Source organism: Desulfovibrio oxyclinae DSM 11498 (genome assembly GCF_000375485.1).
GTDB lineage: Bacteria > Desulfobacterota > Desulfovibrionia > Desulfovibrionales > Desulfovibrionaceae > Pseudodesulfovibrio > Pseudodesulfovibrio oxyclinae.
Window position 1 is genome coordinate 57,672 of sequence record NZ_AQXE01000002.1, and the last position, 55,678, is coordinate 113,349.

General features: G+C 61.1%; 53 protein-coding genes and 1 tRNA gene (1 of these 54 running past the window's edge). 20 read left to right on the forward strand and 34 right to left on the reverse strand.

All coding sequences use genetic code 11. The features are described 5' to 3' along the window. The 3 genes from B149_RS0102900 to B149_RS0102910 all read right to left on the reverse strand — a co-directional run. Positions 1-837 carry the 5' end (the start) of a PAS domain S-box protein gene (locus B149_RS0102900; RefSeq protein WP_018123662.1) on the reverse strand. Its footprint begins 1,782 nt before the window's first position, so only the first 837 of its 2,619 coding nucleotides appear in the window; its start codon is at positions 835-837; the stop codon falls past the left edge of the window. A 109-nt stretch (positions 838-946) separates the two neighbouring features. Continuing rightward, positions 947-2,536: a chaperonin GroEL gene (gene groL, locus B149_RS0102905; protein ID WP_018123663.1), complete on the reverse strand. Its 1,590-nt coding sequence runs from the start codon at positions 2,534-2,536 to the stop codon at positions 947-949. 20 nt (positions 2,537-2,556) lie between these two features. After that, complete coding sequence (locus B149_RS0102910; protein ID WP_018123664.1) at positions 2,557-2,820, reverse strand: co-chaperone GroES; 264 nt, start codon at positions 2,818-2,820, stop codon at positions 2,557-2,559. A 201-nt stretch (positions 2,821-3,021) separates the two neighbouring features. On the opposite strand from B149_RS0102910, the gene B149_RS0102915 reads away from it, so the two are divergent. Both B149_RS0102915 and B149_RS0102920 read left to right on the forward strand, forming a co-directional pair. Beyond that, positions 3,022-4,497 (forward strand): alpha,alpha-trehalose-phosphate synthase (UDP-forming), encoded by a 1,476-nt coding sequence (locus B149_RS0102915; RefSeq protein ID WP_018123665.1) that lies wholly within the window; start codon positions 3,022-3,024, stop codon positions 4,495-4,497. Positions 4,498-4,512: 15 nt separating this feature from the next. Continuing rightward, positions 4,513-4,746, forward strand: coding sequence for a hypothetical protein (locus B149_RS0102920; protein WP_018123666.1), 234 nt, complete (start codon positions 4,513-4,515; stop codon positions 4,744-4,746). A gap of 157 nt (positions 4,747-4,903) precedes the next feature. Here the strand turns inward: B149_RS0102920 and B149_RS0102925 are convergent. Further along, positions 4,904-4,980 (reverse strand) — tRNA-Pro (locus tag B149_RS0102925). A 212-nt stretch (positions 4,981-5,192) separates the two neighbouring features. On the opposite strand from B149_RS0102925, the gene B149_RS0102935 reads away from it, so the two are divergent. Genes B149_RS0102935 through B149_RS0102955 form a run of 5 tightly spaced genes read left to right on the forward strand, consistent with a single transcriptional unit; the run spans position 5,193 to position 12,641 of the window. After that, positions 5,193-6,245 carry a protein-glutamate methylesterase/protein-glutamine glutaminase gene (locus B149_RS0102935; RefSeq protein ID WP_018123668.1) on the forward strand — a complete coding sequence of 351 codons (1,053 nt, stop codon included), beginning with the start codon at positions 5,193-5,195 and terminating at the stop codon, positions 6,243-6,245. A 31-nt stretch (positions 6,246-6,276) separates the two neighbouring features. Next, entirely contained in the window at positions 6,277-8,214 is a 1,938-nt protein-coding gene (locus B149_RS0102940) for a HEAT repeat domain-containing protein (RefSeq protein ID WP_018123669.1), read from the forward strand. Beyond that, on the forward strand, positions 8,215-9,093 hold the full coding sequence (locus tag B149_RS0102945) for a CheR family methyltransferase (RefSeq protein WP_018123670.1): 879 nt from the start codon (positions 8,215-8,217) through the stop codon (positions 9,091-9,093). Positions 9,094-9,137: 44 nt separating this feature from the next. After that, entirely contained in the window at positions 9,138-9,506 is a 369-nt protein-coding gene (locus tag B149_RS0102950; RefSeq protein ID WP_018123671.1) for a response regulator, read from the forward strand. 57 nt (positions 9,507-9,563) lie between these two features. Beyond that, on the forward strand, positions 9,564-12,641 hold the full coding sequence (locus B149_RS0102955; RefSeq protein ID WP_018123672.1) for a chemotaxis protein CheA: 3,078 nt from the start codon (positions 9,564-9,566) through the stop codon (positions 12,639-12,641). 682 nt (positions 12,642-13,323) lie between these two features. Here the strand turns inward: B149_RS0102955 and trpA are convergent. The 12 genes from trpA to B149_RS0103015 form a co-directional block, all read right to left on the reverse strand. Beyond that, the gene (gene trpA / locus B149_RS0102960; RefSeq protein WP_169332902.1) at positions 13,324-14,091 is read right to left on the reverse strand and encodes a tryptophan synthase subunit alpha; all 768 of its coding nucleotides are present in this window, start codon (positions 14,089-14,091) and stop codon (positions 13,324-13,326) included. Positions 14,092-14,100: 9 nt separating this feature from the next. Further along, positions 14,101-15,261, reverse strand: a complete 1,161-nt coding sequence (trpB, locus tag B149_RS0102965; RefSeq protein WP_018123674.1) for a tryptophan synthase subunit beta — start codon at positions 15,259-15,261, stop codon at positions 14,101-14,103. Beyond that, a complete protein-coding gene (locus B149_RS0102970; protein ID WP_018123675.1) occupies positions 15,258-15,899 on the reverse strand; it encodes a phosphoribosylanthranilate isomerase in 642 nt (213 codons plus the stop codon). Before B149_RS0102970 ends, trpB begins: the two co-directional genes overlap by 4 nt. Continuing rightward, complete coding sequence (locus B149_RS0102975; protein WP_018123676.1) at positions 15,896-16,672, reverse strand: indole-3-glycerol phosphate synthase TrpC; 777 nt, start codon at positions 16,670-16,672, stop codon at positions 15,896-15,898. The genes B149_RS0102970 and B149_RS0102975 overlap by 4 nt, the downstream gene beginning before the upstream one ends. Next, entirely contained in the window at positions 16,662-17,672 is a 1,011-nt protein-coding gene (gene trpD / locus B149_RS0102980) for an anthranilate phosphoribosyltransferase (RefSeq protein WP_018123677.1), read from the reverse strand. Before trpD ends, B149_RS0102975 begins: the two co-directional genes overlap by 11 nt. Positions 17,673-17,683: 11 nt before the next feature. Continuing rightward, complete coding sequence (locus tag B149_RS0102985; protein WP_018123678.1) at positions 17,684-18,256, reverse strand: anthranilate synthase component II; 573 nt, start codon at positions 18,254-18,256, stop codon at positions 17,684-17,686. Next, entirely contained in the window at positions 18,237-19,661 is a 1,425-nt protein-coding gene (locus tag B149_RS0102990; protein ID WP_018123679.1) for an anthranilate synthase component I family protein, read from the reverse strand. The genes B149_RS0102985 and B149_RS0102990 overlap by 20 nt, the downstream gene beginning before the upstream one ends. 90 nt (positions 19,662-19,751) lie before the next feature. Further along, the gene (locus B149_RS0102995; RefSeq protein WP_018123680.1) at positions 19,752-20,540 is read right to left on the reverse strand and encodes a prephenate dehydrogenase; all 789 of its coding nucleotides are present in this window, start codon (positions 20,538-20,540) and stop codon (positions 19,752-19,754) included. Further along, positions 20,540-21,895: a 3-phosphoshikimate 1-carboxyvinyltransferase gene (gene aroA, locus B149_RS0103000; RefSeq protein WP_018123681.1), complete on the reverse strand. Its 1,356-nt coding sequence runs from the start codon at positions 21,893-21,895 to the stop codon at positions 20,540-20,542. The genes B149_RS0102995 and aroA overlap by 1 nt, the downstream gene beginning before the upstream one ends. A gap of 5 nt (positions 21,896-21,900) precedes the next feature. Next, positions 21,901-22,992 (reverse strand): prephenate dehydratase, encoded by a 1,092-nt coding sequence (gene pheA / locus B149_RS16240; RefSeq protein ID WP_018123682.1) that lies wholly within the window; start codon positions 22,990-22,992, stop codon positions 21,901-21,903. Positions 22,993-22,994: 2 nt separating this feature from the next. After that, positions 22,995-23,969 carry a 3-dehydroquinate synthase II family protein gene (locus B149_RS0103010; protein WP_018123683.1) on the reverse strand — a complete coding sequence of 325 codons (975 nt, stop codon included), beginning with the start codon at positions 23,967-23,969 and terminating at the stop codon, positions 22,995-22,997. A gap of 13 nt (positions 23,970-23,982) precedes the next feature. Next, entirely contained in the window at positions 23,983-24,780 is a 798-nt protein-coding gene (locus tag B149_RS0103015) for a 2-amino-3,7-dideoxy-D-threo-hept-6-ulosonate synthase (RefSeq protein WP_018123684.1), read from the reverse strand. Between the two features lie 511 nt (positions 24,781-25,291). On the opposite strand from B149_RS0103015, the gene B149_RS0103020 reads away from it, so the two are divergent. The 3 genes from B149_RS0103020 to B149_RS0103030 are packed head-to-tail and all read left to right on the forward strand — an operon-like array spanning position 25,292 to position 28,302. Next, positions 25,292-26,653 (forward strand): ammonium transporter, encoded by a 1,362-nt coding sequence (locus B149_RS0103020; RefSeq protein ID WP_020397808.1) that lies wholly within the window; start codon positions 25,292-25,294, stop codon positions 26,651-26,653. Positions 26,654-26,687: 34 nt separating this feature from the next. Next, positions 26,688-27,020 carry a P-II family nitrogen regulator gene (locus B149_RS0103025; RefSeq protein ID WP_018123687.1) on the forward strand — a complete coding sequence of 111 codons (333 nt, stop codon included), beginning with the start codon at positions 26,688-26,690 and terminating at the stop codon, positions 27,018-27,020. A 25-nt stretch (positions 27,021-27,045) separates the two neighbouring features. Continuing rightward, positions 27,046-28,302 carry an EAL domain-containing protein gene (locus tag B149_RS0103030; protein WP_018123688.1) on the forward strand — a complete coding sequence of 419 codons (1,257 nt, stop codon included), beginning with the start codon at positions 27,046-27,048 and terminating at the stop codon, positions 28,300-28,302. A 2-nt stretch (positions 28,303-28,304) separates the two neighbouring features. Here B149_RS0103030 and B149_RS16245 read toward each other — a convergent pair whose 3' ends face one another. Then, positions 28,305-30,581, reverse strand: coding sequence for a PP2C family protein-serine/threonine phosphatase (locus B149_RS16245; RefSeq protein WP_018123689.1), 2,277 nt, complete (start codon positions 30,579-30,581; stop codon positions 28,305-28,307). Between the two features lie 199 nt (positions 30,582-30,780). Between B149_RS16245 and B149_RS17715 the strand changes: the two genes are divergently transcribed. Then, positions 30,781-31,284, forward strand: coding sequence for a Spy/CpxP family protein refolding chaperone (locus B149_RS17715; RefSeq protein WP_018123690.1), 504 nt, complete (start codon positions 30,781-30,783; stop codon positions 31,282-31,284). 79 nt (positions 31,285-31,363) lie between these two features. Here B149_RS17715 and metK read toward each other — a convergent pair whose 3' ends face one another. Genes metK through panC form a run of 3 tightly spaced genes read right to left on the reverse strand, consistent with a single transcriptional unit; the run spans position 31,364 to position 33,800 of the window. Continuing rightward, positions 31,364-32,536, reverse strand: coding sequence for a methionine adenosyltransferase (metK, locus tag B149_RS0103045; RefSeq protein WP_018123691.1), 1,173 nt, complete (start codon positions 32,534-32,536; stop codon positions 31,364-31,366). A gap of 24 nt (positions 32,537-32,560) precedes the next feature. Then, a complete protein-coding gene (panD, locus tag B149_RS0103050; RefSeq protein ID WP_018123692.1) occupies positions 32,561-32,947 on the reverse strand; it encodes an aspartate 1-decarboxylase in 387 nt (128 codons plus the stop codon). Positions 32,948-32,951: 4 nt separating this feature from the next. Continuing rightward, on the reverse strand, positions 32,952-33,800 hold the full coding sequence (gene panC, locus B149_RS0103055; RefSeq protein WP_018123693.1) for a pantoate--beta-alanine ligase: 849 nt from the start codon (positions 33,798-33,800) through the stop codon (positions 32,952-32,954). Between the two features lie 181 nt (positions 33,801-33,981). Here panC and B149_RS0103060 point away from each other — a divergent pair, with 181 nt between their 5' ends. Next, positions 33,982-36,414 (forward strand): diguanylate cyclase domain-containing protein, encoded by a 2,433-nt coding sequence (locus B149_RS0103060; RefSeq protein WP_018123694.1) that lies wholly within the window; start codon positions 33,982-33,984, stop codon positions 36,412-36,414. A gap of 57 nt (positions 36,415-36,471) precedes the next feature. On the opposite strand, the gene B149_RS0103065 is transcribed toward B149_RS0103060, so the two are convergent. The 3 genes from B149_RS0103065 to B149_RS0103075 all read right to left on the reverse strand — a co-directional run bounded on the left by B149_RS0103065 (position 36,472) and on the right by B149_RS0103075 (position 40,340). Then, positions 36,472-37,269 carry a substrate-binding periplasmic protein gene (locus tag B149_RS0103065; RefSeq protein WP_018123695.1) on the reverse strand — a complete coding sequence of 266 codons (798 nt, stop codon included), beginning with the start codon at positions 37,267-37,269 and terminating at the stop codon, positions 36,472-36,474. Positions 37,270-37,280: 11 nt separating this feature from the next. Next, complete coding sequence (gene pgm, locus B149_RS0103070) at positions 37,281-38,924, reverse strand: phosphoglucomutase (alpha-D-glucose-1,6-bisphosphate-dependent) (RefSeq protein ID WP_018123696.1); 1,644 nt, start codon at positions 38,922-38,924, stop codon at positions 37,281-37,283. Positions 38,925-39,098: 174 nt separating this feature from the next. After that, positions 39,099-40,340: a M48 family metallopeptidase gene (locus B149_RS0103075; RefSeq protein WP_018123697.1), complete on the reverse strand. Its 1,242-nt coding sequence runs from the start codon at positions 40,338-40,340 to the stop codon at positions 39,099-39,101. On the opposite strand from B149_RS0103075, the gene B149_RS18505 reads away from it, so the two are divergent. Together B149_RS18505 and B149_RS0103085 are read left to right on the forward strand one after the other, a co-directional pair. After that, a complete protein-coding gene (locus tag B149_RS18505) occupies positions 40,339-41,124 on the forward strand; it encodes a Mut7-C RNAse domain-containing protein (RefSeq protein WP_040372168.1) in 786 nt (261 codons plus the stop codon). The two genes, B149_RS0103075 and B149_RS18505, sit on opposite strands and share 2 nt — an antisense overlap. Positions 41,125-41,180: 56 nt before the next feature. After that, positions 41,181-42,053 carry a tetratricopeptide repeat protein gene (locus B149_RS0103085; protein WP_018123699.1) on the forward strand — a complete coding sequence of 291 codons (873 nt, stop codon included), beginning with the start codon at positions 41,181-41,183 and terminating at the stop codon, positions 42,051-42,053. Here the strand turns inward: B149_RS0103085 and B149_RS0103090 are convergent. Next, positions 42,050-42,421: a hypothetical protein gene (locus tag B149_RS0103090; protein ID WP_018123700.1), complete on the reverse strand. Its 372-nt coding sequence runs from the start codon at positions 42,419-42,421 to the stop codon at positions 42,050-42,052. The genes B149_RS0103085 and B149_RS0103090 overlap by 4 nt on opposite strands. Before the next feature lie 92 nt (positions 42,422-42,513). On the opposite strand from B149_RS0103090, the gene B149_RS0103095 reads away from it, so the two are divergent. Both B149_RS0103095 and B149_RS0103100 read left to right on the forward strand, forming a co-directional pair. Then, positions 42,514-43,404 carry a LysR substrate-binding domain-containing protein gene (locus B149_RS0103095; RefSeq protein WP_018123701.1) on the forward strand — a complete coding sequence of 297 codons (891 nt, stop codon included), beginning with the start codon at positions 42,514-42,516 and terminating at the stop codon, positions 43,402-43,404. Positions 43,405-43,454: 50 nt separating this feature from the next. Next, positions 43,455-43,787, forward strand: coding sequence for a DMT family transporter (locus B149_RS0103100; RefSeq protein ID WP_018123702.1), 333 nt, complete (start codon positions 43,455-43,457; stop codon positions 43,785-43,787). Positions 43,788-43,869: 82 nt separating this feature from the next. Here the strand turns inward: B149_RS0103100 and B149_RS18655 are convergent, their stop codons facing one another. Then, complete coding sequence (locus B149_RS18655) at positions 43,870-44,028, reverse strand: hypothetical protein (RefSeq protein WP_018123703.1); 159 nt, start codon at positions 44,026-44,028, stop codon at positions 43,870-43,872. A gap of 105 nt (positions 44,029-44,133) precedes the next feature. Here B149_RS18655 and B149_RS0103110 point away from each other — a divergent pair, with 105 nt between their 5' ends. After that, positions 44,134-45,054, forward strand: coding sequence for a LysR family transcriptional regulator (locus B149_RS0103110; RefSeq protein ID WP_018123704.1), 921 nt, complete (start codon positions 44,134-44,136; stop codon positions 45,052-45,054). 105 nt (positions 45,055-45,159) lie between these two features. Here B149_RS0103110 and groL (B149_RS0103115) read toward each other — a convergent pair whose 3' ends face one another. From groL (B149_RS0103115) to B149_RS17720, 3 genes are all read right to left on the reverse strand, one after another. Further along, positions 45,160-46,812, reverse strand: a complete 1,653-nt coding sequence (groL, locus tag B149_RS0103115) for a chaperonin GroEL (protein WP_018123705.1) — start codon at positions 46,810-46,812, stop codon at positions 45,160-45,162. 72 nt (positions 46,813-46,884) lie between these two features. Next, positions 46,885-47,172 (reverse strand): co-chaperone GroES, encoded by a 288-nt coding sequence (gene groES, locus B149_RS0103120; RefSeq protein ID WP_018123706.1) that lies wholly within the window; start codon positions 47,170-47,172, stop codon positions 46,885-46,887. A gap of 173 nt (positions 47,173-47,345) precedes the next feature. After that, positions 47,346-47,768 carry a bacteriohemerythrin gene (locus tag B149_RS17720; RefSeq protein WP_018123707.1) on the reverse strand — a complete coding sequence of 141 codons (423 nt, stop codon included), beginning with the start codon at positions 47,766-47,768 and terminating at the stop codon, positions 47,346-47,348. Between the two features lie 173 nt (positions 47,769-47,941). Here B149_RS17720 and B149_RS0103135 point away from each other — a divergent pair, with 173 nt between their 5' ends. Next, positions 47,942-49,765: a bifunctional lysophospholipid acyltransferase family protein/GNAT family N-acetyltransferase gene (locus B149_RS0103135; protein WP_018123708.1), complete on the forward strand. Its 1,824-nt coding sequence runs from the start codon at positions 47,942-47,944 to the stop codon at positions 49,763-49,765. 113 nt (positions 49,766-49,878) lie between these two features. Here B149_RS0103135 and B149_RS0103140 read toward each other — a convergent pair whose 3' ends face one another. Genes B149_RS0103140 through B149_RS0103155 form a run of 4 tightly spaced genes read right to left on the reverse strand, consistent with a single transcriptional unit; the run spans position 49,879 to position 52,545 of the window. Further along, entirely contained in the window at positions 49,879-50,463 is a 585-nt protein-coding gene (locus tag B149_RS0103140) for an LOG family protein (protein WP_018123709.1), read from the reverse strand. An 8-nt stretch (positions 50,464-50,471) separates the two neighbouring features. Then, the gene (locus B149_RS0103145; RefSeq protein ID WP_018123710.1) at positions 50,472-51,503 is read right to left on the reverse strand and encodes a threonine aldolase family protein; all 1,032 of its coding nucleotides are present in this window, start codon (positions 51,501-51,503) and stop codon (positions 50,472-50,474) included. Continuing rightward, the gene (locus B149_RS16270; protein ID WP_018123711.1) at positions 51,500-52,093 is read right to left on the reverse strand and encodes an SGNH/GDSL hydrolase family protein; all 594 of its coding nucleotides are present in this window, start codon (positions 52,091-52,093) and stop codon (positions 51,500-51,502) included. The genes B149_RS0103145 and B149_RS16270 overlap by 4 nt, the downstream gene beginning before the upstream one ends. 2 nt (positions 52,094-52,095) lie before the next feature. Next, the gene (locus tag B149_RS0103155) at positions 52,096-52,545 is read right to left on the reverse strand and encodes a pyridoxamine 5'-phosphate oxidase family protein (protein WP_018123712.1); all 450 of its coding nucleotides are present in this window, start codon (positions 52,543-52,545) and stop codon (positions 52,096-52,098) included. A 47-nt stretch (positions 52,546-52,592) separates the two neighbouring features. On the opposite strand from B149_RS0103155, the gene B149_RS16275 reads away from it, so the two are divergent. Continuing rightward, positions 52,593-53,312, forward strand: a complete 720-nt coding sequence (locus B149_RS16275; protein ID WP_040372154.1) for a TIGR04283 family arsenosugar biosynthesis glycosyltransferase — start codon at positions 52,593-52,595, stop codon at positions 53,310-53,312. Then, positions 53,309-53,974: a TIGR04282 family arsenosugar biosynthesis glycosyltransferase gene (locus B149_RS16280; protein ID WP_018123714.1), complete on the forward strand. Its 666-nt coding sequence runs from the start codon at positions 53,309-53,311 to the stop codon at positions 53,972-53,974. The genes B149_RS16275 and B149_RS16280 overlap by 4 nt, the downstream gene beginning before the upstream one ends. On the opposite strand, the gene B149_RS0103170 is transcribed toward B149_RS16280, so the two are convergent. Together B149_RS0103170 and mnmE are read right to left on the reverse strand one after the other, a co-directional pair. Next, the gene (locus B149_RS0103170; RefSeq protein ID WP_018123715.1) at positions 53,971-54,228 is read right to left on the reverse strand and encodes a hypothetical protein; all 258 of its coding nucleotides are present in this window, start codon (positions 54,226-54,228) and stop codon (positions 53,971-53,973) included. The genes B149_RS16280 and B149_RS0103170 overlap by 4 nt on opposite strands. A 2-nt stretch (positions 54,229-54,230) precedes the next feature. After that, positions 54,231-55,622 (reverse strand): tRNA uridine-5-carboxymethylaminomethyl(34) synthesis GTPase MnmE, encoded by a 1,392-nt coding sequence (gene mnmE, locus B149_RS0103175; RefSeq protein ID WP_018123716.1) that lies wholly within the window; start codon positions 55,620-55,622, stop codon positions 54,231-54,233. Between the last annotated feature and the right edge of the window lie 56 nt (positions 55,623-55,678).

Genomic DNA, 55,678 nt, shown 5'->3' on the forward strand with positions numbered 1-55,678 from the left:
AAGCTCGAAGTCGTAAGCGTCTTGTGCCATGGACAGCGCTTCATCCAGCATCTCACGGTAGCGGGGCATGAAATCTTCGGGAATGCGGGCTTCAAGCGCCTTGATGTTGGGCTCGATACTGCCGGGAGCGTAACCGAGCAGCCGGTAGAGTTCGTCGGACCACCAGCCTGCGCCGGTGGTGAGGTCACGTTCGAAACTCCCCACGTGTGCGATTCGCTGGGCTTCCTTCAGGCGCGCTTCGCTGGCGGACAGTTCCCGCGTCCGGGCTTCGATGCGTTGTTCAAGGTCGTGCCCGGCCTCGCGGAGTTTTTCTTCGGCTTCGCGGCGCAGCCGGTTCTCCCGGCCCAGACGGGCGATGATGGAAACGGAGCTGCTGAAGGTCTCGGCCAGTGCTTCGGCGCGGTCCCTCGGAATGACCGGAATCTCTCGTACCTTTTCCTGAAAGGCATCTTCTTCCAGCGCGAATTCCTTTCTGAGATTGGCAATCTGCGCTTTGCTCGGCTCGTCCAGAAAGAGCTGGCCGATGGAAAACACGCCCATTATCCGACCGGTTACTAGCACCGGGATAAGGATGTCGGTCATGCCGTTGGGGCAGGTGTGCATGGCGTAAGGGTTGTCCGGAAGGGCCAAGAGTGTTTTTTCCAGCCGCTCGGCGCACCCTTCTGCGCACTGTGGCGTTCCACGCTGTTTGGGGCACAGCGCGGTGCGTCGGACCCCTTGCGTCACTTCCGTCAGCTCGGGGTGATAGGTGCAGGTGACGCCGAAAGCCTTGTGGAAGGAATCCAGAAGGTCGTCGATCATCTCCTGCGGTAGAAGGTCGTAGAGCTGCTTTGTCATGGTTTTACCACTCCGATAAAACCGTAGCACAGGGAATCGGGGGCGAAAAGACGTAAAAAAGGCCGGACGCGAACGTCCGGCCTTGCGTATTCGGCTCTGGAAGAGATGGTTACTCTTCGTCTTCCTTCGGAGCTTCGGAGATGGTGCACTCGGTGGTGAGCATCATTCCGGCGATGGAGGAAGCTTTTTCGAGGGCGATGCGAACGACCTTGCGCGGGTCGATGACGCCGGCCTCGATCAGGTCGCAGTATTCGCCGGTGCGGGCGTTGTAGCCTTCTGCGCCTTTCATGCCCTTGACCCTTTCGGCCACCACGGCGCCTTCGATGCCGCAGTTCTCGGCGATCTGGCGGATGGGAGCCATGCATGCGGTGCGGATGATCTCGATGCCGCTGTGCTCGTCTTCGTTGGCGGCCTTGAGTTCGTCGAGAATGACGGAAGCCTTGAGCAGTGCGGTGCCGCCGCCGGGCAGGATGCCTTCTTCAACGGCCGCACGGGTGGCGTGCAGGGCGTCTTCCACGCGGTCGCGACGCTCTTTCATTTCCACTTCGGTGTTGGCGCCGACGCGGATGATGGCGATGCCGCCCACCAGCTTGGCGAGGCGTTCCTGAAGCTTTTCACGGTCGTAGTCGGAGGACGCGGCGTTGATCTGTCCTTCGATCTCGCGGCAGCGCAGGTCGATGAGTTCCTGGCTTCCGCCGCCGTCGACCACAGTGGTGCTGTTCTTGTCCACGGTGATCTTCTTGGCGGTGCCGAACTGGTTCATGGGGAAGTTTTCGAAGTCCACGCCGGTGTCGTCGGACACCACTTGGCCGCCGGTGAGGATGGCCAGATCGCGCAGCATTTCCTTGCGGCGGTCGCCAAAGCCCGGCGCGCGCACGGCGCAGACCTTGAGGTTGCCGCGCATGGCGTTGACGGCCAGAGCGGACAGGGCTTCCTGCTCGTAGTCGTCGGCAATGATCATCAGCGGGCGCTCGGTCTTGAGAACGGATTCGAGCAGCTTTACGATCTGCTGCAGGTTGCTGATCTTCTTCTCGGAAATGAGGATGAGGGGCTCTTCGAGCTCGCAGACCTGTTTTTCCTGATCGTTGACGAAATAGGGGGAGGACCAGCCCTTGTCGAACTGCATGCCCTCGACGATCTTCAGCTCGGTCTCGGTGGACTTGGACTCGTCGATGGTGATGACGCCCTCGTGCCCGATCTTCTCCACGGCCTTGGCGAGAATGTCGCCCACGGAAGTGTCGTTGTTGGCGGAGATGGTGGCGATCTGGGCGACTTCGTCGTTGTCCTTAATCTTGGTGGCCTGCTTGCCGAGTTCTTCGATCACGGACGCCACGGCCTTGTCCATGCCGCGCTTGATGCCCATGGGGGAGCGTCCGGCCGCGAGCAGCTTGACGCCTTCGGTGAAGATGCACTGGGCCAGAACGGTGGCGGTGGTGGTGCCGTCGCCGGCGATCTCGTTGGTCTGGGAAGCGACCTTCTTGACCATCTGGGCGCCCATGTCCTCAAGCTTGTCGTCGAGGTCGATCTTTTCGGCGACGGTGACGCCGTCCTTGGTGACCTGCGGGGCGCCCCAGGTCTTTTCGATGATCACATTGCGGCCCTTGGGACCGAGGGTGACCTTGACGGCATCGGCGAGGTGATCCACGCCCGCCTTGAGTTTGAGACGTGCTTCTTCTTTGAAATCCAGGGATTTAGCCATTGGTGCGAAGCTCCTTTCCGCTACTGTTCGACGATGGCGAGGATGTCGTCCTCACGCATGATCATGACGTCTTCGCCTTCCGCGCTGAACTCGGTTCCCGCCCACTTGGCGAAAAGCACGGAGTTTCCGGCTTCCACGCTCTTGCATTCGGGGCCGGCGGCGAGCACTTCGCCGCTCATGGGCTTTTCCTTGGCTGCATCGGGGATGATGATGCCGCCGGAGGTCTTTTCCTCTTCGGGGAGACGCTTGATTATCACGCGATCGTGCAGGGGTTTAAGAGCCATGATTCTCTCCTTGTCTAATGGGATTGTCCCCGTGGGGGGATTGTCGTTAACGTAAACCGCTGAGCTACATAAGCCGCCTGTGCGACTTGTCAACCCGCAAGGGAGCAATTTCCTTTTCGGAACGTCGCCTTGCGTTCGCCCATCCGAAACGGTATGGCTGGTATCAGATGAAAATCCGTAGCGAACGGAAAAGGAGATATGATGACTGACACCGGAATGAGGCGCCTTGTCGTGGTTTCCAACAGGCTCCCCGCCGCCCTGAAGTTCGTGGACGGCGAGTGGACCGTCAAGGGCGGCGCCGGAGGGCTCGTCACTGCTCTCGCGCCCGTTCTCAAGAACCGCGGAGGCCTCTGGATCGGCTGGAACGGCGCTTTCGGCGCAGAGGAGGAATCCAAGCGGCTGCTGGACGAGTTCTCCGGCGAGGCCGGCTACGAGCTCAAGGGCGTCCCCCTCACCGAAGACGAAGTGAAGAAGTACTATTTCGGCTTCTCCAACGAGATCATCTGGCCCCTGTTCCACGACCTGCAGACGCGCTGCCGTTTCGACCCCGAGTATTGGCGCAGCTACCTTGAAGTGAACTTCAAGTTCGCCGAGAACGTGGCGCGCATGACCAGCAGTGAGGATTTCATCTGGGTGCACGACTATCATCTCATGCATCAGGCCTTTTTCCTCAAGAGCATGGGCGTGAAGCGCAGCACCGGCTTCTTTCTGCACATCCCGTTTCCGCCGCCGGACATCTTTCTCAAGCTGCCGTGGCGCCAGAAGCTCATCCTCGCCCTCACCGAATTCGATCTCGTGGGCTTTCAGACCACTCAGGACCGCTACAACTTCGAGCGATGCCTCGAAATGCTGGCCCCGGACGCCAAGGTCAGCGGGGAAGGAGCCGTGGTCTCCGTGGAGCTTCGCGGCCGCGAATTTCAGGCAGGGACCTTCCCCATCGCCATCGACTTCAACCAGTTCGACGGCATGGCCCGGGACCGAGAAGTGGCGCACGAGGCCTTTCGCATCCGTGAGGCGCTCAAGCACCGCAAGATCATCCTCGGCGTGGACCGGCTGGACTACACCAAGGGCATCCCCGAGCGCATCCTCGCCATTCGGGAGCTGCTGAGGCTGTATCCGGACCTCAAGGGCAAGTTCAACTTCATTCAGATCGCCGTGCCCTCTCGCGAGGATGTGGACGAATACAAGGATCTGCGTGACGAAATCGAGCTGCTCGTGGGCCGCGTGAACGGCGAGTTTTCCATTCCGGGCTGGGTGCCGGTGCACTACCATTACCGCTCCCTGCCCCAGAACGAGTTGACCTCGTACTATGCGGCGGCGGACATCGCGCTGATCACTCCGCTGCGCGACGGCATGAATCTCGTGGCCAAGGAATACTGCGCCTGCAACGTGAACGAGTCGGGGGCGCTGATTCTCAGTGAATTCGCCGGTGCCGCGGCGCAGCTTCAGGAATGGGCGTACCTCGTGAACCCGTATGATCTCGAAGGTGTGGCCAAGGCCATCCACCGGGCCATGCATTGGGATATCGAGGAGCGCCGCGATTCCATGAAGAACATGCGTGATCAGGTGCGCAGCCACAACATCTTCTGGTGGGTCGACTCTTTCCTGCAGGCCGGGATATCCAAGAACCTCGACGATTTCCCCTCAGTGGAAACGGTGCGTTTCGAGAACAACTAGCCTGCCGGACGGAACATGCTGACGCTCAAGTGCGCCGCCTGTCGCGGCAAGCTCTGGAAGTACCACAAGATAGGCCAGGGAGAGGTGCTCCGCTGCCACAAGGGCCGCATCGACAAGGTCTGGAACATGCAGGAGCGCAACGGCAAGGTCTTCTGTCCCTGCGGCGAGGCCGTGGGCATCGACAAGGGGACCTTTTTCAAGATGAACAAGGGCGCGTTCACCTACAAGGGCACCAAGGTGAACAAGTAGCCGTTAGACCTTTTAGTCCCGGTATAAATTTGGCCCGGCGGAGATGCCCGCCGGGCCTGATATTTTTCTTATGCGTCAACGTGCCGAACAAACGAAACAACTGGGTGACATAAGAAAAAGGGCTTGCGACAAATTGCCGTAAGCCCTTGATCTTTCGTGGTCGGGATGGAGTGATTTGAACACTCGATCTCTGCGTCCCGAACGCAGCGCTCTACCAAACTGAGCCACATCCCGTCGTGACGAGAGATGGCTTTTAGCTGAATCCGAAAAGCTTGGCAAGGAAAAATTATACATGGGAGATGTTGGACAAAAAAATGAAATATTCATACTATTACCTCCCGATATAATGACCGTCCCGAGCGGCATGACGGACCGGGCTGGCCGTCTGCTGGCGAATGACGGAATCGGTATCTTGTTTTTGTTACTGATCTCAAGGAGTTGAGTCTGTGGTTAAAGTCGTGGTCGTGGATGATTCCGCCTTCATGAGGAAGGCGATCAGCACCATGTTGAGCAAGGATCCCGAGATTCAGGTCGTCGCGTCGGCCAAGAACGGTCAGGAGGGGCTGGAGGCCGTTCGCCAGTTTGACCCCGACGTGGTGACGCTTGATATCGAGATGCCCGTCATGGACGGGCTCACCGCTTTGCGGCGAATCATGATGGAAATGCCGCGTCCGGTGCTCATGGTCAGTTCCCTGACCACGGAAGGAGCCGAGTCCACGCTCAAGGCGATGGAGCTTGGCGCGGTTGATTTCATTCCCAAACAACTTTCCAAGGTGTCACTGGACATCATCAAGATCGAAAAAGACCTGATCAGCAAGGTCAAAAGCGTTGCCCGGCGAAAGCTCCGTCCGGTTCCCACAAGGAATGCCGCCGCAGCCAAGCCTGCGCCCAAAGAGATGCCCAAGCGTCCGGCCGGGGGCAAGGTGGCTCGCGACGTGATCGCCATCGGCGTTTCCACGGGCGGGCCGCCGGCGGTGCAAAAGGTTCTTTCCCGACTTCCGGCGGATTTTCCCGCAAGTATCGTCATTGCCCAACACATGCCGGGTGCGTTCACGGGCCCCTTCGCCAAACGGCTGGACGGCGTCAGCAAGATCAGCGTCAAGGAGGCTGAGAACGGTGACGTCCTCAAGCCGGGCCACGCCTACGTCGCGCCGGGCGGAATGCATCTCACGCTGGATCAGAAGGTCAGCCAGATCAATCTGGTGGTTTCCTCCGAGCCTGCCGATGCGCTGTACAAGCCGTCGGCCAACGTGCTGATCAACTCGGTGGCCACAGCGGTCGGGCGGCGCGGACTCGGGGTCATTCTGACAGGGATGGGCAGCGACGGAGCCGAAGGCATCAGGGATCTGAAAGCGAAGGGCGGCAGGGCCCTTGCCCAAAGCGACGCCACCTGCGTCGTTTACGGTATGCCCAAGGCCGTCGTGGACGCAGGTCTTGCGGACGAGATTGTTGATATCGACGACATGGCCGAAGCGATCATGGCCAATATTTACAAATAGGGTCGAAGACAAGCATGGAGGCCACAGCCCGATGACCGACTGCAACGAGTATTTGAGTCAACTGGACAGCGACGACAGGGAAGTCGTGCGGGAAGGTGCCTTTCGCGCTGGCGAAGCCATGTGCGAAGAGGCCGTTCCCAAGCTGGCGGAACTGTTGAAAGTGAATAATCTCGGGGTGCAGGAGGCGGCGGAAAGCTCGCTTCGCAAGATCGGCGGTCAGGCCACGGTGAGCGCCGTGCTGCCGCTGCTGCGTTCCGAGGAACCGCCGGTCCGCAACCTGTCCATGGACATACTGCGCGAAATAGGCGGCGAGGACCTGCCGTCGCTCATGGAGATGATGACCGACCCCGACGACGACATCCGCATTTTCATGTCGGACATTCTGGGCTCGTGCAACAACGTGATGGCGGTACGGACGCTGTGCGAGGCCCTGCTCAGGGACCCGGAAGTGAACGTGCGCTATCAGGCTGCCGTGAGTCTGGGCAATCTGGGCTTCGTGGAGGCGGCCGAATGCCTGAACAAGGCCATGCAGGACGACGAATGGGTCCAGTATGCCGTCATCGAGGCGCTGACCAAGATCAAGCATTCCAGTTCGGTGGATGCACTGGTGAAAGCCCTTGACCGCTCCTCGGACCTTGTGGCGTCCATGATCATCGACGCCCTCGGCGAGATGGGCAACGTCAAGGCCGTGACCATGCTGCTGCGTCGCATGGAGAATTCTCCGACGGCGCTTCGGAACAAGATCGTCAAGGCCGTGGTGAACATCCTCGGCGGCAAATCGCTCAAGCTGCTTTCCGCGGAAGAGCGGGAGAATTTCCGCGAGTATCTGGTGGCGGCCTTGAAGGACGAGGACGAGGAAATTCAGGATGCCGCCATTCAGGGCCTCGCTTTCGTCGGCGGCCAGAAGGCATCGAAGGGTATTCTCGACCTTGCCGAAAGACTTGATCCCGACAGCGATCAGGAACGGCTCAAGGCCATGGTGGACGCGCTGGCCTCCATAGGACTGACCGACGCCATGCGCTATGCGCTGACCGGTGAATCACCCGAAGCCGCCGCCGTGGCCGTGGAAGCCCTCGGTCAGGCAGCGGATGCCGGTAGCCGCGAGGTGCTGGATACGCTCATTGATTCTTTCTGGGACGTGGACCTCTACGTGCAACGGCAGATCATCGGGGTTCTGGCGGTGCTCGCCGGGGACGAACAGCGTGACTTCCTTATGGACGTGCTGGAGCGCCATGAAGACGGAACCGTCATCAAGGCCGCCGCGCACTGCCTTGGCGTGACGCTGCGTCATGCGCCCGCGACGGAGGGAATTTTCCCGCTGCTGCAGCATCCTTACGACGACGTGAAGGAGGCCGCACTCGATGCGCTCATCGCCATCGGCAGCCCCGAGGTGCGCGAACGTTTCGTTGAGCTGTTCTCCAGCCCCGAGCCCATCGACAGGCTCATGGCCACCTACGCCCTCGGCAAGCTCGGCGAGCCCGAGAACATGACGCAGATCGTGGAAGCCCTGAGCGACGAGGTGCCGGACATCCGCAAGGTCGCCGTGGAGGCGCTGGCAGAGGTCTGCGCCGATTCCTGCGGCTGGGCGCCACACCTCAAGCCCATGCTGCGCGATGAGAACAAGGACGTGCGTCTTGCGGTCATCGAGGTGATGGGCAACCATTGCGAGGATGAATTCGTCGGCCATCTCATCGATGCGCTCGGTGACGAGGACGACTGGGTTCGCATCCGCGCCGTGGACGCGCTTGGCGCCAAGGCCATCTCGGATGCGGTGCCGCGACTGGTCGAATTGCTTGAAAGCCCCAACCGATTCGTTGCCATGAAGTCTGTTGAGGCGCTGGGCAACATCGGCGGTACTGCGGCGTTCCGAGCGCTGCTGGCCGCCTCGGACAGCGACGACTATGAATTGGTGCAGGCGGCGGAGGATGCCATCGCCCGCATCAGGGAAGCCGAGGAAGCGGGCAGTTAGATGTCGTCTCTTTTTTCAAAAACCATCACCCTCGGCCGCGAGCTCAAGATCACGGACGAGGAGTTTCGCAACCTGCGCGATTTCATCTACGAGCAGTGCGGCATCTATGTGGCGGACAACCGCAAGTACCTGCTGGAAAACAGGCTGGGCAACCGTTTGAAGAAGCTTAGCCTCAGGGACTTCGGGGAGTACTACTATTTTTTGCAGTACGACTCGGGCAAACGCGAAGAGCTCAAAAAGCTGTTCGAGGTCATCACCACGAACGAGACGAGTTTTTATCGCAACCCGCCCCAGCTGAAGGTCTTTCAGGACAACATCCTGAGCGAGGTCATCGAACGTTGCAGGAAGGCGGGACGGAAGAAGCTGAGGATTTGGTCAGCCGGATGCTCCACCGGGGAGGAGCCGTACACCATCGCCATGATCATCCACGAACTGCTCGGACAGGACGTGGGGTCGTGGGACATCAGGATAACGGCCAACGACCTCTCGCAGCGCGTGCTGGAATCCGCTCGTAAGGGCGTTTACAGCGACTACAGCCTGCGCACCACCCCGAAGGAGATCATCGAACGCTACTTCGACTCGGACGGCAAAAGCTACACCGTTCGTCCGGAGGTCAAGCGGCTGGTGCATTTCGGCCAGATCAACCTCAAAGAAAAGTCGCAGCTCAAGATGGTGGAGCGTTCGGACATCGTGTTCTGCCGCAACGTCATCATCTACTTCGACGACGAAATGAAACGGCAGGTGATCAACGCGTTTTACGACAATCTCAAGCCCGGGGGATACCTCGTGATCGGCCATTCCGAGTCGCTGCACAACATCAGCAGGACCTTCAAGCCGAATCATTATCCCGGCGCGATCATCTACCAGAAAGAGGCATGACCTGTTAGAGTCAAAAGGGACAAAGTCTTCCAAACGGGGGAACAATGGCTAAACATATTTTGATAGTGGACGATTCAAAGACGGTACGGAACCTTGTGGCCTTCATCATGAAGAAGGAGGGATTCAAGGTGACCACGGCCGAGGACGGTCTTGACGGGCTGGAGAAGCTCTACGGGGCCGGTGAGGTGGACCTGATCGTTTCCGACGTGAACATGCCACGGATGGACGGTCTTACCTACATAAAGACGTTGCGTGAACAGGACGCCTACAAGGACATCCCCATCATCGTCCTCTCCACCGAAGGGCAGGACAAGGACATCGAGGCGGGATTGACGCTCGGCGCAAACCTGTACATGGTAAAACCGGCGCAGCCGGAAAAGCTGGTGCGCAACGTCAAGATGCTTCTGGGATAGCAGTCGCGGGCCCGCTCCTACCGGGGCCGGCGTACTGCATCAATCAGGGAGAACAGGATGAGTCAGGATTTTCTGGATCCGGAAATATTGGCCGACTTTTTCATGGAGGCCAAGGAACACCTTGAAACCATTGAGCCGAATCTACTCGAACTGGAGCAGAACCCGGATAATCTGGGCCTGCTCAACGAGATATTCCGGCCCATGCATTCGCTCAAGGGAGCTTCCGGTTTTTTGGGTCTGAACAAGATCAACGGCCTCGCGCACAAAGCCGAGAACATCCTGGACGAACTGCGTCAGGGATCGCTGACCGTTTCTTCGGCCATTATGGACCTCATCCTTTCGGCCACGGACGCCTTGAGGAACATGGTCGAGAATCTGGAGGCGTACGGTTCCGAAGGGGATCTGGACACCACCCCCATCATCAACCGGCTGGACGCCGCACTCGCCGGCGAACTGGAGCCTGAAGCCGAGGCAGCACCGGCTCAGGAGTCTCAGCCCGTCCAACAGCCAGCAGAAGCCATTGCCGAGCCGCCGACAGCGCCGGAAGCGGTCGAGGCCGCAGCGCCCGCGCCTCAGGATACAGTAACCGAGCAACCGGAGAGCAGGCCCATGCCCGAGTTCACCCCCGTCCCGGACCCGGATTTTGACCCGACTCCCTACTCCCTCACCACCGTTGGAGAAGGGCATCTTTCCGATTTTCTCGAAGAGGCTCAGGAGATCATCGAGAACCTGAACAGCTCTCTGCTTGCGCTGGAAGGCAATCCCGACGGCAACAGCGAGCTGGTAAACGATACCTTCCGCTATTTCCACAACCTCAAGGGCAACAGCGGCATCATCGGATTCAAGGAGCTCAACGGTCTCACCCATGAGGCGGAGACGCTGCTCAATTACGTAAGAAAGGGCGAAATGCCCTGCACGCAGCAGATCGTGGACCTCATGCTCTATGTTGTGGACCGTATCGAGGAACTCGTGAACAAGGTCGAGGTGGAAGAAGGTCGCGTTACGCCTCTGGACATCAGTATGCTTGTGCAGGTGCTTCAGAAAGTCACGGAGACCGGCGATCCCGCATATGCGAGCATCATCCTCGGCGAAAGCGGGGAAACCTCGGCTCAAGCCGCGCCGGAAAAGGCCCCGGAAACAAAAGCTCAGTCCGCCCAGAGCGGGCAGGAAGAAACCAGTCAGGAAGCGCCAGTGCAGGAATTCGATCCCGAGGACGCAGAACTTTTCGAACAGACCATCAGCCAGCAGATTCAGGCTGCGGTCCAGGCCCTGAAGATGTTGCGCGATGACTCCTCCCAGAGCGAGGTGGTCAACGGCCTTTTCCGTTCCCTCCAGACCATTCAGAACTCTGCGGGATACATGGGATTCGGCGATATACGCACTTACGCCGAGCGCACGCTGGGCCTTGTGGATCAGGGCCGCAAGTCCGACATGGATTTTGGCCTCATGCTGGACCTGCTGGATCAGGAATTCGACATTTTGAAGGATATGCTGGACGCCGCACTCGAAACCGTGCGCCAGTCCATGGATCCGAGCGCGCAAAGCAACGAGCACGAAGGCGCCTCGCCTGAACCGGAACCGGTTGCTGCTCCGAAGCCCAAGCCCGAAGTCTCCGCCGAAGCCGCTCCGGAACCGAAACCCGAGCCCGCCCCGGCCCCGCAGCCCGCACCCGAGCCGGAACAGAAAGCCGAACCGGCTCCGGAACCCGCGGCTGAAACGGTAAAGCCCGCGGCACAGCCCAAGCAGGCGGAAAACACGCCCGCCCAGTCCACAAGGAGTGCGATGAGCAATGTCAAAGCCGCCGTGCAGGCGGATCAGGGGAACAACGCTTCCGCTGCTCCGGCCAAGCACAAGGCGTCAACCACCATCCGCGTTGACCATCACCGGCTCGACCATCTCATGAACCTGATCGGTGAGCTGATCATCAACCGCAACCGCTATTCCATGCTCGCCCGCGCCCTTGAAGAAGGGGAGGAAGAAGTCCACGTCGTCGCCCAGCAGCTTACCGAGACCACTTACGCCATGGCGAGGATTTCCGACGACCTTCAGGACACCATCATGAAGGTGCGCATGGTCCCGGTGCAGACAGTCTTCTCCCGCTTCCCGCGTCTCGTGCGCGACCTCAGCCGCAAGAGCGGCAAGCAGGTCGAGCTCATCATGGAAGGCGAAGAAACCGAACTCGACAAGAGCGTGGTCGAAGAGATCGGCGATCCGCTCGTCCATCTCGTGCGAAACGCCGTGGACCACGGCCTCGAAGATGAACAGGAACGCGTCCAGAACGGCAAGAGCGTCAAAGGACACGTCTGGCTGCGCGCCTACCACAAGGGCAACTCCGTCGCCATCGAAGTCGAAGATGACGGCCGCGGCATCGACCCCGACCGCATGCGCGCCACCGCCGTGAAAAAAGGCGTCATGTCACAGGAAGAAGTCAACGCCCTTGATGACCGCGAGGCCATCGAACTCATATTCCACCCCGGCTTCTCGTCCGCAGACAAGATCACCGACATCTCCGGCCGAGGCGTCGGCATGGATGTGGTCAAGACCAATATCAAGAACCTCAAGGGCAGCGTGCACACGCAGTCCGAAGTGGGCAAGGGAACCAAACTCACCCTGACCCTGCCGCTGACCCTCGCCATCATCGACGCCCTCATGGTGCAGGTGGCAGGCGACACATTCGCCATCCCTCTCGACGCAGTCTCCGAGACCACCAAGCTTGAACGCTCCAAACTCTCGGACGTCAACAGCCGTAAAGCAGCCACTATGCGAGGCGAAGTGCTCGGCATCGTCGAACTCGCCGAGCTGCTGGACCTCGCCCCCAGCTCAGAAGAACGAGATATCCTGCCCGTCGTCGTCATCCACGACAACGACCGCAGACTCGGACTGGTCGTGGACCGCCTCCTTGAACGGCAGGAAATCGTCATCAAGCCGCTTGGCCAATATCTCAACAACTTCAACCTCAAAGGCCTGTCCGGCGCCACCATCATGGGCGACGGTTCCGTGGTGCTCATCCTTGACCCCCACGAAGTCTACAGCCTGTCCACACAACTCACCCGCCAGCCCGGCGGCGGCTCCGGCAATGAGCGCCAACAGCAAGTGCGAGGCTCCGACGCCCAAGCGCTGCCCTCAGGTAAATAAGTCTCAGCGAGAAGAATACAAAAAAGGCCGGACTGTAACAGTCCGGCCTTTTTTGTGCCTCCGGCGGCTCAAGAACCCTTTTGCAAAAGGGTTCTTGAGAATCTCCCAAAATCATTTGGCTTGCCAAGCCGCATTGGGCTTTCGCAAAGCGTCAAGCGTGAAGGCGGCTTGGTCTGTATATTGACGGCGGTTTTTTGTTCTGAGGGATGTAACAAGCCTAAGTAGTTCCAAACCGCGTAGCAAAGACGTAAAGAATACAAATCCCCGTCAGCGGGGTTGCAGCTCAGACGCGAGTAATGCGTTCGCATGAGCTCAGCAGCTGCAACTCCGCTGACACCCAGGGATTCCAAAGGGGGCTCGCCCCTTTGGTCCGCCTGAAGGGCCCGCCGGAGGCATTGCTGCGGCACTTGGTTGACTGGGAAAGAAGGTTATTAGGGAGTCCAGAGGGAGCTCTGTGCGCCGAACAAGCCCCATCAGACTGACCTCTGTTACAGGAGCCCTTTAGCCAAACTCCACAGAATCATAAATCCCCGTCAGCGGGGTTGCAGCTCAGACGCGAGTAATGCGTTCGCATGAGCCCAACAGCTGCAACTCCGCTGACAACCCAGGGATTCCAAAGGGGGCCCGCCCCTTTGGTCCGCCTGAAGGGCCCGCCGGAGGTACCCAGGGTCCTGCCTTCGCATTATTTCCAGCGCTCCATGAATGATGTGCAGGTTCCGCCTTCGTTGATGTGGTTGATAAGGGCAGATCCGAACACGGCGGCGTCGGCGAGTCCCTGCAACTCTTCGAGTTGTTCGGGTTTGTGGATGCCGAAGCCGAGTGCGATGGGAATATCGAAAGCGGCTTTGGCTTCTTGCAGTTTTTGTAGAACCTCTGCGGGCAGTTCGTCGCGTTGGCCGGTAGTGCCGAGAACGGAGACGAAGTAGCAGAAGCCGTTGCCGCATTCGGCGTAGAGTTTCATGCGTTCGGGGCCGGTGTTGAGTCCTACGAGGGGAATGAGCGACACGCCGTGTGCATCAAGGGTCTCGCGCAGTTCGGTGGACTCGTCGGCTGGCATGTCGGCGATGATCAGGCCGCTGACCCCTGCCTGTTCGCAGCGTTTGGCGAAGCGTTTCGGGCCGTATTGGAGGACGGGATTCAGATAACCCATGAGCAGCAGCCCGGCATTGAAGCGGCCTTTGCGTTCAATGAGACCGTCGAGGATGTAGTCGAGGTTTACGCCCAGTTCCAGCGAGTGCAGGGAGGCGGCTTCCACGGCGGGGCCGTCAGCGACCGGATCGGAGAAGGGCATACCTATTTCGATGACGGACGCTCCGGCGTTGTCCAGCGCTTCCAGCTCGGTCCAGAAGCGGTCGAGGTCCGGGAATCCGGCGGGGAGAAAGGGGATCAGAGCGGTGCGGCCCTGTGCGTTGGCCTCCCGGATGCGCTTGGTCAGAATTGAAGTCATGATGCGTCTCCTTTAGATGAGGCCCGCGACGATGCCCATGTCTTTGTCGCCGCGTCCGGAAAGGTTCACGAGAATGTGCTGTCCCTGAAGATCGTCCGCGTTTTCCAGCGCCCATGCCAGTGCGTGGGAGGATTCGAGTGCGGGGATGATGCCTTCGCGGCGGGCCAGCAGCTTGAAGGCGTTCAGGGCCTGTGAATCGTTGATGGTAACGTATTCCGCGCGACCGCTCTGTTGCAACCCCGCGTGTTCCGGGCCCACGCCGGGGTAGTCCAGTCCGGGGGCGATGGAGTGCGAGGGCAGAATCTGGCCTTCGTCGGTCTGGAGAAGGCGGGTGCGCATGCCGTGCAGCACGCCTTCGGTGCCGAGGTTCAGGGGGGCGGAATTGTGGCAGCCTTCTTCGCCGGAGCCTGCGGCCTCGACGCCCACCAGCCGTACGGATTCGTCTGGGACGAAGTGGTGGAACGCGCCGATGGCGTTGGAGCCGCCGCCCACGCATGCGGAAACCGCGTCGGGCAGACGTCCGGTGCGGTCGAGAAACTGCTGTCTGGCTTCCTCGCTGATGACGGCCTGAAGCTCGCGCACGAGCAGCGGGAACGGATGCGGACCGGCCGCCGTACCGAAGCAGTAGTGAGTATCGCTCTGGGTGGCGATCCAGCGACGCAGGGCGGCATTGATGGCGTCCTTGAGGGTGCGCGTGCCGGACTCCACCGGGATGATCTCGGCCCCGAGCACTTCCATGCGGCGGACGTTGGGTTCTTGCCGTTCCACGTCCTTGGCACCCATGTAGACAAGGCATTTCATGTCCATCATGGCGGCGGCGGTGGCTACGGCAACACCGTTCATTCCCGCGCCGGTCTCGGTCAGCAATACTTTCTTGCCCATCTTGCGGGCCAACAGCGCCTGTCCGAGGGTGTTGTTGATCTTGTGCGCACCCGAATGGTTCAGATCCTCACGCTTGAGCCAGATGTTGACGCCCGTGTCCTTGGAAAGGTTGGGGCACGGCGTCAGCGCCGAAGGACGGCCTACATTGTCCTTGAGCAGCCGTTTGAAATCGTTCTGGAAATCCTCTGTGTAGAGAATCTCGTCCATTGCCCGTTCAAGCTCGATGAGCGGCGGCATGAGCAGTTCAGGTACGAACTGACCGCCGAAGTCGCCAAAGTATCCTTTTTTCATGACTCTTCCCTCAACCGGGAGAAAAGGTCCCGGATTTTTTTACTGTCCTTGATTCCCGGCTCGGACTCGACGCTCGAATTGAGATCCAGTCCACAGGCTCCTGATTCGAGAGCGCCCTGCACGTTGTGGCTTCCGATGTTGCCTGCAAGGAACCATGGTTTAATTATTTCGAGTGTTTGCAGTTTAGTAAAATCAAAGCTTTCCCCGTGCCCGCCGCCTTTTTTTCCGGCATCAAACAGGAGGTGTTTGCAGTGGGGGGAGAACCGGTCCACTTCGTCCTGAAGTGTTGTTGCTGAATCGTGTCGCTGCGGCCACAGTACCTTGATGACTCGGTCGCGGCCGACGGCTTCGCAGGTTTTGGGATCATGGTCGCCATGCAACTGGGCCATATCGAGGCGGCATTCGTCCATGATGTCGAGGATTTCCTGCGCGTCCTGACGGACGAACACGCCGACCTTGGCCGGGAAACCCTCGGGGACGGAACGCACGAAAGCCGGGGCCGCGCAGCGAGGGCTGGGGGGGTGGAAGATGAAACCGACCATGTCCACGCCGAGGGCGGTGCAGAGCTTCACGTCTTCCATGCGCGTCATGCCGCAGACTTTGATCAGCGGTCGGGGACGGCTTCCATGCAGCTTCATTCCACTGCTCCCGTCAGGTAGTCCAGTTTTGCGCCCGGAGCCTCGGCGAGCATCAGGCTGGTGCCGACCAGCACCGCGTCAAAGCCCATGGTCGCGACTTCCTCAACCTGCTTTCGGGTGTCCACGCCGCTGGCGCTGATCCAGAGTTCACCCTCGGCCTTGTCCTGCACCAGCCTGCGTGAAATATCCAGCGTGGTGGTCAGGGTGCCGAGATCCCGGTTGTTCACCTGAATCACATCCGCTTCGGCTTCGCGGGAGTGTTTCAGGTCGGCTTCGTCAAAGACTTCCACGACCGGGGTCAGTCCTGCGGATTTGGCAAGGCGGACCATGTCCCGAAGCTCGGCGGAAGTTTCGAACATCCTTGCAATGAGCAGCACTGCCGAGGCCGGGGTCGAGGCGGTCTGGGCGATCTGCAGCGGGTCGAGGATGAAGTCCTTTCGCAGCAGAGGCAGTCTGCAGGTCTGGCGAGCCATGAACAGGTATTCCGGAGCGCCGCCGAAGTATTCAGGCTCCGTGAGTACAGACATGGCGGCGGCCCCGTGGCGTTCGTACAGCTCGGCGGTGTCGAGGATGTTGGCGTGCTCACGAAGCTGACCCTTTGATGGCGATTTGGGCTTGAACTCCGCAATCACCGCGCCGGGACCGTGCGTGCGGATGGCGTCGATGAAGGAAGGCCGCTCGCCGTTGAAAGCGGCGGGGATGCGGCCTTGCGCGAACTCCGCGTGCAGCATGTCTATCTCGGCCTGTTTCGCCTTGCGGAACTTATCCAGCATTGGGGATGCCTCCGGAGAGCCCTTCGTTGACCTTGTCTCGCGCAATGTCCGCGCACTCGCGCATGGTGCCTTCGCCAAGCAGGTTCAGGCAAGCCGCGAGGTTCACCGCCACCATGTCCATCATGGCTCTTGGGCCGTTCCCGTCAAGGATTTCCCGCAGCACCGCAACGGCCTGTGCCCGGTCCTGCACGCGCACGTCGTCGGGAGAGTGTGCCTTGAACCCCATCCTGTCGGGGTTGATGGTAGTCTTTTCCATGATTCCGTCATGGATGAAGTAGCCGCGTGCCGGACCGAAGGTGGTCACCTCGTCGAATCCGCCGGTGCCGGAGATGACGAAGGCGCGGTCCACGCCGGTGAGCAGCAGGGACTCGCCCATGATCTGGAGCCTTTCAGGGTCGCCCACGCCCATGAGCTGGTGCGAAGGACGGGCCGGGTTCAGCAGGGGACCCATGAAGTTGAAGACCGTGCGGATGCCCAGCGCCTGACGGATGGGCATGACGTGCTTGAAGGCCGGGTGGTAGGCCGGGGCGAAGAGGAAGGTGAAGTTGGCCGCGTCGAGCTGCTTGGCGGCTTCCTCCGGAGTGTTCTCAATGGGTACGCCAATGTCTTCAAGAGCGTCCGCGCTGCCGCAGGAGGATGACAGGGCGCGGTTGCCGTGTTTGGCCACGCAGTGTCCCATGTCCGCAAGGAACAGGGCGGTGGCGGTGGAGCAGTTGAAGCTCATGGAACCGTCGCCGCCGGTGCCGCAGGTGTCGATGACCGGCTTGCCGTTGGGGCCATCGTAACCGGGAATCTTCAGGGCGCGATCCAGTCCGGCGCGCACGCCTGCGGCGATGTCGGTGGAGTCCTCGCCCTTGGCGCGAAGTCCCATGAGGAAAGCTCCGGCCTGTGCGGGATGCAGGTCGCCGTTCATGAGCCTGTCGAACATGGCGCTGGCCTGTTCGTCGGTGAGGCTTTCGCCCTTTGCCAGAGTGTCCAGTATGTTTGCTGGTGTCGTCATCTCGGGCCTCCTTACAGACCGCTGATGTTCAGGAAGTTCTTGAGCAGCTTCGGGCCGTCCGGAGTCAGGATGGACTCCGGGTGGAACTGCACGCCGTGCCACGGCCTGTCGCGGTACTTGAGTCCCATGATCTCGCCGCGGCCAGCGGTTGCGGTCACGTCGAAGGCCTTGGTGCCGTTCGGTTCCACGATGAGGGAGTGGTAACGGCAGACTTCCATGCCGGAGGGCAGCCCTTCGAACAGGCCTTCGTTTTCGTGAAACACCTTGGACGTCTTGCCGTGCATGATGCGCCCTGCGCGCGTGACCTTGGCCCCTGCATGATGGCCGAGACACTGGTGACCGAGGCAGACGCCCAGCACCGGCACCACGTGCGGCAGACGGTTCAGGAATTCGAGGCAGTAGCCTGCGTTGCCGGGATTGCTGGGGCCGGGGGAGATGCACACACGGTCGAGACGCCCGTCCGCGGCCATGTCCAGCAGTTCGGGTCTGTCGTTCTTCACCACAACCGGGTCGGCTCCGAGTTGCTGGAAGGCCTGCACCAGATTGAAGGTGAACGAGTCGTAGTTATCTATGAGCAAAAACATCGGTTCCTCCGCGTCCGTTGATGACTTCCATGAGAACGCGCGCCTTGTTGCGGCATTCCTCCCATTCCTTCTCGGGCACCGAATCGTGAACGATGCCCGCGCCGGCCTGCCAGTGGCACTGACCATTGCGGACCCACAGGCTGCGGATGGTAATGCCCGTGTCGAGGCTGACCGAATCCGAGTCGAGGCCGAGGAAGCCGATGCAGCCGCCGTAGGGGCCGCGCTCCTGCGGTTCCATTTCGGAGATGATCTCCATGGCCCGGACCTTGGGAGCGCCAGAGAGCGTACCGGCGGGGAAAGTGGCCCGGAGCACGTCCACCGCGTCCAGTCCGTCCTGAAGCTCGCCTTCTACATAGGAGGTCAGGTGCATGACGTGGGAGAAACGCTCCACATTCATGAACCGCTTCACTTCCACGGTGCCGGGGTTGGAGATGCGGCCAAGGTCGTTGCGGCCCAGATCCACCAGCATGACGTGTTCGGCGCGTTCCTTGGGGTCGGCCAGCAACTCGTCGGCAAGGGCGAGGTCTTCGCTCTCGTTGCCGCCGCGCGGACGGGTTCCGGCGATGGGACGCACTTCGAGTCGTCCCTCTTCGCAGCGGACCATCATCTCCGGCGAGGAGCCGAGCAGGGTGCCGTCGCAACCGGGGAGCTTCATGTAGAACATGAACGGCGAGGGGTTGGCCTGCCTGAGCCTGCGGTAGATGCGGAAGGGATCGTCCGGCAGAGGCACAGTGAAGCGCGTGGAAAGCACGGCCTGAATGCATTCGCCGTCCGCGATGAGCTCCTTGGTCTTTTCCACGGCGCGCAGGTAGTCGTCACGCTCGGGGTACATCTGCGGCTCGCTGGCTTCCGGTGCAGCGAGGTCGGTGCCCCATTCGGCGGCAACCGGACGCGGCACGGAACCCTTGTCCAGCGACAGGTAGCAGCAGGAGTGGCGCAGGTGGTCGAACAGCACCATCTGGCCGGGCAGGTTCAGGCAGGCTTCTGCGTCTTCGGGCTTAACGCTCTCCGCCAGCTTGGGTTCGAGCATTCCGGCGATGCCGTATCCGAGGTAGCCGTAAAGGCCGCGCGTCAGGGCGGGCAGCGGGCCGTCGTCGGTTTCCTGTTCCACGGCAACGGCGCGCAGCACACGGCGCAGACCGTCAAGGAAGTTCATGCCCGAGAACTTTTCCAGCGGCTTGAGGCGTTCGTCCGTAGCTTCCACGGCGAGCTTGCCGTTCTCGGGACGCAGCGAAAGGCGGAAGTCCCATGCGATGAGGGTGTAGCGTCCAAGTCTTCCGTCCACCTCGGCGGATTCCAGCAGAATGCCGGGGGCGTCGCCCACCAGCCCGAGATACAGGCTGATGGGGGTCTGGACGTCCGCCGGGAGCCATTTCCCGTACTGTTTGAGTTGAATGGGTTTCATCGTTCCTCCGTTTATGGTTTGACAAAAAACAAAAAGGCCGCATCCGGGAGGGATGCGGCCTTGAAACCTGAGTTCAGTGTTGCCTTCGTGCTAGTCCGGTTCTCGGATGCACCCCTCCCCTGTATTGTCTTCGCGCCACCACCACTGGGCGAGGGAGGTCAGCAGATCGAAGTCCCCGCCGGCGGCGAGGGACAGGAAGGACATGAAACCGCGAGCGGTTTCCTGAAGATAGGGGTTGGCCTCGGAGATGTCCGCAAAGAGTTCGGAGTCTTGCGTGAGCATCTTGCGGGCGGCGTCGAGGCGGCGGTTGAAGGAGGGGGTCACGAACTTGTCCGCGTTGGGCAGGCGCGAGGCCATGCCGAGGTAGGCGGCGGTGGTGATGTAGTTCAGCCCCTGGATGGCGGCCATGGCGCGATCATGTTCTTCGGCGGTGGTCATGAAGGTGTCGTACCCGCAGGCTTCGAAGAGGGCGGCCACCCGATTCGCGGCATCCGTGTCACGGCCTTCGGCCACGGCAACGCGCGGCTCGAAGCCTTCCGGGATTACCGGTCCGAAGAGGGGGTGGGTGCCCACCACGGGGCCGCCGTGCGCGTCCATCATTTCCTTCATGGGTTTGACCTTCACCGAGCAGACGTCCGCCAGCACGGTGTCGGGTTGCAGGTTTTCCTTTAGCGTGCCCAGCACGGAAGGAAAAGCCGTTACCGGAATACATAGCAGCAGCAGGTCGCAACCGGCAACGATTTCGGCGACCTCTGCCGGCTTTGTTTCACAATCGTAACCTTGCACGTGGGCACCGGTCGCGCGGAACCGTTCCATGAGCAGCGCGCCCATCTGGCCGTCCGAGCCGGCCACGGCTATGCGGGCAAACGCGGGCTGCATCAGTCCTGCCCCTCCATGATGATATTCCATGCGTCGTGGAAGCCGGGGAAGGACTTGCCGACGCAGGCCGGGTTATCCAGATCCACGTCGATACCCGCCAGCCCGAAGATGGACATGCTCATGGCGATGCGATGGTCGCCGTAGGTCTCGAAACCGACAGTGCCGCTGTCCGGAAGCGGTTTCGGGTCGATGCGGATGCCGTCCTCGAACAGCTCCACGCCGCAGCCGGTCTTGGCGATCTGGTCGGCGCAGGCCTGTAGCCGGTCCGACTCCTTGATGCGCAGGTGCGCCACATTGGTGATGGTGGTGGGGCTGACCGCGAAGGCCGCCGCCACGGCCACGGTGGGCACGATGTCCGGGCATTTGCCCATGTCCACGGTGATGCCGCGCAACTTGCGGGGGTAGATGGTCACGCCCTTGTCCGGGGTGACGTTGATGCCCGCGCCCATCTGAGCGAGGATGTCGATGATGGCCCGGTCGCCCTGAAGTGAATCGGCAGTGACGCCGCGGATGTTCACGGCCTTTTTGCCCACGGCTCCGGCCGCGAGGAAGTAGGAGGCGTTGCTCCAGTCGCCTTCCACGCGGTAGTCGGTGCAGCGGTATCCGCCGGGACGGACCACGAAGCGCAGCGCGCCCGGTTCCACGGTGCGGATGGCCTTCCACGGAGTGTCGGTCCACTGGCCGCCCTGGAGCGTCTGCACCGAGAAGTCGGCCTTGAAGTCTTCCATGATGCGCAGGGTCAGGGCCACATAAGGCCAGGACACGGCTTTCTTTCCCGCGACGTTGATGATGGTTTCGGAGTCGGAAAGGGGCGCACCGAGCAACAGGCCGGAGAGGTACTGGCTGGATTCCTCAAGGGTGATATCCACCGGCCCCTTGCCGTAGCCCGCGCTGTCCATGACGAACGGCAGGAAGCCCTGTTCCACTTCGTAGGTGATGTCCACGCCGAGTGCGGTAAGGGCGTCGCAGAGTTCCTTCATGGGACGCTCCTGCATCCGGGGCGCTCCGTCGGCGCGAAAGCGGCCGCGTCCTGCGGCGGCAACGGCGGTCATAAGCCGGGCGGTGGTGCCGGATTCGTGAAAATACATCTGCGCCGGAGCCGCGTCCTTGTCCTTGCCGTCGTGATTGCCACCCTTTGGCCCGACCTCGGTGCCGGTGACGGCCACGGCGCCGTTGTCCATGTCCTCGAAGGTGATGCCGCAGGCTTCAAGGCAGCCTCTGGTGCGGTGGATGTCGTCGCTGTCCAGCAGACCGGAGATGACCGAGCGGCCGGGTGCCAGTGCGCCGGCGATAAGCGTGCGGTGCGACAGGGATTTGGAGGCCGGGGCCTGTATGATGATGGTGTCGTTCTGCATTGTCGTTAGACCTCCGTTCCCTTGGGCGCGGCGGGGTAGGTCCCCAGGACGCGCAGGGTGTGGCACTGCTCGCGCAGCATGTTCAGCATGGACTCGTACCCGCTGGTGCTCAGGTCGCATTCGAGGTCGGTGAAGAAGACGTACTTCCACTTTTCGCCCCGGAACGGACGTGATTCCAGTTTGGTCATGTTGATGCCCCTGCCCGCCAGCGTGTTGAGCACTCCGGCGAGGGAGCCGGGACGGTCCGGCAACGTAAAAAGGATGCTGGTCTTGTCGCGCCGCTCCTCGCGGGAGGGGGAGGGGCCGATGACCAGAAAGCGGGTCCAGTTGTCCGGGTGGTCCTCGATGCGGCTGGAGAGCACGTTCAGGTCGTGCAGTTCGGCCAGCTGTTCGTGTCCCACCACGGCGGCGTTCGGACGCTGGGCGGCGACCTTGGCGGCCGCGGCCGTGGAGTCTGCGGTGAAGCGCGGCACGCCCTTGAGGTGCGTGTTGAGCCAGTCGCGGCATTGTTCCAGCGGCTGCGTGTGGGAATGGACTTCGCTGATCTCGTCGAGGGATTCCGCACGGCTCATGAGGCTGTGGCTGATGCGCACATACAGTTCGGACTGGATGAAAACGGGATACTTCATGAAAAGGTCCACCACCTGCCCCACGGTGCCTTCAAGGGAATTTTCCAGCGGGACCACGCCCAGTTCCGCGCCTTCGTCGGCCACGGCCCGGAAGATGTCCTCGAAATTGTCCTTGGGAGTGAGGTGCTGGGAGTGGCCCATGTGAGTCAGGGCGGCCACGTGGGAAAAGGTCCCTTCGGGGCCGAGATAGACCGTGCGCTCGGGGCGCTGTAGCCTGCGGGACGAAGACATGATCTCGCGGTAGATGGAGCGCAGGTGCTTTTCCGGCAGCGGGCCGGGGTTGCCGCCGGCGATGCGGTCCATGACTTCCTTCTCGCGGAAGGGAGCGTAGATGGGCTCGTCGCGTTCGGACTTCCAGCGGCCCACGTCGAGGCTCACCCGGGCGCGGGCGTTGAGGACGTCGATGAGCTGCTTGTCCAGCTTGTCGATTTCCTCGCGGAGCTTGTTCAGATTGGTATCGCCGCTCATGGCTAGCCTTCCTTGATTTCCTCTTTGACACGCATGCCGAAATGGCGTCCAGCCTCGTCGGTGGCGGCCAGAATCCTGTCGCCTTCCTTCAGCGTGACCACGCTTACGGGCTCGCCGGATTCGGAGACCACGCGGATGGTTTCGGCGTTCTGCAGGAAAACCTGTCCCTTGGCGCCGGATTCGGTCTCTGCCTCGATGAGCAGCATGGGCCGCACTTCGGTTTTGCAGCGGCCGACGGTGGCGAGGCCGGTCTGGCCGTCCGCGCCCACGATGAGGACGTCGTTGCCCGAGGAAAGTTCTTCAAGATAGTTGGTGCGGTCGCCCGGCATTTTGCAGTAGGCGTGCACCGCGCCCGCGTTGATGCGGAAGGGGCGGGCCGCGACGTAGGGGTTGGATTCGGTTTCGGCGTGGACGAGGAAAGTGAAGGCGGAAGAGTTGCCAACGAGCATTCCCTGTCCTTTCTTGAGGATGGAGATGGTGTCCACGCATACGCGATGGCCGAGGCCCGCGGAAGCGATTCTGGTGATGGTGGCCGGTGCGAGTTCCACGGTTCCCTGCGCAAGTTTGAGTTCGGAGACGATGTCCTTGAGGTCGGCGGCCGCTTCGGGGAGGACCACGATGGTCTCGGCGCCGCGTTCCAGAATTCCTGCGGCGAGCCGGGCCCGTTCGAGGCTTTCCACTTCGAGCGCCACGTCAGGCACCTGCGCGAGGATGTTCTCTACCGGGATGATCTCCCAGCCCTTTTCAAGGATGACGTTTTCTCCGGCCTGCATACGGGCCACGGCGGTTTCCTCGTCGGCCTTCTCGTTCACGGCAAGGGTGGACATTTCCTTGGTGGTGACGACGTCCACGCGACCGAGCGCCTTGATGTCGTCCACCATGTCCGGTTCGGCCAGAACAGCGTCCACGCCGGATTCCAGCGCGAGGGTGAGCAGGGTCTTGTCGAAGGGAACGGCCTTGAAGATGATGCGTTTCATGTCCGGATGATCCTTATTCCCCGACGTGTGCGAGGGCGTCTTCCACGTTCACGTCCTGATGGACGACCATGTTCAGGGCTTCGCAGAGGCGGGTGGGGTCGCTGTGCTGGAACACGTTGCGTCCAACCGAAAGACCCGCGCCGCCTGCCTGGATGGAGTCGTGCACCATTTGCAGGAAGTCGCGGGTGGAGTCGAGCTTGGGGCCGCCCGCGATGACCACGGGGATGCAGCAGGAGTCACAGACCTTGGTAAAGGTCTCGGGATCACCGGTGTAGCAGACCTTGACCACGTCCGCGCCCAGCTCGGTACCCACGCGGGCGCAGTGGGCCACCACTTCGGGGTCGTATTCATTGGGAACCTTGGGGCCGCGGGCGTAGACCATGGCCAGCAGGGGGATGCCCCATTCGGCGGCGGAGGCGGAAACTTTTCCGAAATCGTTGAGCATTCTGGCTTCGGTTTCGTCGCCGAGGTTGCAGTGGATGCTGACTGCGTCGGCTCCGAGGCGGATGGCGTCTTCGACTGTGGCGACGAGGGTCTTGGCGTTGGGGAAGGGGGATATGGATGTGGAGGCGGAGAGGTGGACAATGAGGCCGATGTCGCGGCCTTCGGCTCGGTGGCCGCATCGGACGAGACCCTTGTGTTCGATGACGGCGTTGGCCCCGCCCTCGACGACTCTGGATACCGCGTCCTTCATGTCCACCAGCCCGTCTATGGGCCCGACCGTGACGCCATGATCCATGGGGACCACGATGGTTCTTCCGGTGTTTCGGTTGAAGATGCGCTCCAACCGGATGGCTTTGCCTATGTGCATTTTCCAGTCTCCTTTGCTTTTGGAACCGCCAACATCCTGCGGCCCCTGCCCTTTTCACCGAACGAAAAAAGGGGCCGCCGGCTTTCCGCCCGCGGCCCCTTTGAGGTTGTTTTCAGGTTCTCCCTGCTACAACACACCCTCTCCGGAAACGCGGACGCGTCCGTACCAAAACCAAAAATACAGGTAGGTAAAGAGGGAGTAGTTGGCAAAGATTTTGTTCATGTCTTTTGACCTATGCGAAAGCCGGTCCCGATGTCAACAAGGAATTTAACTTCATGTAAAATGACAAAAATGGATATGATTGGTTTTGTGTTTGATTCAAGATTTCTAAAAAGTGATTATTTTGTAAAACAGAACAATAGAAGCTGTTCTAAAGTGTACAAAAATGTGCAACTTGATGATGGTGTGGATTGAGGAGTTTTAAATTGCTCAATTAAAATGGGTAGTTAGTGGTTTTGGCATCAAGCTTGCCTTGAGAGGGCATCAACGCAACCTTTCAAGGAGGACCACTATGCTTTCAATTCTGCGGAACCCGGTCGGCAAAAACGCTCGTTTGGCCGTCGCCGCGGCTGTCATGAGTGCCACGTTCCTCCCCGCGTGGGCACATGCGGGGGACGCGGAGTTCCTGACCCAGTCGAACGCCAACATCCTTTGGACTCTCGTCGCCGCCATTCTGGTCATGCTCATGCAGGCAGGATTCGGATGTGTCGAGGCAGGTTTTACTCGCGCAAAGAGTGCGGGTAACATCATGATGAAAAACTTCCTCGACTTTTCGGCGGGGACGGTCATCTTTTTCCTCTTTGGCTTCGCGCTCATGTTCGGCACGGACATGGGGGGCTTCATAGGCACCTCCGGGTTCAGCCTCGGCGGCGTTGCCGAAGGTGATCTGCCCTGGACCTATACCTTCTGGTTCTTCCAGAGCGTATTTGCCGCCACTGCCGCCACCATCGTTTCCGGAGGCATGGCCGAGCGCACCAAATTCGGCACCTACGTCGTGGTCAGCGCCCTCGTCACCGGCTTGATCTACCCCATCTCCGGCCACTGGGCCTGGGGGAGCCTGTGGCTCGGCGATGCTGGCGCGGGCTGGCTCGAAGGTCTGGGATTCAACGACTTTGCAGGATCTTCCGTAGTCCACTCCGTGGGCGGCTGGCTGGCTCTGGCCGGTGCCATGGTGCTCGGACCCCGCGTGGGCAAGTACACCGAAGACGGTAAGGCCAAGGCCATTCCCGGTCACAACATCCCGCTTGCCGGTCTGGGCGTGTTCATCCTGTGGTTCGGTTGGTTCGGCTTCAACCCCGGCTCCACCACCACTGCTGACAACACCATCGGCATGATCGCCATGAACACTTCCCTGGCGGCGGCAGGCGGCGTGCTCGGCGCAATGTTTATCTCCTGGTTCCGTTTCGGCAAGCCGGACATCTCCATGACCATGAACGGCGCCCTTGCAGGACTGGTCGGCATCACCGCCGGTTGCGCCACCGTCGGCCCCGGTTCCTCGATCGTCATCGGTCTCATCGCCGGTCTGCTCGTGGTGCTCTCCATTGAATTCATCGACAAGGTGCTCAAGATCGACGATCCCGTCGGCGCATCCAGCGTGCACGGCGTGTGCGGCGCATGGGGAACCCTTGCCTGCGGTCTGTTCAACATCGACGGCGGCCTGTTCTTCGGCGGCGGTTTCAAGCTCCTGGGCGTGCAGCTCATCGGCGTTGGCGCCTTCTTTGTCTGGGCCTTCGGTGTCGGCTGGGTGATGTTCTCCATCCTCAAGGGTCTCATGGGCCTCAGGGTCAAGAAGGACGAGGAACTCAAGGGTCTCGATATCGCCGAGCACGGTTCCGAATCCTACAACGGCTTCCAGCTCTTCACCACCGAATAGCCGGAATAGAACTGAAATCAAAGGAGAAAGAACCATGAAGCTGGTTATCGCATACATCCGGCCCGAACGTCTGAACGACGTGAAGCAGGCCCTCTACGCCAAGGAAATCTACTCCATGACCGTCACCAACGTCCTCGGCTCCGGCCGTCAGAAAGGGTTCACCGAAACCTGGCGCGGCGTGACCATGGAAGTGAATCTGCTGAAGAAGGTTCGACTGGAGATCGGTGTCAACGAAGACTTCCTGGAACCTGCCATCGACGCCATCAAGTCCGCCGGTCAGACCGGCAACGAAGGCGACGGCGTGATCTTCGTGGTGGAACTGGCCCGCGCCCTGCGCATCCGCACCGAAGAAGACGGCATCCTCTAACCAAATGAAAAAAGGAATGACGGGCATGGAAGACGGTTTCCCCGATGTACGGAAAATCCTCGAAGCCGGATCGGTAAAGACGCTCTTTCAGCCCGTCGTTTCCATATCCCGGCGCTCGGTCTTCGCGGTGGAGGCCCTCTCCAGAGGCCTTGAGCCGGACACCCACGAGATTATCCCCCCGGCGCTGCTGTTCGGCAGGGCCGGGGGCGGTCTCGGAACAGAGCTGGACGCCATGTGCAGCCGCAAGGCACTGGAAGCCTTCGGCCCCGTCCATCACGACGACGGCGGCGTCATGCTCTCGCTGAACACCGATGTCTCCGTATTAGAATACGGCTCGCGCGGCTCACACGCCCTGAACCGCATGGTCAAGGACATCGGGGTTTCCCCGAACAACGTCATTCTGGAACTGGTGGAGTCAAAGGCTGCGGACCTCTCCGCGCTAATGGATTTCGTGAGTTACTACCGACGCAGAGGCTTTCTCATAGCCCTTGACGACGTGGGCGCGGGGCACTCCAATCTGGATCGCATTCCGCTTCTGAAACCGGATGTCCTCAAACTGGACAGGTCGCTCATTTCCGGGGTTCATGAACACTTCCACAAGCTTGAAATCGTGCGCTGCCTCGTGCGACTGGCGGCACGGATCGGCGCGTTGGTCGTGGCCGAAGGCGTGGAAACCCCTGAGGAAGCGCTGTGTGTACTGGATTGCGGGGTGGACCTGCATCAGGGGTTTCTCTACGCCGTCCCGGAGCAACCGGGTTCAAGCTGTCGCGGAGCCATACGCATGGCCGAAGAAGTGGCGGCAGGGCACCGGGCGCGCAGCACGCGGCGAATCAGCGGACGGCACGAGCACAGCGCGGCGATGGACGCCGTGATGCTTTCGCTCTGCATGCGGCTGGCAGCCATTCCTCTGGACAGGATGGACGAGGAGCTTGCCGGGTGCATCGAAGAAGGGCCGGGCCTCGAATGCATGTATGTGCTGGATATTCGGGGCGCACAGGTCACGTCCACCGTCTGCGACCCCGACGTGCTCATGCGGACCAGGCGAGTGCTCTATGCCCCGGCGGAAGTCGGCGCGGATCACTCGCTCAAGGACTACTACATTCCCATCCGTGCGGGCCTGCCCAAACATGTGACGCGTCCATACATTTCGCTTGCTTCAGGGAACCGCTGCATGACCTACGCGAGAAAATTCCGGCACTCTCCATCCGGGGTGGATCTCATTCTGTGCGTGGACATGACCGCATTCGAAGCGGAGCCGTTCTGCGTATCCATGGACGAGTAGGCTCAGTAGTTCATTTCCTCGGGAGTCGGCGGCTCCGCCTGATCTGAGAAGCCCACGCGGAAGACGGCGCAGGTGACGTCGTCGTCCTGCGGCGCGTCACCCCTGAAGTCGTGAAGGTCCTCGAAGATGGCGGCCAGTACATTGACGGCTGAAGCGCTCGCATTCTCACGCATAAGGGTCATGAGACGCTCCTTGCCGTACATCTCCTCGTCGGGAGACTTGGTTTCCCAGATACCGTCGGTGCCGACCAGAATCACCATCCCTTCTTCCAACTCGCGGCTGCGAAGTTCGAAGGTTGCATCCGGCGTGACGCCCAGCGGCAGGCCGTCGCCCCCCAATTCCTCGAAGCTGTCGGTTGCCGGGTCAAAGAGCAGGGCGGGATCGTGTCCTGCGCGAACCCAACTCACGCGGCGATTCTGGTCGAATTCCAAAAGGAAAAGGGTCATGAAGCGACCGGTGCCGTCCACGTCTTCGGAGACAAGCTGGTTGACCGAGCGCATGATCTCGTCCAGGGGCTGGTCGGCGGCGGCGCGAGAGCGCAGATAGGCCCGGACCGAGGCCATCATCAGCGCGGCCGGGATGCCGTGGCCAGTGACGTCGCCAACCGCGGCAAGAATCCTTTCGCCTTCGGCTCCCCTGATGATGAATCCGTAATAATCGCCGCCGGTTTCATCGCAGTAGGCGCTGTCGGCAGCCACGTCGTATACGTTGCTCTCCGGGGGCGCTGCAGGCAGCAGGTCCTGTTGAACCTGTTGCGCCACTTCGAGTGCGTTTTTGATGGCGACGCGCTCGCGCAGTTCCGGAACCATCTGGTTGAAGGCGTGGCTGAGCTGGCCGATCTCGTCCGTGGACCGCACCGTGGCGCGGGTGTTGAAATTGCCCAGCGCGACGCTGCGCACGGCAGAAGCCAGCTCGATGAGATTGCGCGTGTAGAGTCTGGAGAGAATCATCGCCACGCCGATTACCAGTCCGGCCACGACGAGAATGATGATACCCATTTCCTGCGTATGCTCGTGGACCTGTGCGAGAACGAATTCGCGGGCCTGTGTGGCGTCGCGGACCACGTCCGCCCTCGGAACGATGAGCAGCAGCGAGGTGCCGGTATCGTCCACCGGAGAGAAGGCCCAGAGGGTGTCGTGCTCGTCACCGGCGATGTGGGTCATGCCGGTTTCCCCTTTACGTATTCGCTCAAGGACTGCGGCAAAGGATTCATTCCCCGGTCTGGAGAGGGATTTTTTCCCTTCCGGCACCATCCAGTTGCCCTGGCGCTGCTCGCGGGTGGAGGTCTCTCTTGCGAGAATCTTGAGCTTGTCCGGGGCCTGATCGTCTTCTCCGTCGGGCCGCACGAGAAGAGCTTCCGAGTCTCCGGAATACATGTCGGCCTTGTGCCTGCGGCCGAGCAGGGAGTCGATGGGGACGACTATGCTGAGGTTACCCATGGTTTTCCCCATCGTGTCCCTTATGGGTGCGGTGATGCGAAACGACATTCGCTTCGTGAGTTCGTCCGGACCGGGCTGCGACCAGGCAAGGCGGGTTTGCAGCTCCTGTCCCACGGGCGGGCCCAGCGGCGTCCTGCTGCGCATGCCGTGCAATCCGCTTCGCATCCGGTCAAGCATCTCCTCGGACATCATGCCGTCCGCCATGCCGCCGTGCATCATGCCTCCCATGCGGCCACCATGCATCATGCCTCCCATGCCCATGCCCGGAGCACGGTCGGGAGCGGCCTCAAGCCCGGGATACATGACGGTGGCGCCGTTCTCCAGATGCACACGTACCCAGAGCACGAGATTTGGGTAGTCGAACTTGATGCGACCGAGAAGGGGCACCAGAGATTCCAGCGCCTTGGTGGCGTTGCTCTCGGAGGCGGCTTCGTTCGGGGTGAAAACGCCCAGCTCTCGGAAATTCACTTTCAGCGGGACCGTGGAGTCGTTTCCGAGTCGCAGAACGTAGTCCTCAAGATAGGGGATCGTATCTTCGGGCGGGGAAAAATCAGGGTTTGGGGCGGTGTGGGAGTGTCCGTAGAGCACGCCTTCGATCTTGGAGGCCAGCAGAATCGATGCGGCTTCAAGCAACTGACGTTCCCGGCGCAGGATTCGGGCGTGGTCCTTTGCGATGCGCTCCAGACCGGACCCGGCCTTGCGTACCAGCGTGTCCTCGCTTTGTTCCGCGAGTGTGCCGCCAAGTTCGGTAATGTCCTCCCGAACGCTCAACTGAACGGCCAGCAGCGGTATGAGTGCTATGGAAAGCAAGAGGATGAGCAGCTTGAAACGGATGCGCATGGTCTCTCCCGATGAGGTTGCAGGTCCTGAAGCACGCTTGGCGGCGTGAATGCGGATTTCTCTTTTCTATCCACGGGAGGCGATTGTGGCAACCTTGTGCAGAAAATGATTACCGAACAAATCTTCTGCTTGATAATAATGCGAAATGGAATTCAGCATGGTATGGTGGCCTCCAAAATAGAATCAGGAGGTTCAAACCATGAAGAAGACACTTGCAATCCTGCTTGGACTTGGCCTTTCCCTTATCACCGCACAGGCGTTCGCTCAGATGGGGTCCGGACATATGATGGACGGCTCCCGTTACGGTGGTGGATACGGACTCACCGAGGAGCAGATTGAAGCATCCCGCGAGATTCACGCCAAGTATCAGGACTCCTTTGCGGAGCTTTCGGAAAAGATTTGGTCCAAGCGGGCCCAGATATCCGGCGAGCTCGCAAAGGACAATGTGGATCGCGGTCGGGTGGAGAAGCTTGCCGGTGAAGTGGGCGACCTTATGTCCAAGGGCTACCAGATGCGCGTGAAGATGTTCATGGACATGCGCGAGAAGGGCCTGTCCTTCGGTGCCTGCTCCGGCATGATGGGCGGCGGCATGATGGGCGGCGGCATGATGCACGGTGGCATGATGGGCGGCGGTTACCACGGCGGCATGATGGGCGGTGGCATGAAGCGCGGCTACCATGACTACCATGGATACGGAAACTAGCGACTCGCCATGCTGAACGGATAAAGAAAAAAAGGGCGGATGCCGAAGCATCCGCCCTTTGTCTTTTCTTGTGCCGCCGCTAGATCTTGCAGGCGGTGCGCAGGTCGTCCACTGCGTCGGTCTGTTCCCACTGGAATTCGGGAAGCTCGCGACCGAAGTGGCCGTAGTTGGTGGTCTTGCGGAAGATGGGGCGGTGAAGCTTCAGGCGCTCCTGAATGTAGTAGGGGCGCAGGTCGAAGACTTCGTTCACTGCCTTGGTCAGCACGTCGTCGGGCACCTGTCCGGTGCCGCGGGAGCTGACCACCACGGAGACCGGTTCGGCCACGCCGATGGCGTAGGCGATCTGGACTTCGCATTCGTCCGCGAGTCCGGCTGCCACGATGTTCTTGGCAACGTAGCGGGCCATGTAGGCGCCGGAGCGGTCCACCTTGGACGGGTCCTTGCCGGAGAACGCGCCGCCGCCGTGCGCGCCGGCGCCGCCGTAGGTGTCGTTGATGATCTTGCGGCCGGTCAGTCCTGCGTCGCCCACGGGGCCACCGATGACGAAACGTCCGGTGGGGTTAATGTAGGTCTTGATCTTGTCGTCCACCAGATGCTCGGGCAGGGTCTTCATGACCACTTCGCGCATGATGGCTTCCTGCAGGTCGGCATACGAGATGTTTTCGTCATGCTGGGTGGAGACGACCACGTTGTCGATGCGGCTGGGCTTGCCGTCCTCGAATTCCACGCAGACCTGGGTCTTGCCGTCCGGGCGCAGGAAGTCCAGCACGCCTTTCTTGCGAACGTAGGTCAGGCGGCGGGAGAGCTTGTGCGCGTAGTAGATGGGGGTCGGCATCAGGCTCGGGGTTTCGTTGGTAGCGAAACCGAACATCATGCCCTGGTCACCTGCGCCCTGCTCCTCGGGGCTCTTGCGGTCAACGCCCTGAGCGATGTCCGGAGACTGCTTGTCGATGGAAGAGATGACTGCGCAGGTCTCCCAGTCGAAGCCCATCTTGTCGGAGCTGTTGTACCCGATGTCCTTGATGGTGTTGCGGACGATGTCGGGGAAGTCGGCGTAGGCAGTGGTGGAAATCTCACCCGCGATGAAGGCCATGCCGGTGGTTACGAGCGTTTCGCATGCCACGCGACAGTTCGGATCCTCTGCCATGATGGCGTCGAGGATGGCGTCGGAAATCTGGTCGGCCACTTTGTCGGGGTGTCCTTCTGTCACGGACTCGGACGTGAACAGGTACTTGCCTTTGGGAAAAAGCATCGATTCCTCCTTCAGTATCTATTTTTACGATGCATTGGGTACAACGTTTATTTCGTAGTCGATAGTCTCTTGGATGGAGTTGTCGGGCCCGGCGATGATCACCTTGGGCTTTGCGCCGATCATTTCGGATTCGTCCAGCCACTGGTAGGTGGCGATGATGATCCGCTGACCCTTGCTCCCCTTGTGCGCAGCCGCTCCGTTCATGCATATCTCCCCGGGGCCGCCGGGGATGGCATAGGTGGAGAGACGTTCTCCGTTGTCGAGATTGTAAATGTCGACCCGCTCAAAAGGGAGGATGCCCGCGGCTTCCAGCAGCTTCGTGTCGATGGACAGGCTGCCGTGATACTCCAGCTTCGCACAGGTTATTGTTGCGCCGTGTATTTTGGCGCTGAGAAAGTTTCTCTGGGACACAGGCTTACACCTCTATTGAAAAATTGTCTATCAGTCGAGCCCGACTCATGAATATAGCTACCGCGATGAGGGCTTTCTGCCGAACTTCGTTCACGTTTGCAAGAGTTTCGGGATCGACTATTTCGATATAATCGGGCCTGCCGCCTGGAACCTTGGCCGCCAGCTCGTCGCGGATGAATCGCTTGAGGGTTTCGGCGTTCGTGGTGCCGGACTTCGCCTTTTCTGCGGCGCTGCGCAGGACGACGTGGATATTCGGCGCGTTGCGACGCTCCTCTTCGGTAAGGTAGACGTTGCGGGAACTCAGTGCAAGGCCGTCCGCCTCTCGCACGATGGGGTGCCCCGTGATCTCCACCGGAATGTTCAGGTCGCGGACCATGCGGCGGATGATGGCCAGCTGCTGCCAGTCCTTCTGGCCGAATACCGCGACTTTCGGCCGCGCGAGCATGAACAGCTTGCAGACCACGGTGCATACGCCGCGGAAATGATCCGGGCGGGATGCGCCGCACAAGCCCTTGGCCATTTCGGGAACCTGAATCCAGGTGCCGTGGTCAGGGTCGTACATGCCTCCCGGCTCGGGAACGAACAGGACGTCCGCGCCGTGCTCTTCGGCCAGACGCGCGTCGCGTTCCTCGTCGCGGGGGTAGGTCTCAAGGTCCTCGCCGGGACCGAACTGTGTGGGATTGACGAAAAGCGAAACGACGAGCTTGTCGCAGCGCTTGCGGCAGTCATCCATGAGGCTCAGGTGTCCTTCATGGAAATAGCCCATGGTGGGGACGAGGCCGATACGCCGGCCTTTGCTTTCCCAGTCCATGCACAGCTGCTGCAGTTCTCTGGGATGACGTATGATTTTCATTGCGATCTTCCCGGGCGGTTTGATGCCATTCCCGGCCTTCGGGACCGGTGCCGCTCCTTGGCCCGGACTGCCGTGCCCGGGCGCGCCCAAGGGATGCCCTGCTATGACATTTCCCGACGCGTGTCCACTGTTTCCTCAGGGAGCGCTCACGCGCTCTTGTGCAAAGTCCGGAGCCGTTGTAGTGTCCGCGATCATGAGAAAAATCGACGGTTCTTCATACGGCGGCGCGACCCTGACGCGTCAGGAAATCATCGATCACGAACACGACGTCAAGGATGCCGTGTCGAAATATCTGAATTTTACCTCCTACAGCCTGTTTTTCCCAAGGTCAACGGATCCCGATGCGGAGCCTCCGGAGCCGGAATACCGGGGGGAGGACCGGGAACTGCTGCTGCCGTTGGTGCAGGGCGGCCGCATGCTGGCGTATTTCGTGGTGCGCGACGTCACCGTGCAGGCACCCAGCGTGGCCCCGAAGTATCTGGCGGGCATCGCCAACGCGGCGTTGGAGATCATTGCGCTCCGAAAGCACTGCGTCACGGATCGTCTCACGGGCCTGTTCAACCGGGAACACTTCCTCTCCGTGCTGACGCGCGCCGTGGATCGTGTGAAGGGCTGTCTCGTGCCCGGAGCCGGCGGGCTGGCCGCCTGCGAGAACACGGATACGGAGATGCCCACGTTTTCGGGCAACCTCGGCGTACTCTTTCTGGATCTGGATCGTTTTCAGACCGTGAACGACCGTTACGGCTACCCCTTCGGCGACCGTATAGTGGCCGAGGTGGGCCGCTGTCTTGCCGAGGTTTGTCCGGGCTTTGCCGCCGCCTCCCGTTACGGCAACGACAAGTTCGCCGTGCTGCTGCCGGATGCCAATCGGCGCGCCTGTTTTCAGCTGGCCGAGGTGATCCGCGAAAGCGTGGAGAAGCTGCATTTCGACGACCCGGTTTCCGGCGACCGCGTGCGGGTGAGCCTGAGTATCGGCTACGCCTCGTATCCGCAGGCGCTGGACGGCCGCCAGTACGGCCTCGACGCCTCGGAGCAGGGGCGTATCGTACTGCGCAAGGCACGCCGCGCCGCCGCCGTGGCCAAGGACATGGGCCGCAACCGCGTCTTCGGGTACCGGGACATCCTTGAAAAAGGCGGTCGCGTGCTGGAAACGCTTCCACTGGACCGCATGGCCGTGAGCCTCGGGACCACCGTAGGCGCACGGGTCGGGCAGCGCTTCCTGATCCGGTCCACCATTTCGGGCCGTCCGGCCGACGCGGCGCTGACGGCTGACGAACGCATCTCCGGCCGCTATCCGTCCATGTACAAGGCCGAGGCCGTTATCGTGGATGCGCAGGAGGACATCGCCTTTGCCGAGGTCCTGCATCTGGCGGACGCGGCGTGGCCTGTGGAGCCCGGCGACCGGCTGGTGCTCGTCACCGAACAGCAGAGCATCTTCGACACCGCCGGGGGCACCGAGACCCGTGACGAGGAGTCGGGATTGCTGGAATTTCGTGCCTTCATGGGCCGTTTCGAGGAATACCGCGGCGAGGGCGCGTTCGGCCTGTGCATCGTGAAGATTCTGAGTGAACCGCCGGAATCCGTGGCCAGCTACCGCGCGCACATGGAGAGCATGACCCGACACGCGGCGACGGTCGCCCGCGATGTGCTCGGGACGGAGGCCGTGGGCGGTAACTACGGCCTCGGCGGTCTGATCTTTCTTGTCCCCGATGTTTCGGATGAAGCCCTCAGGACAGCATGCGCGGAGATAGCCACCCGTTGCGAGAGCAAGCTGGCCGTGGATGTCTGCGCTGCGGGCGCGGTGCATCCCTGCCTCGACTTTCAGCCCGGCGAGACACTCGCCAACGTGCGCGACGCGCTGGACCATGCCCTGCTGTTGCCCGCACCCCGCGTGGCCGTGTTCGATTCCGTGACCCTGAACCTTACCGGCGACAGGATGTGGGCCGACGGCGACGTCTACGGCGCGCTGGATCGCTATCGCATGGCGCTGGAGCTGGAGTCCGGAAACTCCACGGCGCGCAATTCGCTGGCCATCTGCTACGCGCACCTTGGCAAGCTGGAAGAGGCACGGGAAGAGTTCTCAACGGTTCTGGAACGGGAGCCGGACGATGTGATGGCCCTGTACAACCTCGGGCGCGTGCTGCACCGCATGGGCCGCTTGGAAGAGGCGCGGGTGGCATACGATCGTTGTCTGGCACAGGAGCCGGAGCACATATTCAGCCTCGTGCGGCTGGGCAACCTTTCCGAGCGCGAGGGGAATCTCGACGAAGCGGAACGCCTGTATCTCAAGGCTTCCACCCTCAGGGGCGGGGAAACGCTGGCCTACCGTCCGCTGGCCCGCACAGCGTGGAAACGGGGCGATCTTGAGCAGGCGCGCGAATATCTTCATCTTGCGCTCAACGCCAACCACAACGATGCCCACGCCATGTACATGCTGGCACTGCTCTACATGGAGGGCGGCGAGGATCCGCAGATTGCGGAAGTGCTGGCAAGGCAGAGCGCGGCGCTTCGTCCGGAACGCGGCGACTATCTGGGTGTGCTGGTCCGTGCTCTCCGGGCGCAGGGCAAGGATGCCGAAGCCGATCAGGTGGCTGGCCGAATTCCCGAAGCCTGAGTGGAAATCGTCTCGAAGTGATCACGACCCCGGGGTAGCTGCCTCGGGGTCATTTTTTTAGCGGATGCCGTATTCGTCCAACAGTTGCTGAAGGCGCCCCTCGGATTTCATCCGTCGCAGTCCTTCGTCGATGATGGCGCGCAATTTCTCGCCGCGCGGGGTGCGGGGCAGGAGCATGTGGTAGGGCGTCTTGGGCATGCCGGGGATCGGAGCGTGGCCGAGGGCCGGATCGGAGAGAATGTCGATGCCGGTCAAGACGTAGGCCGCATATGGTTCATAGGCGATGGGAATATAGTCGCATCGCTGCTGAAGCAGCTTCTTCACGGCCTGGACAATGGTTCCGGAGGACGTGTCCAGCCGTTCGGGCGGAATCTGATATTGGTGGTAGCCGAAGTCGCTCACCCCGCAGCCTTTCATGGAGTGCAGGTCCTCAAGCGACTTGATGTAGGGCCCGAGGGGGTAGCGATGCGTGGAGTATAGAATGATCGGGGTGGTTAGGTAGAAGGTCTCGGAAAGCAGGAATTCCGAGGCTCGCTTGGGGCTGTAGGCGGCATTGAGCACTACGTCCACGTCCCCCTTGCGTGTGCGCTCCAGGCACTGGTTCCACGGCATGAGGGAGACTTCGAGCTTCATTCCCTGAGCGTCGAGAATCTCTTCGAGTACGTCCACGGACATGCCCACGAGCGTCCCGGCCTCCTCTCCCTCACGCTCGTAGAATACGTAGGGCGGCCACTCCGAGATGTCGTCACAGGCTCGCACCGTCTTTTTCAGGGGGGCGGCCATGCCCTGAGCGGCGGACATGAACATGCCCGCCGCTGCCAGGACGATAAGGACGAAGATCGCGGCGCGGTTCATGGGCCGGGGTCTCATTTGGAGAACAGCGCTTCGACGATGGTTCTGGCTTCCGCCTCGATGGCGTCGAGGTGCTGTTCGTCGCGGAAGCTCTCCGCGTATATCTTGTAGATTTCCTCGGTTCCGGACGGTCGGGCCGCGAACCAGCCGTTGTCCGTGCTGACCTTGAGACCGCCGATGGGTTCGCCGTTTCCGGGCGCATGGGTCATGCGCGAGGTGATGGCGTCACCCGCCAGTGTTTCGGTGCGGACGGATTCCGGAGTGAGCCGCTTGAAGGCCGCCTTCTGTTCGTTGGTGGCCGGGGCGTCGCTACGGCGGTAAATGGGTGCCCCGTGCTTCTGCTCCAGTTCCTTGTACAGTTCGCCGGGGTCGCGTCCGGTGACGGCGGTGATCTCGGCGGCAAGCAGGTTCAGGATGATGCCGTCCTTGTCCGTGCTCCACGGGCTGCCGTCAAAGCGCACAAAGCTGGCTCCGGCGGATTCTTCCCCGCCAAAGGCGCAGGTGCCCTTGAGCAGCGGTCCCACGAACCACTTGAAGCCCACAGGGACTTCAAAAATCTCGCGGTTCAGCCCTTCGGCCACGCGGTCGATCATGGAGCTGGTGACCACGGTCTTGCCGACGGCCGCTTCCGTTGACCAGTGCTCACGGCTGCGGAACAGATAGTCCACCGCCACGGAAAGGTAATGGTTCGGATTGAGCAGGCCCGAGGCGCGGGTCACGATGCCGTGTCTGTCGAAGTCCGGGTCGTTGCCGAAGGCGATGTCGAAGCGGTCGCGCATGGCGATGAGCCCGGCCATGGCGTAGGGCGAGGAGCAGTCCATGCGGATCTTGCCGTCCTTGTCCACGCTCATGAAACTGAAGGTCGGGTCGGGCGCGTCGTTGGTGACGGTGATGTCCAGCCCGTACTCGTCCGCGATGGGCTCCCAGTAGGCCAGTCCCGAACCGCCGAGCGGGTCAGCGCCGATCTTGAGGCCTTCGGCGGCCACGGCTTCGAGGTTCAGGATGCTGCCCAGATCGCGAACATAGGGCATGACGTAGTCGATGGCTTCCACGCCGTCGGTGGTCAGTGCCTGTGCCAACGGGACGCGTTTCACGCTCACCAGTTTGTCGATGAGGATCTGGTTGGCCCCGTCCTGAATGGCGGCGGTGGTGCGGAAGTCGGCGGGGCCGCCATCCGGCGGATTGTACTTGATGCCGCCGTCTCGCGGGGGATTGTGCGAAGGGGTGATGACCACGCCGTCTGCCAGTCCGGTGGTGCGGTCCCGGTTCCAGCTCAGGATGGCGTGAGAGATGACGGGCGTTGGCGTGTAGCCGAAGCCCATCTGGTAGCGAACGGCCACGCCGTTGGCCGCGAAGACTTCAAGCGCGGTGGTGAAGGCCGGTTCGGAAAGGGCGTGGGTGTCCATTCCCAGAAACAGCGGACCGTCGATGCCGCGCATTCTGCGATGCTCGCAGACGGCCTGACACACGGCCATGACGTGCGACTCGTTGAAGGTGGACGTGAGCGAGCAGCCCCGGTGTCCGGAGGTGCCGAAGGATACTATTTCGTCCGGATTCTTGGGATCCGGTTTCCTGGAATAGAAAGCCGTGACGAGCCGGGGGATGTTTTCCAGCATGTCATGGGTCGGGGGTTTCCCGGCCATCGGATGAAGTGACATGAAGCCTCCGTTGTTTACGTTACCTAGCCTACCGGAATATCAGGCTGTGGACATTATCACAAGACCGGTCCGGCTTGATGCGGTCAAGGCGGCAGGGATGATAATGGATCGCCGACATTCCTTATCGGTGTCATGCCTTGCGGCTCTTCTGAATTATATATCCGTCGAGTCCGATCATGCGGCTTCGTGCCGGGCAAGAGCCCGCACGCGTTTGACCACGGGCGGGTGCGAATACTGCAACCATACCGTGAACGGGTGCGGCGTGAGGTTCGACAGCGAATCCGCCGAGAGCCGTTTGAGTGCGGAAGCCAGCTCTCCGGGACGTCCGGTGGTGCGTGCGGCAAAGGCGTCCGCCTGATATTCGTGCTTTCTGGAGAGCGCGCCGTCAGCCAGCGAAAGCAGCATGGAGACCGGGGTGTAGAGCAGGGCGAAGAACACCAGCCCGGCGTGGACGCTCATCTGCTGTACGCCGAAGGCTTCGAACAGCCTCGGCGATTCGAGGAAGAACGAGAGCAGCCAGAACATGAGGCCGGTCTTGAGCACGGAGGCCACAAGCATTTTGCGCACGTGCCCCAGTTTGGCGTGCCCGACTTCGTGCGCCAGCACCGCCGTTATTTCGCCGGGAGTGTGCCGCTCCACCAGCGTGTCGAACAGGGCGATGCGGCGTTTCTTCCCGAATCCGGTGAAGAAGGCGTTGGCCTTGGTGCTGCGCTTGGAGCCGTCCATGAGGTACAGCCCTTCCAGTTCGAACCCTTGTGAGTCCGCATAGTTTTCAAGCATCTGCCGAAGCTCTCCCTGCTCCAGCGGGGTGAAGCGGTTGAACAGCGGCAGAATCCATTGCGGAGCAACATAGGTGACCGCGAGGCTGAAGAGCGTGGTGAATCCCCAGCACCAGAGCCACGCGTCAGGCCCGGCCCAGCGGAAGAACAGCAGGATGCCCGCCAAAAGCGGACCGCCAATGACCGCGGCCAGAACGACGGCCTTGAGGCGGTCGGCCACGAAGGTTTCGGGCGTGGTCTTGTTGAATCCGAAGCGGTTTTCCAGCACAAAGGTTCTGTAGACCGAAAAGGGCAGGCCCGGGATCATGCTCAGCAATCCCAGCAGGCCGAAGAAGAGCAGCCCCGTGACCAGCGGGCCGAAGCCGAAGGACCGCACTGTGTCGTCGGCCCATGCAAAGCCGCCCGCCACGATGAAGATGATGGAGATGACCGTGGAAATGGTGTCATCCACGGATTCAAGCCGCATCTTGGCAAGGTTGTATTGCTGTGAGCGGCGGTAGGCTTCGTCGTCGATGATGTCCCGAAACTCCTCCGGCGGCCGGGTGGAGAGGTTTTTTGCGTCGAGGTGGCGGGATATCATGCCGAGGGCCCACGCGGCCACGAGTGATGCCAGAATGAGAGCGAGGTATATGTTCATGACTCCTCCGAATGCGGTGGTGCTTGTATTCGATGCAGGCCTTTTGGGGCTGCTGACCCGAAAGGCCGATGATGGCGAAATACGCTATCGGGCGCGAAAGGGCCAGTCAATCAAGGACATGGTGGAGTCGCTGGGGGTACCGCACACCGAAGTGGGCGAACTGGTCGGCCCCGGCGGAGAGCGAGTCGGGTTCGGCTACCGGCCTGAAGAGGGCGGACGCGTCGAGGTCCGCTCCGTGGTCGAGCCTTTCGATGTGATGCAAGATCAGCCTTTGCGGGCCGCGTTGCCGCATCTGGCCTTTATCGTGGATGAAAACGTGGCTGGCTTGGCACCACTGTTGCGAGCCATGGGACTGGACGCGGCCCGCGACGGACTGAACGGCGATGCTACCCTTGCAGAACGGGCCGCTGCGGAGAAACGGGTGGTGCTCTCGCGGGACCGGGGCCTGCTCAAGCGCGCTGCGGTGACGCACGGGCGGCTGTTGCGGACCGAAGGCACCGATGCCCAATTTGCGGAAATCGTCCGGCATTTCGGGCTTGTCCCCACAGCGGAGTTCATGCGCCGCTGCCTGCGTTGCAATCGGCCCACCATTCCTGTGGAAAAAGTGGATATTCTGCACTTGCTGGAGCCGAAAACGAAAAAATACTTCAATCATTTCAGAATGTGTGGTGGGTGCGGAAACATATACTGGCGCGGCAGCCACTACCAGCGTCTTGTCAACAGGTTGGCACGTGCGGGGGTGCGAATTCCGACACAGGAGCCTCTAACTGCCGACGAAGCTTGATTTAATGAGGCCGGTGTATTACCGTCGGGTAAATTTCCCCAAGATCGAGGTACAGCATGAGCGCCACCGCCAAAACCATTCGCGAGGACATCGCGCGGGCAAAAGCCTACATCGGACGCAACGATTACCTGCGTTCGCTGGACGCGCTTGCGCGTGCCGTGAAGGGCGTGGCGGCAAGCCAGGTGTTCGGCCGCGAGAAGTTCGAGGTGCAGGCGCTTCTTGAAGAGGCGTTCCGCGACCTGAACGGGATGGCCGTGGTCAAGAAGCTCTTTCCCAAGGGGCTCAACTATCAGCGGGGCAAGGAGGCGCAGCTCTACAAGACGCTGACCCGTCTGGCCGCCCGGCTGAAAGACGCCATGGAAAAGGCACGCATCGCCAAGCAGCGCGAACATCTCTGGAAGCTCGACGAGATGCTGCTCGAAGCCCAGAAGCACATGGAAAACGAGAATCCGCTGGAGGCGCGCAAGCTCTTCCGCGCCGCTTCCGACACCTTCACGGAGATCGAGGGCCTGAACTCCGACATCGGCACGCGGCTGATGATGGGTGGCCTGCTTCAGGAGGCCGTGGAATACCTCAAGCGTGCGCTGGAGCAGAATCCTTCCGACAACCGGGCGTACGGCTCGCTCATCATGTGCTACGAAGGGCTCGGGGAGACCGCCAAGGCCATCGAGACCGTCAAGGAAGCCATGCGCAGACTCGGCGTGAACGAATCGCTTGAAATGCGTCTGGCCAAGCTGCACCTGTCGCGCCGCGAATGGGGCGAAGCCAACAAGTACGCCGCCGCGGTGGTCCAAAAGAATCCGCTCAATCTCGAAGCCGAGAAGATCGTCAAGAAGACCGAGCCCAAAATTTACGGCGCGGGTGGAAAGACCAGCCCCGGCAAGTCTTCCGGTTCCGGCTCGGGCAAGGCCATCAAGCTCGACATCTAGGGCCTCAGGGTCCGAAACTCTTCGTTTTCATTTCCAAGAATCAGATTTCCGTCGCGATCGACGGTCATTGCTTTTGCGTTCCCGAGGCTGCGGCCCACGGGTTGCTTGCCGCCTTCGGGCGGGAGCATCCAGACGACGCCGTTGGCGTCCAGCGCGAAAATGCTGCCTTGGCGGGAGATGGCCAGATCAAGCACCGTGGAGTCGAAGCGCGCCAGTTCCATGCGGTTTCCGTCCGGGGTGTGGCAGACGACGCTGTCCTGCCCCGCAGTGTAGATGTTGCCATGCCGGTCCATGAGCATGGAAGAGGCTTCGGCATAGGATGGAAGCAGGATGAAAACGGTCAGCAGAGCCAGTTTGAATGCACGCATGTTACCTCCGTGTTGCTTGACCGCAGACTAGAAAGGGGACATTGATATGTCCAATATGCTTTGGAGTTGCGATTGATACCTTGGAGGTATGGATGGAATTGCGTCATCTGAAATATTTCATGGCCGTGGCCGAGGAGCTGCACTTCGGCAGGGCCGCCCGGCGACTTCATGTTTCCCAGCCGCCGCTGAGCCGGCAGGTGCGGCAGCTTGAGGAGGAGCTCGGTGTCGAGCTTTTCGAGCGGAACAGTCGCCGAGTGGAGCTGACCGCTGCAGGTCGGTATTACATGGCGGAAGTGAACAAGGCCATGGCCGTCCTTGATGAGGCGGGGCGAACGGTGCGTAGCGTCGCGGCCGGGGAGGAAGGGGCGCTCAAGGTCGGATTTGTCGGCCCTGCGAGCCTGAGCCGCTTTCCCGAAGTGGTCCGGGAGTTCAGACGCAGGTTCCCGAATATCAGGCTGACCATCCGGGCCATGTCCACGTATCATCAGCTGGATCTGATGAACCGGGGACGGCTGGATGCCGGGTTCTCGCGGCTTTTCGGGCACGATACCCACGGCCTGAATGCGAAGCTGTTTCTGCGGGAACCATATGCGCTCGCCGTACCGGAAGGGCATCGTCTTCACGGACGAACCGGCGTTTCGCTGTCGGACCTGCATGGCGAGGACATGATTTTCTACCCACGTCATTACCAGCCGAAACTGCATGACGCGATCATCGCCGCATTTGAACGGGCCGGGGTTACGCCGGATATCGTGCAGGAGGCGAACACCGAGCAGAGCACACTGGCGCTCGTGGCTGCAGGCATGGGTGTGGCGCCGGTCCCTGCGTCATCGGCAAACGGCTGCTTACGCGGGGTTGGCATTGTTTCGCTGGAGCAAGGGCTTCCGCCTTGGGAGGTCTCCATCGTCTGGCCCGAGCATGGACACGGCCCCGTGATGGAGCGTCTGCTGGAAGTGGCTTCGGAATTCACGCAAATCGCCTGAATCCAAACAACGTCCGTAGACCATACCAGGCACATGAATGGAGGAGCCTCATGATGACCTATCTATACCTCGCCCTCGCCATTGTCGCCGAGGTGGCTGCGACCATGGCACTCAAGGCACTGTCCGATGAGTTCAGGGTAGGCACGCTGGCGCTGGTTGTTGGCGGATATGTCACCGCCTTCACGTTCCTGTGTGTCGTGCTGCGGACCCTGCCCGTGGGCATCGGCTACGCCATTTGGGCCGGGCTCGGCACCGCTCTTGTGGTGCTGTGCGGGGCGCTCATCTATCGGCAGGTGCCCGACCTTTGGGCGCTGACCGGAATCGGTTTGATAGTGGCAGGGGTGGTGTGCATCAACGTCCTTTCCAAAACGAATGTTCACTGATTTCCCCTAGAGACGGCGTCCTGTCCCGAATCGTGACCGTCTTGCATGCCTTTCCTGTGAGGTTGCCGATTTCCCAGGATGTTTACCGGCAGCATCGAAACATGAGCAGTGCCGCAATCACGCATGCAGCAAGAATCAGGGCCACAATAAAACCGGCTGCGTCCGCTGTCTCGACGCCGCTGTGCAAGCCGCATCGCAACTGCTCGCGATAAGCAATTTCTTCATAATCACCCGAATGCATCATTTCTCCGTGGGCTTGATTTGTCCGTCAAGTCCAAGTAGAGCCGAAAAGAGTGATATGTCTAATATATTTATTGCGTACTATTGATATGGGGAATGTCTTAATATGAATCTGCGTCAGTTGGAGTATTTCAAGGCAGTGGCCGAGGAGCTGCATTTCGGGCGAGCGGCCGCGAAGATGCACGTAGCGCAGCCGCCGCTCAGTCAGCAGATACGCAAGCTGGAAGATGAGCTTGGCGTGATGCTGCTGAAGCGTGACAACCGGAATGTGTCCCTGACGCCGGAGGGAGGGCGTTTTCTTGATGCGGTGAAGGACAGCCTCGCCGTGTTGGAAGATGGAGTCGAGCAGGTGCGTATGATGGCAAGCGGAGAAATCGGGCGGGTGGTCGTCGGTTTCATGGCCTCGGTCACCCAGTCGCGATTTCCTGATGCCGTTGCGGAGTTCCGAGAACTGCACCCCGGAATCACGCTGGAATTGCGCGAAATGAATTCCGTGGAGCAGCGTCGGGCGCTGCTGGACGGCGAACTGGACGTTGGAATGGTTTTCAGTGGGTGCTCGCAGTCACCCCAATTGTGTTTCAGGATATTTCTGAGCGAACCTTACATGCTTGCCGTGCACAGGAACCATCCGCTGGCGGCAGTTGGAGAAGCACGCCTTGAAGATCTGGACGGAGAGGCTCTCATTGTTTTTCCACGGGACGTGCATCGCAAGTCATACGATAGTTCCATGGCGGTTTTCAGCGCGGCGGGCGTGACGCCGAGAGTGGTGCAGGAGACTGCCACGCATCATACCAAGCTGGCGCTGGTGGCGACGGGATTGGGAGTGGGGCTGGTTCCGGCCCGGATGGCCGGAGTCTGTCCCAGAGGAGTTCGGCTTCTGCCTTTCGACTGGCAGGGGGCGCAGGACCGCAAGAGCGTGCTCAGGCTGGCGTGGCGCAATGACAATTCATCAACTGCGCTGCAATGCTTTCTCAAGGTGATGGAACGCTACGCCGAACCGAATCCCGCGGTGAATGGCTGTTTGTGAGTATCGTCTGACGCCGATTGCCGACCGTTGTGGGCAAGCAAATGAAAAGGCCCCCCGCATCCAGTGCGGGGGGCCTTGTTATCTGGCTGGTTCAGCTGGGTCGGGCTAGTACATGCCGCCCATTCCACCCATGCCGCCCATGCCGCCCATGCCGCCGGGCATGGCCGGAGCGCCGCTGTCCTTTTCAGGCTTTTCGGCGATGGCGCATTCGGTGGTCAGCAGCAGACCGGCCACGGAAGCGGCGTTCTGGAGCGCGGTGCGGGTGACCTTCTTGGGATCGATGACGCCGACCTTGATGAGGTCTTCGTACTCGGAGGTGGCGGCGTTGAAACCGAAGCCGTCCTTGCCTTCCTTGATCTTCTCCACAACGATGGAGCCTTCAAATCCGGCGTTGCCGGCGATCTGGCGCAGCGGCTCTTCGATGGCGCGGGTGATGATGGCGATGCCAGCGGCTTCGTCGTCATCGACCGGCTTGAGATCCTTGAGTGCCTTGGTGGCGCGGGCGAGAGCCACACCGCCGCCGGGCACGATGCCTTCTTCCACGGCAGCGCGGGTGGCGTTCAGGGCGTCTTCCACGCGGTCCTTCTTTTCCTTCATTTCGATCTCGGTGGCTGCACCGACGTGAATGACGGCGACACCGCCCACGATCTTGGCGAGGCGCTCCTGGAGCTTTTCGCGATCGTAGTCGGAAGAGGACTCGTTGATTTCGGCGCGGATCTGCTTGATACGGGCCTTGATTTCTTCAGCGTCGCCAGCACCGTCGACAACGGTGGTGTTGTCCTTGTCGATGACCACGCGCTTGGCGGAACCGAGGTCGTTGACGGTGAGGTTTTCGAGCTTGATGCCGAGGTCTTCGGAGACGACCTGGCCGCCGGTCAGGACAGCGATGTCCTTGAGCATGGCCTTGCGGCGCTCGCCGAAGCCCGGAGCCTTGACGGCGGACACGTTCAGGGTGCCGCGCAGCTTGTTGACCACGAGGGTGGCCAGAGCTTCGCCTTCGATGTCTTCACCGATGATGAGCAGCGGACGGGACATCTTGGCAACCTGCTCCAGAACGGGCAGAAGTTCCTTCATGTTGGAGATCTTCTTTTCGTTGAGCAGGATGAGCGGCTCTTCCATTTCGCAGGTCATGCGCTCGGGATTGGTGACGAAGTAGGGGGAGAGGTAGCCGCGGTCGAACTGCATGCCTTCGACGACGTCCAGGGTGGTTTCGAGACCCTTGGCTTCCTCAACGGTGATGACGCCTTCCTTGCCGACCTTGTTCATGGCCTCGGCGATGATGTTGCCGATGGTGGCGTCGTTGTTGGCGGAGATGGTTCCGACCTGTGCGATTTCTTTCTGGTCGCGGGTCGGCTTGGTGACGTTGCCGAGTTCTTCGACAACGGCTGCAACGGCCTTGTCGATGCCGCGCTTGATGGCCATGGGGCTGCGGCCGGCGGCCACGAGCTTGACGCCTTCGGTGAAGACGGACTGGGCCAGGATGGTAGCGGTGGTGGTACCGTCACCGGCCACGTCGGAGGTCTTGGAAGCGACTTCCTTGACCATCTGTGCGCCCATGTTCTCGAACTTGTCTTCGAGTTCGATTTCCTTGGCGACGGTCACGCCGTCCTTGGTGATGACCGGAGCGCCGAAGCTCTTTTCGATCACGACGTTGCGGCCCTTGGGGCCGAGGGTCACCTTGACTGCGTTGGCGAGCTTGTCCACGCCTGCTTTCAGTTTTTCACGGGCTTTGGCGTCGAAGAGAATTTCTTTGGCCATTGGGTATCTCCTTCAATATTGAACTATTTCGTCTAAAAAATGAGCCTTAATTGTCTATATGCCGGAATACGACTACTCGACGACAGCGAGGATGTCGTCCTCACGCATCACGAGATGTTCGTTGCCGTCGATCTTGACTTCGGTTCCGGCGTACTTGGCGAACAGCACGGTGTCGCCGGTCTTGACGGTCAGTTCAACACGCTTGCCGGCGTCGTCCAGTTTGCCGGGACCGGCGGCGACGACCTCGCCCTTCATGGGCTTTTCCTTGGCGGAATCGGGGATGATGATGCCACCTGCGGTCTTCTCTTCCATTTCCAGGCGCTTCACCAGCACGCGGTCGTTCAGCGGTTTCAGCTTCATTCGTCTATACCTCCGGGTATCATTGGGTTTTTTATGCGTTTGCCCCGGCCTGAGGGAGCCGGGCTCCGCGCTGAGCAGCGGAAGACTCGGGGATAAATAAGCACACTCGCCATGCTGTCAAGCGGGGGGCGTGATTTTTTTGTGTCGGAAACGGGAGAAAGGGTCGAAAAGGCTTACTTGCCGGTGTCGAGGCCGGTGGCGCGCTCCAACACGCGCTTGTGCGCATGGAACCAATCATAAAGGTGGTCGCGCACGCAGGCGGCTGTCATGGCTGCACCGCCTTCGAGCCTGCCCATGAGTTCGAGGGTCTGGGCCATGAACCTGTCATGGTCGAGCCGGTGCGCTTCGAGTGCGGGGCACTGCTGTTCGCTAAGCAGCTCCTCCTCGTGGCGGAAGTGCATCAGGGCACTGTCGCGCAGGCGCTCGATTGCGGTGAGCAGGCTGCGGCGTTCGGCCTGATCCTCCAAAGGGGCGTTCATGTCGCGGATCATTTCCGTCAACGATTCGAGCAGGTCCGAAAACTTCTGGTGCAAGTCGTCAAGGTGCTTGATGCCGGTGAGTTCCCCTTTGGGAGAGCTCATGCTGTCGAGCGTCATCACATTCCTCCGTGAACAGGCTGACTGGCTCTTGTAATGGCCCGGAGCGCTTCTGTCCAGTGGTTGCCGGTAACGGCTCCGTGACCACATTTTGACATGGCGTAACCGCAGGGAAACCGTTTCGGCGCGTCCGCGCAGTAGAATCCCGCAAACCCGAAGGGAAGGAGCACGCCATGCAGCAGCAGACAGTCGAGCAGCAGCTATTCAGGTTGGAGAATCCGTCCGACGGCCCGTTCAAACGCGCGCTGTTCAACATTGCATCAAGGCCGCTGACGAAACTGTTGCGTTTTGACACGCTTAACAGCCTGTATGACCGCTACCGGCAGGAGGAAGTCGGCGGCGAGTTCGTGGACCGCGTGCTGGAGATGTTCGGCATACGTATCGAAATGGGCGGCAGACCGCTGTCCAAGGTCCCGGCAAAGGGGCCTCTGGTCGTTGTTGCCAACCATCCTTTCGGCGCCATCGAGGGGGTCATTCTCGTCAAGCTGCTGAAGCAGATACGGCCCGACGTGAAGGTCATGGCCAACTATATGCTCGGCAAGATTCCCGAAATGCGGGAGCACCTGATTCCGGTGGACCCTTTTGGCACCGAAAGGTCGGCAAAAGCCAATATCTCCGGACTCAAGGAGAGTCTGCGCTGGCTCAGGGACGGTCACCTGCTGGCCGTGTTTCCTGCTGGCGAAGTCTCCAGCCTCAAGGTTGGCAGACGCATGGTGGCCGACCCGCAGTGGAGCGAGACCGTGGCCCGCATGGTCAGGAAGACGCGCAGTCCTGTGGTCCCGATGTTCTTCAATGGCCGTAACAGTGCCGTATTTCAGGCAGCGGGCATGATTCATCCGCGCCTTCGCACGGTGCTGCTGCCCCACGAGAATCTCAAAAAGGCCAGCCGCACCGTTCAGGTCAGCGTCGGCGGTCCCATCGCCTTCGAGCGGCTGGAGTCCTTTGAGAACGATACGGAACTCACGGATTACCTTCGCTTTCGGACCTACCTGCTTCGCCGTCAGAAGCCACTCCCTTTCAGTTCCGGAAAGGAAAAGGCGCCGCGCAGCATGGCGCCGCTGGCGGGCAGCATGGCAAAGCACATCCTGGCAAGTGAAGTGGCGGCCCTGCCGGACGAAAACCTGCTAGTGCAAAGCGGCGACCTGAAGGTCTTTCAGGCCGAGGCATGGCGCATTCCGCGCGTCCTGCGGGAGATAGGCGTGCTTCGCGAAAAAACATTCCGCGCCGTGGGCGAGGGCACCGGCAATCCCACGGATATCGACGAATACGACGACACGTATCGCCATCTGGTGCTCTGGAACGACAAGGAGCGTGAAGTCTGCGGGGCCTACCGCTTCGCCCTGAGCGACGAAATCCTTGCCGCACAGGGAGCCAAGGGCATCTATTCGGCCTCGCTGTTCCGTTTCTCGCCGGGATTCCTAGAGGAATTGCAGCCAGCGCTTGAGCTGGGGCGCTCCTTTGTGCGCGCCAAGTATCAGCGCAGCTATCAGCCGCTGCTGATGCTCTGGAAGGGTCTTGCCGCATTCATCGTGAAGAATCCCCGGTACTCCAGACTTTTCGGCTGTGTGAGCATTTCCGGCGACTACTCGCCGCTTTCACGCGAACTCATGGCTGGTTTCCTCAAGCGCCACTGTTTCGACAAGGAGCTTGCCCGGATGGTCACGCCGTCCACCCCGCTCAAGGACAAGGCGCTGAAACGTCTGGACGTGGCGCTCTCCGAGGCCGCCCTCAGCGACCCGGAAGACCTTGGCTCACTGGTGACGGAGGTCGAGGGACGCGGCATCCCGGTGTTGCTCAAACAGTACTTGAAGCTCGGCGGCAAAATCCTCGGCTTCAACGTGGACCCGGACTTCGGCGACTGCCTCGACGGCCTGATTCTCGTGGACCTCGTGCACACCGACCCCAAAATTCTGTCCCGCTTCATGGGCGCGAAAGGGGCAGAGAGTTTTCTTCGTCATCACGAGAGAGTCACCGAGGTCGTGCCGGTAGCGGCCTGATTCATTTATATATGTAATGAAAAGGGCCCGCGGTGATGCGGGCCTCTTTTTGTCTTGCATTTGTGGTGGGTACGCTGATTTTGCGTAAGTAAAAAGGTAGGCTTTTCGTCAGCCTACAGCCCCTTCTTCTTCTCGATCCACTTGTCCACCTGAGGCGGCACGTAGCCATCGAACTTGTCGAGCAGGCCGCCGGGTGAGGCGTCGGTGAGCACCATGCCGCGGTGTTCGGAGACGAGGAATCCTTCTTCCACCACTTTGTCCAGAAAGCCCGCCAGTTCGGAGTAGTATCCTTTGACGTCCAACAGGCCGCAGGGTTTGCTGTGGTAGCCGAGTTGGTTCCAGGTCAGCACCTCGAAGAATTCCTCAAGCGTGCCGATGCCGCCGGGCATGGCGATGAAGCCGTCGGAAAGCTCAGCCATCTTGGCCTTGCGGGCGTGCATGGAGGGCACCACGTATTGTTCGGTGAGGCCGTGGTGCGCCACTTCCTTCTTCACCAGCAGCTCGGGGATGACACCGATGACACTGCCGCCCGCCGCCAGCGCGGCGTCGGCAAGGGTGCCCATAAGCCCGACTCCGGAGCCGCCGTAAACCACGCCGATTTCTCGTTTCGCCAGCTCGGTGCCGAGCTCGACTGCGGCTTCGGTGTATCGTGAATCATGGCCGGGGTTGGAGCCGAGAAAAACGCATATTCTTTTCATGACCAAAGTTATCCTTTGCTTTGCACCGCGGCTTTGATCGAGGCGGCGAACTGGTCCACCTCGGCCTCGGTGGTGTTCCAAGAGAGCATCCAGCGCAGGCTGCGCTCGGTCTCGTCCCAGATGTAGAAATAATATTCGTCGAGCAACTGGTTGATCGCGTGCTCGGGTACCTTTGCAAAGACCGCGTTGGTCTCCACTTCGCCGAGAATCTCCACGCCCTCAACAGCTGCGGCCTTTTTTGCCAGACGCTTCGCCATGGCGTTGGCGTGCCGGGCGTTCTCCAGCCAGATGCCGTCTTCGAGGTACGGGAGGAACTGCGCCGACACGAAACGCATCTTGCTGACGAGCTGCATGAACTGCTTGCGGAAAAACGGCATGCCGGGGCCGATGTCCGGGTTCAGCAGTACCACGGCCTCGCCCATGACCAGACCGTTCTTGGTGCCCCCAAAGGAGAGCAGGTCCACACCGAGGTCGGTGGTCATCTCGCGGAATGAGCAGCCGAGCGCGGCGCAGGCGTTGGCGATGCGGGCACCGTCGATGTGCACGAGCATGTCGTTTTTGTGCGCGAAATCGCACCATGCGCGAATTTCATCGGCCCTGTAGAGCGTGCCCAGCTCGGTGCACTGGGTAAGGGATATCACCCGGGGCTGGTTGCGATGCACGAAGCCATGCGCCGCCAGCTGCGGCACGGCCTGATCCGGGCTGATCCGCCCGTCATTGCTCGGCAAAGTCACGGACTTGAAGCCGCCCACGGCTTCCGGTGCACCGCATTCATCCGTCGTGATATGCGCGTGCTCGGAGCAAATGACGGACTGCCACGTTTCGCAGACCGAGCGAAGGCCGGTGACGTTGGCCGCCGTACCGGTGGTCACAAAAAAGGTCCGGGCCTGCGGGCCGAAGTGCTCGCGGAAGAGTTGCTCGGCCCTGCGGGTGGTTTCGTCTTCGCCGTAGGCCTTGGCAGAGCCTGCGTCGGCGGCGGTCAGGGCATGCAGTACGGCAGGGTGCGCCCCGGAGTTGTTGTCGCTGGCAAAGGATTTCATTGCTGGTCGTCTCCTGCGAGTTTCAGAAAGCGTCGGGTTTCGGGCTGGGTCGCCAGATGCTCCGCCCAGCGGGCATAGCCTTCGGCGTCGGGGTGAACGCCGTCGCCGCGTTGCAACGACTGGCGAAAGGCGTCGTCCGAGTTGAGCAGGGCGGTGCTTGATACAAAGGTTGCCCCATGTCTGGCGGCTACGGGCGGGAACTGGCGTTCGAGTGCGTCGAGATGCTCTCGCAGGTCATTGCGCAGAACGGGCGGCGGGCCGATGAGCAGCACCTCAGCCATGGAAGCCATATCCGTAAGTAGGGTATCCAGGTGTCCAGTGCTTTCGTTGGGCGGGATGCCTTGTGCCGCGTCGGCAGTTCCGGCGCAAAGGGCTATCCGGACCGGCGCCTCGTCCGAGACCCTTCGTCCGGCTTCACCGCGCCAGCGGTAGAGCAGATGGCGCGAGGTGTTGGCGCGAACGCCCATATTGTACCATGTGTCCTCGGTCCGTTTTGCCGGACCGTGTAGAGCCAGACGCCCCGCAAGACCGAGTCCCCCGCCGTCGCCGTAGCCGAGGGTGAGGGAGTCTCCGAAAAACAGAAAGATCACGGTTATTCCTTGGTGCGTGCGGATGCGGACCGAATTCTCAGACCGAACACAGCGGTGGCCCGCACTGCACGGTCGTCGAGCGGGAGGTCCCGTCCGGAGTATTTGATGGTAATGGCCCGCAGCGCGTTACGGTGAGCATCGCCGGACAGCTCGCCGGGAGCGGCGGTTCCGGACACGCTTCGGAAGCTGTAGCCCAGCTTGCAGGCCAGTTCGCCTTCCATGCGCGCCTCGATGTCCACAGCGGCGCTGAAGCCCACCACGGTTCCGGAGCGCAGGGCGTCGGCCTTGCGTCCCCGCAGACTGGAATGCAGCACCAGCAAGTCTTCCTCACGCGCAAAGTTCACGGGTACGCTGTATGGGCCCTGGTCGTCGCATATGGCAAGCCAGAGTACGTCTGCCCTGTCGAGCACGTCGTAAACGGCGCGTTTGTCGGTCGTAGTATCCTGCTTCATGGCATCAACCCCTTTATCATTTCGGGCAAAGGGTCTATTACTGTCTCATGCTCCGGAACACAACCGCCGGGTTGACCTCGGTCATCATTCCCGCACTTTGCGAGGCCTCCGCCATCAATGCGGTAGTGACCAACGTGCGCGAAGCGGCGGGGGGGCTGCCGGTGGAGATCATAGTTGCCGACGGCGATCCCGACGGCTCGACCCTCGCAGCAATTGCCGACCCCGAGGTGGTCGGCATTGTTTCCAGTCCCGGAAGGGGGGCACAGATGAACGCGGGCGCCGCGGCTGCGTCGGGTGATGTCCTGCTCTTTCTGCACGCGGACACGCGGTTGCCGGGAAACGGACTGCGGCATGTTCGCAAGGCAATGCATGAGCATGAAGCCGGGGCGTTTAGGGTGTGCTACGACACCCGCTCGCGCTGGGTTCGGTTTCTCGGCGAGATGAGCAACCTGCGGGCCCGCATGGAGCGCATTCCTTACGGCGACCAGACGCATTTTTTCCGCGCCGAGACCTTTCATTCCCTCGGCGGGTATCCCGAAATCCCCATCATGGAAGACGTGGAGATGTTCCAGAAGCTCGCTGCTTCGGGCGTCCGGCCCGTGTTGTTGCGTGAGCGGGTAACCACCTCTGCGCGTCGGTACGAAGCCGAAGGGCCTTTTGTCCGCCCATTCCGCAATATAGGGCTTCGACTCAGGCATCGGTTCGGTGCCGACCCGCGTTCACTGGCCGGGAGCTACCGGCCGCAATGTCATTTGGAGCGAAAATGAACGGTTGCGTGCTTTTCTTCGTCAGAAACCCCGTGCCCGGCAAGGTCAAGACGCGGCTCGCCGCCGATACTTCGGATCGCACGGCCTGCGACCTGTATCGCCTGATGGCGTCATCGGTGCTTCAGCGTCTGGAGGAAGACGGCGTGGAAACGGCAGTCTGCTATACACCCGAGGACGCCCGTCCGCAGGTGGTGGACTGGCTCGGTCCCGGGCGCGCCTACATCTCGCAGAAAGGTCCGGACCTGGGTCGGCGCATGGAGAACGCTTTTCGCGAGATATTTTTCATGGGCTATCGCAAGGCGGTACTCGTGGGCAGCGATATTCCCGGTATCACCAGCGAGGACTGTCTGAGCGCTCTTGAAGCTCTGTCGCCCAAGCGGGCGGTGTTGGGGCCGGCAGGAGATGGCGGATACTACATGATAGGTTTTCACCGGGACGGCTTCGTGCCGCAGGCCTTCAGCGGCATGAAGTGGGGCGGACACAACGTGTTTGGCTCGACCTACGAAACCATTCAGCGAGGCGGTCTGTCCGTCTCACTCAAGCCCCGGCACATGGATGTGGATACCCTCAACGACCTGCGCGAATTCATCAAGAGTGCGGATTCGGCCGCGTGGAAGGGCACGCCGTTCATGGAACGGGCAAGGACCATCACCGGCAGTTAGAAGTCCATCAACCCCAGCGGGTCGAGCGTCTTTCTTTCGGCGCGTCGAAAGCGTACCACGTCGCAGAACAGCTCATCTTCTATGGAGATTTCCCAGTCTCCGCCGGAACCGAAGCTGTTCCAGAGTTCGGTTCGGATGCCTTGGCGCACCTTGATGCGCACTTCATCGGCGTCCGCCTTGTTCAGGCAGTCCAGCATGGCCGGGACCAGTCCGCAGGTGACACCTTGCAGGTCGAATTCGGGGATGTTTTCCATGGCTATTTTCCGATGCAGAATGAGTCGAAAACGGCGTTGAGCACTTCGTCCGGGGCAATGCGTCCCGTAATGGAGGCCATGGCGTCGCAGGCGGCTTCGAGTCGGACGCCGAGCAGGTCGTGCGGAAGGCCCGCCGTTGCGTCGGTCTCCAGTGCGGCGAGTTCCTGCGCGGCCCGGCGCAATGTTTCCGCCTGGCGCGCGTTGGGGACGGTTTCGTCCGGATCGGGCTGGGATTCGCCGGAGCCGAGGCGCTCGACTATCTTGTCAGCCAGCGTGTCCATATTTCGCCCACTCTTCACCGACACCTTGACGATGTCGATCATGAACCGTTTGAAAACCTTCCATGCCGGTGGCTGGGCCTCGGGCAGGTCGTATTTGTTGAAGACCGCGATGGTCTTAGACGGGTCAAGGGCGACGGCGGCGTCCACGTCCTCGTCGGTGATGGTCTCGGACGCGTCCACCACATAGAGAATAAGGTCGGCCTGCTCCATCAGTTCGCGGCTGCGCTCGATGCCAGCGCGCTCCACGTTGTCCTCGGAATCCCGGATGCCTGCGGTGTCGGCCAGACGCACGGTCATGCCGCCCAGCGTCACGGATTCCTCGAGATAGTCGCGTGTGGTGCCGGGGGTGTCGGTGACAATGGCCCGGTCGTGGCCAAGCAGTGCGTTCATGAGGCTCGACTTGCCAGCATTGACCAGTCCCGCGAGCACGACGAGCGCGCCTTCGCGCCACGCTTTGGTGCGTTCAAAGGAGGCGATCAACGCCTCAACGTCCTCGCGAACTTCTCGGGACACTGCAGAAATGCGTTCGGGGGGCAGGCACTCGACATCTTCCTCGGGAAAATCCACGGCCACGCACAGCTCTTTTCTGAGGTGCTCCAGCCGGTTCCTGAGGGTGTCGATGCGGCTGCCGAGCGCCCCTGAAAGCCGGGTGCGGGCCAGATGAAGCGCCGCCTTGGACGGTGCGTGAATCAATTCAGCCACGGCTTCGGCCTGCGTCAGGTCCATGCGTCCGTTCAGGAAAGCCCGGTAGGTGAACTCGCCACGCTCGGCCAGTCGGGCACCGCGGGAAAGGGCGGACTCAAGCACCGAGGCGGTCACGGCGCGTCCGCCGTGGCAGTTCAACTCCACCACATCCTCGCCTGTAAAGGATTTGGGACCGGGCATGTAGGCCAGCAGACCTTCATCAATGACGTTGCCGTCGGCATCGAGGAAATGTCCGTAGTGCAGGCGGTAGGGTTTGGGTCTGTCGAAGGACTCCGCTGCGGGGCGGAACATGGACATGGCGGTTTCGCGGCTCTTGCTGCCGCTGATGCGCACGATGCCTACGCCGCCGGTGCCGGAAGGAGTGGCTACTGCGGCAATGGTGTCTTTTCTGCGACCGGGGTCGAGCATGGAAGGCTCCTGATGGAAAGAAAACGGCCGGGGTCCCCTGTGGAGCCCCGGCCGTG

What these genes read in the sequence shown, in the direction of transcription:
- trpD (WP_018123677.1), bottom strand. Translation starts at nt 17,672, where the DNA reads ATGACGACACCAGCAAACATACTGGACACTCTGGCAAAGGGCGAAAGC.
- B149_RS0102990 (WP_018123679.1), bottom strand. Translation starts at nt 19,661, where the DNA reads ATGAAACCCATTCAACTCAAACAGTACGGGAAATGGCTCCCGGCGGAC.
- B149_RS0103110 (WP_018123704.1), top strand. Translation starts at nt 44,134, where the DNA reads ATGAATCTGCGTCAGTTGGAGTATTTCAAGGCAGTGGCCGAGGAGCTG.
- B149_RS17715 (WP_018123690.1), top strand. Translation starts at nt 30,781, where the DNA reads ATGAAGAAGACACTTGCAATCCTGCTTGGACTTGGCCTTTCCCTTATC.
- B149_RS16275 (WP_040372154.1), top strand. Translation starts at nt 52,593, where the DNA reads ATGCTCCGGAACACAACCGCCGGGTTGACCTCGGTCATCATTCCCGCA.
- B149_RS0102970 (WP_018123675.1), bottom strand. Translation starts at nt 15,899, where the DNA reads ATGAAGCTGCATGGAAGCCGTCCCCGACCGCTGATCAAAGTCTGCGGC.
- B149_RS0102975 (WP_018123676.1), bottom strand. Translation starts at nt 16,672, where the DNA reads ATGCTGGATAAGTTCCGCAAGGCGAAACAGGCCGAGATAGACATGCTG.
- B149_RS18655 (WP_018123703.1), bottom strand. Translation starts at nt 44,028, where the DNA reads ATGCATTCGGGTGATTATGAAGAAATTGCTTATCGCGAGCAGTTGCGA.
- B149_RS16245 (WP_018123689.1), bottom strand. Translation starts at nt 30,581, where the DNA reads ATGCGCATCCGTTTCAAGCTGCTCATCCTCTTGCTTTCCATAGCACTC.
- B149_RS0103075 (WP_018123697.1), bottom strand. Translation starts at nt 40,340, where the DNA reads ATGAACATATACCTCGCTCTCATTCTGGCATCACTCGTGGCCGCGTGG.
- B149_RS0102950 (WP_018123671.1), top strand. Translation starts at nt 9,138, where the DNA reads ATGGCTAAACATATTTTGATAGTGGACGATTCAAAGACGGTACGGAAC.
- B149_RS0103145 (WP_018123710.1), bottom strand. Translation starts at nt 51,503, where the DNA reads ATGAAATCCTTTGCCAGCGACAACAACTCCGGGGCGCACCCTGCCGTA.
- B149_RS0102995 (WP_018123680.1), bottom strand. Translation starts at nt 20,540, where the DNA reads ATGCAGCCCGCGTTTGCCCGCATAGCCGTGGCCGGCTCGGACGGCCAG.
- B149_RS0103025 (WP_018123687.1), top strand. Translation starts at nt 26,688, where the DNA reads ATGAAGCTGGTTATCGCATACATCCGGCCCGAACGTCTGAACGACGTG.
- B149_RS0102955 (WP_018123672.1), top strand. Translation starts at nt 9,564, where the DNA reads ATGAGTCAGGATTTTCTGGATCCGGAAATATTGGCCGACTTTTTCATG.
- B149_RS0102940 (WP_018123669.1), top strand. Translation starts at nt 6,277, where the DNA reads ATGACCGACTGCAACGAGTATTTGAGTCAACTGGACAGCGACGACAGG.
- mnmE (WP_018123716.1), bottom strand. Translation starts at nt 55,622, where the DNA reads ATGCTCGACCCCGGTCGCAGAAAAGACACCATTGCCGCAGTAGCCACT.
- B149_RS0103135 (WP_018123708.1), top strand. Translation starts at nt 47,942, where the DNA reads ATGCAGCAGCAGACAGTCGAGCAGCAGCTATTCAGGTTGGAGAATCCG.
- groES (WP_018123706.1), bottom strand. Translation starts at nt 47,172, where the DNA reads ATGAAGCTGAAACCGCTGAACGACCGCGTGCTGGTGAAGCGCCTGGAA.
- B149_RS0102985 (WP_018123678.1), bottom strand. Translation starts at nt 18,256, where the DNA reads ATGTTTTTGCTCATAGATAACTACGACTCGTTCACCTTCAATCTGGTG.
- B149_RS0102915 (WP_018123665.1), top strand. Translation starts at nt 3,022, where the DNA reads ATGACTGACACCGGAATGAGGCGCCTTGTCGTGGTTTCCAACAGGCTC.
- B149_RS0103095 (WP_018123701.1), top strand. Translation starts at nt 42,514, where the DNA reads ATGGAATTGCGTCATCTGAAATATTTCATGGCCGTGGCCGAGGAGCTG.
- trpB (WP_018123674.1), bottom strand. Translation starts at nt 15,261, where the DNA reads ATGAAAAAAGGATACTTTGGCGACTTCGGCGGTCAGTTCGTACCTGAA.
- B149_RS18505 (WP_040372168.1), top strand. Translation starts at nt 40,339, where the DNA reads ATGACTCCTCCGAATGCGGTGGTGCTTGTATTCGATGCAGGCCTTTTG.
- B149_RS0102910 (WP_018123664.1), bottom strand. Translation starts at nt 2,820, where the DNA reads ATGGCTCTTAAACCCCTGCACGATCGCGTGATAATCAAGCGTCTCCCC.
- B149_RS0102920 (WP_018123666.1), top strand. Translation starts at nt 4,513, where the DNA reads ATGCTGACGCTCAAGTGCGCCGCCTGTCGCGGCAAGCTCTGGAAGTAC.
- B149_RS0103100 (WP_018123702.1), top strand. Translation starts at nt 43,455, where the DNA reads ATGATGACCTATCTATACCTCGCCCTCGCCATTGTCGCCGAGGTGGCT.
- B149_RS0103085 (WP_018123699.1), top strand. Translation starts at nt 41,181, where the DNA reads ATGAGCGCCACCGCCAAAACCATTCGCGAGGACATCGCGCGGGCAAAA.
- B149_RS0103015 (WP_018123684.1), bottom strand. Translation starts at nt 24,780, where the DNA reads ATGCACATAGGCAAAGCCATCCGGTTGGAGCGCATCTTCAACCGAAAC.
- B149_RS0103065 (WP_018123695.1), bottom strand. Translation starts at nt 37,269, where the DNA reads ATGAACCGCGCCGCGATCTTCGTCCTTATCGTCCTGGCAGCGGCGGGC.
- panC (WP_018123693.1), bottom strand. Translation starts at nt 33,800, where the DNA reads ATGAAAATCATACGTCATCCCAGAGAACTGCAGCAGCTGTGCATGGAC.
- pgm (WP_018123696.1), bottom strand. Translation starts at nt 38,924, where the DNA reads ATGTCACTTCATCCGATGGCCGGGAAACCCCCGACCCATGACATGCTG.
- pheA (WP_018123682.1), bottom strand. Translation starts at nt 22,992, where the DNA reads ATGAGCGGCGATACCAATCTGAACAAGCTCCGCGAGGAAATCGACAAG.
- B149_RS0103140 (WP_018123709.1), bottom strand. Translation starts at nt 50,463, where the DNA reads ATGAAAAGAATATGCGTTTTTCTCGGCTCCAACCCCGGCCATGATTCA.
- groL (WP_018123705.1), bottom strand. Translation starts at nt 46,812, where the DNA reads ATGGCCAAAGAAATTCTCTTCGACGCCAAAGCCCGTGAAAAACTGAAA.
- B149_RS0103010 (WP_018123683.1), bottom strand. Translation starts at nt 23,969, where the DNA reads ATGAAACGCATCATCTTCAAGGCCGTTCCCTTCGACAAGACCCTGCTC.
- B149_RS0103155 (WP_018123712.1), bottom strand. Translation starts at nt 52,545, where the DNA reads ATGAAGCAGGATACTACGACCGACAAACGCGCCGTTTACGACGTGCTC.
- B149_RS0103090 (WP_018123700.1), bottom strand. Translation starts at nt 42,421, where the DNA reads ATGCGTGCATTCAAACTGGCTCTGCTGACCGTTTTCATCCTGCTTCCA.
- B149_RS16280 (WP_018123714.1), top strand. Translation starts at nt 53,309, where the DNA reads ATGAACGGTTGCGTGCTTTTCTTCGTCAGAAACCCCGTGCCCGGCAAG.
- B149_RS0102945 (WP_018123670.1), top strand. Translation starts at nt 8,215, where the DNA reads ATGTCGTCTCTTTTTTCAAAAACCATCACCCTCGGCCGCGAGCTCAAG.
- groL (WP_018123663.1), bottom strand. Translation starts at nt 2,536, where the DNA reads ATGGCTAAATCCCTGGATTTCAAAGAAGAAGCACGTCTCAAACTCAAG.
- B149_RS0103030 (WP_018123688.1), top strand. Translation starts at nt 27,046, where the DNA reads ATGGAAGACGGTTTCCCCGATGTACGGAAAATCCTCGAAGCCGGATCG.
- B149_RS0103170 (WP_018123715.1), bottom strand. Translation starts at nt 54,228, where the DNA reads ATGGAAAACATCCCCGAATTCGACCTGCAAGGTGTCACCTGCGGACTG.
- metK (WP_018123691.1), bottom strand. Translation starts at nt 32,536, where the DNA reads ATGCTTTTTCCCAAAGGCAAGTACCTGTTCACGTCCGAGTCCGTGACA.
- B149_RS17720 (WP_018123707.1), bottom strand. Translation starts at nt 47,768, where the DNA reads ATGACGCTCGACAGCATGAGCTCTCCCAAAGGGGAACTCACCGGCATC.
- aroA (WP_018123681.1), bottom strand. Translation starts at nt 21,895, where the DNA reads ATGCAGAACGACACCATCATCATACAGGCCCCGGCCTCCAAATCCCTG.
- B149_RS0103020 (WP_020397808.1), top strand. Translation starts at nt 25,292, where the DNA reads ATGCTTTCAATTCTGCGGAACCCGGTCGGCAAAAACGCTCGTTTGGCC.